60 protein-coding genes (2 of these 60 only partly in view) are annotated in these 54,372 nt (G+C 63.2%); 29 read left to right on the top strand and 31 right to left on the bottom strand.

What is annotated here, in order from left to right; all coding sequences use genetic code 11:
• Positions 1 to 1,851, bottom strand: partial view of a DNA polymerase I gene (gene polA / locus NKJ04_RS11600; RefSeq protein ID WP_023812503.1) — the 5' portion only. It extends 1,101 nt beyond the left edge of the window; only the first 1,851 of its 2,952 coding nucleotides appear in the window; it begins with the start codon at positions 1,849 to 1,851; the stop codon falls past the left edge of the window.
• 415 nt (positions 1,852 to 2,266) lie between these two features.
• On the opposite strand from polA, the gene NKJ04_RS11595 reads away from it, so the two are divergent.
• From NKJ04_RS11595 to NKJ04_RS11565, 7 genes are all read left to right on the top strand, one after another.
• On the top strand, positions 2,267 to 3,652 hold the full coding sequence (locus NKJ04_RS11595) for a M20/M25/M40 family metallo-hydrolase (protein WP_352610150.1): 1,386 nt from the start codon (positions 2,267 to 2,269) through the stop codon (positions 3,650 to 3,652).
• A gap of 124 nt (positions 3,653 to 3,776) precedes the next feature.
• The gene (locus NKJ04_RS11590; RefSeq protein WP_031213535.1) at positions 3,777 to 4,397 is read left to right on the top strand and encodes a ribonuclease D; all 621 of its coding nucleotides are present in this window, start codon (positions 3,777 to 3,779) and stop codon (positions 4,395 to 4,397) included.
• Positions 4,398 to 4,482: 85 nt separating this feature from the next.
• Positions 4,483 to 4,686: a hypothetical protein gene (locus NKJ04_RS11585; RefSeq protein WP_127296410.1), complete on the top strand. Its 204-nt coding sequence runs from the start codon at positions 4,483 to 4,485 to the stop codon at positions 4,684 to 4,686.
• 110 nt (positions 4,687 to 4,796) lie between these two features.
• A complete protein-coding gene (locus NKJ04_RS11580) occupies positions 4,797 to 5,051 on the top strand; it encodes a GlsB/YeaQ/YmgE family stress response membrane protein (protein ID WP_013529551.1) in 255 nt (84 codons plus the stop codon).
• Between the two features lie 25 nt (positions 5,052 to 5,076).
• Positions 5,077 to 5,223, top strand: coding sequence for a hypothetical protein (locus tag NKJ04_RS11575; protein ID WP_013529552.1), 147 nt, complete (start codon positions 5,077 to 5,079; stop codon positions 5,221 to 5,223).
• Between the two features lie 18 nt (positions 5,224 to 5,241).
• Positions 5,242 to 6,156, top strand: a complete 915-nt coding sequence (locus NKJ04_RS11570; RefSeq protein ID WP_352674972.1) for a hypothetical protein — start codon at positions 5,242 to 5,244, stop codon at positions 6,154 to 6,156.
• Positions 6,157 to 6,324: 168 nt separating this feature from the next.
• Positions 6,325 to 8,586 carry a transglycosylase domain-containing protein gene (locus NKJ04_RS11565; RefSeq protein WP_352674970.1) on the top strand — a complete coding sequence of 754 codons (2,262 nt, stop codon included), beginning with the start codon at positions 6,325 to 6,327 and terminating at the stop codon, positions 8,584 to 8,586.
• Positions 8,587 to 8,595: 9 nt separating this feature from the next.
• On the opposite strand, the gene NKJ04_RS11560 is transcribed toward NKJ04_RS11565, so the two are convergent.
• The gene (locus NKJ04_RS11560) at positions 8,596 to 8,958 is read right to left on the bottom strand and encodes a nuclear transport factor 2 family protein (RefSeq protein WP_023812509.1); all 363 of its coding nucleotides are present in this window, start codon (positions 8,956 to 8,958) and stop codon (positions 8,596 to 8,598) included.
• A 164-nt stretch (positions 8,959 to 9,122) separates the two neighbouring features.
• On the opposite strand from NKJ04_RS11560, the gene NKJ04_RS11555 reads away from it, so the two are divergent.
• On the top strand, positions 9,123 to 9,875 hold the full coding sequence (locus NKJ04_RS11555; RefSeq protein ID WP_023812510.1) for an SDR family NAD(P)-dependent oxidoreductase: 753 nt from the start codon (positions 9,123 to 9,125) through the stop codon (positions 9,873 to 9,875).
• Between the two features lie 13 nt (positions 9,876 to 9,888).
• Here the strand turns inward: NKJ04_RS11555 and NKJ04_RS11550 are convergent, their stop codons facing one another.
• Entirely contained in the window at positions 9,889 to 10,809 is a 921-nt protein-coding gene (locus NKJ04_RS11550; protein ID WP_352675039.1) for a zinc-binding dehydrogenase, read from the bottom strand.
• A gap of 198 nt (positions 10,810 to 11,007) precedes the next feature.
• On the opposite strand from NKJ04_RS11550, the gene NKJ04_RS11545 reads away from it, so the two are divergent.
• Positions 11,008 to 11,817, top strand: a complete 810-nt coding sequence (locus NKJ04_RS11545; protein ID WP_352674968.1) for an AraC family transcriptional regulator — start codon at positions 11,008 to 11,010, stop codon at positions 11,815 to 11,817.
• 70 nt (positions 11,818 to 11,887) lie between these two features.
• On the opposite strand, the gene NKJ04_RS11540 is transcribed toward NKJ04_RS11545, so the two are convergent.
• Entirely contained in the window at positions 11,888 to 13,684 is a 1,797-nt protein-coding gene (locus tag NKJ04_RS11540) for a cation:proton antiporter domain-containing protein (protein ID WP_352674965.1), read from the bottom strand.
• Between the two features lie 223 nt (positions 13,685 to 13,907).
• Positions 13,908 to 14,357, bottom strand: coding sequence for a baeRF12 domain-containing protein (locus NKJ04_RS11535; protein WP_352674963.1), 450 nt, complete (start codon positions 14,355 to 14,357; stop codon positions 13,908 to 13,910).
• 419 nt (positions 14,358 to 14,776) lie between these two features.
• Here NKJ04_RS11535 and cysG point away from each other — a divergent pair, with 419 nt between their 5' ends.
• The 6 genes from cysG (at position 14,777) to NKJ04_RS11505 (ending at position 21,316) form a co-directional block, all read left to right on the top strand.
• Positions 14,777 to 16,228 carry a siroheme synthase CysG gene (gene cysG, locus NKJ04_RS11530; protein WP_023812515.1) on the top strand — a complete coding sequence of 484 codons (1,452 nt, stop codon included), beginning with the start codon at positions 14,777 to 14,779 and terminating at the stop codon, positions 16,226 to 16,228.
• On the top strand, positions 16,225 to 16,518 hold the full coding sequence (locus NKJ04_RS11525) for a DUF2849 domain-containing protein (RefSeq protein ID WP_027037731.1): 294 nt from the start codon (positions 16,225 to 16,227) through the stop codon (positions 16,516 to 16,518). The genes cysG and NKJ04_RS11525 overlap by 4 nt, the downstream gene beginning before the upstream one ends.
• Before the next feature lie 43 nt (positions 16,519 to 16,561).
• Positions 16,562 to 18,232 (top strand): nitrite/sulfite reductase, encoded by a 1,671-nt coding sequence (locus NKJ04_RS11520; protein WP_128303223.1) that lies wholly within the window; start codon positions 16,562 to 16,564, stop codon positions 18,230 to 18,232.
• Positions 18,207 to 18,971 (top strand): phosphoadenylyl-sulfate reductase, encoded by a 765-nt coding sequence (locus NKJ04_RS11515; RefSeq protein WP_023812518.1) that lies wholly within the window; start codon positions 18,207 to 18,209, stop codon positions 18,969 to 18,971. Before NKJ04_RS11520 ends, NKJ04_RS11515 begins: the two co-directional genes overlap by 26 nt.
• A 111-nt stretch (positions 18,972 to 19,082) precedes the next feature.
• On the top strand, positions 19,083 to 19,616 hold the full coding sequence (locus NKJ04_RS11510) for a DUF934 domain-containing protein (protein ID WP_128303221.1): 534 nt from the start codon (positions 19,083 to 19,085) through the stop codon (positions 19,614 to 19,616).
• A gap of 95 nt (positions 19,617 to 19,711) precedes the next feature.
• Complete coding sequence (locus NKJ04_RS11505; protein WP_352674960.1) at positions 19,712 to 21,316, top strand: GMC family oxidoreductase; 1,605 nt, start codon at positions 19,712 to 19,714, stop codon at positions 21,314 to 21,316.
• Positions 21,317 to 21,432: 116 nt separating this feature from the next.
• Here the strand turns inward: NKJ04_RS11505 and NKJ04_RS11500 are convergent, their stop codons facing one another.
• The 3 genes from NKJ04_RS11500 to NKJ04_RS11490 all read right to left on the bottom strand — a co-directional run bounded on the left by NKJ04_RS11500 (position 21,433) and on the right by NKJ04_RS11490 (position 23,258).
• Entirely contained in the window at positions 21,433 to 22,455 is a 1,023-nt protein-coding gene (locus NKJ04_RS11500; protein ID WP_023812521.1) for a fatty acid desaturase, read from the bottom strand.
• Positions 22,456 to 22,583: 128 nt separating this feature from the next.
• Entirely contained in the window at positions 22,584 to 22,961 is a 378-nt protein-coding gene (locus NKJ04_RS11495; RefSeq protein WP_023812522.1) for a hypothetical protein, read from the bottom strand.
• Between the two features lie 96 nt (positions 22,962 to 23,057).
• A complete protein-coding gene (locus NKJ04_RS11490; RefSeq protein WP_352674957.1) occupies positions 23,058 to 23,258 on the bottom strand; it encodes a hypothetical protein in 201 nt (66 codons plus the stop codon).
• 239 nt (positions 23,259 to 23,497) lie between these two features.
• Between NKJ04_RS11490 and grpE the strand changes: the two genes are divergently transcribed.
• Both grpE and NKJ04_RS11480 read left to right on the top strand, forming a co-directional pair.
• A complete protein-coding gene (gene grpE, locus NKJ04_RS11485; protein ID WP_023812524.1) occupies positions 23,498 to 24,133 on the top strand; it encodes a nucleotide exchange factor GrpE in 636 nt (211 codons plus the stop codon).
• 127 nt (positions 24,134 to 24,260) lie between these two features.
• Positions 24,261 to 24,893 (top strand): trimeric intracellular cation channel family protein, encoded by a 633-nt coding sequence (locus tag NKJ04_RS11480; protein ID WP_352674954.1) that lies wholly within the window; start codon positions 24,261 to 24,263, stop codon positions 24,891 to 24,893.
• Positions 24,894 to 24,981: 88 nt separating this feature from the next.
• Here NKJ04_RS11480 and olsB read toward each other — a convergent pair whose 3' ends face one another.
• The 6 genes from olsB to NKJ04_RS11450 form a co-directional block, all read right to left on the bottom strand.
• Complete coding sequence (olsB, locus tag NKJ04_RS11475) at positions 24,982 to 25,857, bottom strand: l-ornithine N(alpha)-acyltransferase (protein WP_023812526.1); 876 nt, start codon at positions 25,855 to 25,857, stop codon at positions 24,982 to 24,984.
• 170 nt (positions 25,858 to 26,027) lie between these two features.
• Positions 26,028 to 28,286, bottom strand: coding sequence for a response regulator (locus NKJ04_RS11470; RefSeq protein WP_352674951.1), 2,259 nt, complete (start codon positions 28,284 to 28,286; stop codon positions 26,028 to 26,030).
• A 136-nt stretch (positions 28,287 to 28,422) separates the two neighbouring features.
• Positions 28,423 to 29,412, bottom strand: coding sequence for an acrylyl-CoA reductase (NADPH) (gene acuI / locus NKJ04_RS11465; RefSeq protein WP_352674949.1), 990 nt, complete (start codon positions 29,410 to 29,412; stop codon positions 28,423 to 28,425).
• Between the two features lie 57 nt (positions 29,413 to 29,469).
• Positions 29,470 to 30,012, bottom strand: coding sequence for a signal peptidase II (gene lspA / locus NKJ04_RS11460; RefSeq protein ID WP_023812529.1), 543 nt, complete (start codon positions 30,010 to 30,012; stop codon positions 29,470 to 29,472).
• Between the two features lie 13 nt (positions 30,013 to 30,025).
• On the bottom strand, positions 30,026 to 30,883 hold the full coding sequence (locus NKJ04_RS11455) for a TrmH family RNA methyltransferase (protein WP_013529576.1): 858 nt from the start codon (positions 30,881 to 30,883) through the stop codon (positions 30,026 to 30,028).
• Entirely contained in the window at positions 30,880 to 31,974 is a 1,095-nt protein-coding gene (locus NKJ04_RS11450; protein WP_352674944.1) for an RsmD family RNA methyltransferase, read from the bottom strand. The genes NKJ04_RS11455 and NKJ04_RS11450 overlap by 4 nt, the downstream gene beginning before the upstream one ends.
• 135 nt (positions 31,975 to 32,109) lie before the next feature.
• Between NKJ04_RS11450 and NKJ04_RS11445 the strand changes: the two genes are divergently transcribed.
• The 3 genes from NKJ04_RS11445 (at position 32,110) to NKJ04_RS11435 (ending at position 33,709) form a co-directional block, all read left to right on the top strand.
• Positions 32,110 to 32,802 (top strand): helix-turn-helix transcriptional regulator, encoded by a 693-nt coding sequence (locus tag NKJ04_RS11445; RefSeq protein WP_352440856.1) that lies wholly within the window; start codon positions 32,110 to 32,112, stop codon positions 32,800 to 32,802.
• A gap of 71 nt (positions 32,803 to 32,873) precedes the next feature.
• The gene (locus tag NKJ04_RS11440) at positions 32,874 to 33,269 is read left to right on the top strand and encodes a VOC family protein (RefSeq protein ID WP_352674940.1); all 396 of its coding nucleotides are present in this window, start codon (positions 32,874 to 32,876) and stop codon (positions 33,267 to 33,269) included.
• Entirely contained in the window at positions 33,266 to 33,709 is a 444-nt protein-coding gene (locus NKJ04_RS11435; protein WP_352440858.1) for an EVE domain-containing protein, read from the top strand. The genes NKJ04_RS11440 and NKJ04_RS11435 overlap by 4 nt, the downstream gene beginning before the upstream one ends.
• Here the strand turns inward: NKJ04_RS11435 and lhpI are convergent.
• From lhpI to sppA, 4 genes are all read right to left on the bottom strand, one after another.
• Positions 33,699 to 34,664, bottom strand: a complete 966-nt coding sequence (lhpI, locus tag NKJ04_RS11430) for a bifunctional Delta(1)-pyrroline-2-carboxylate/Delta(1)-piperideine-2-carboxylate reductase (RefSeq protein ID WP_352440859.1) — start codon at positions 34,662 to 34,664, stop codon at positions 33,699 to 33,701. The genes NKJ04_RS11435 and lhpI overlap by 11 nt on opposite strands.
• A gap of 37 nt (positions 34,665 to 34,701) precedes the next feature.
• On the bottom strand, positions 34,702 to 35,070 hold the full coding sequence (locus tag NKJ04_RS11425; protein WP_352440860.1) for a DUF1049 domain-containing protein: 369 nt from the start codon (positions 35,068 to 35,070) through the stop codon (positions 34,702 to 34,704).
• A 57-nt stretch (positions 35,071 to 35,127) separates the two neighbouring features.
• Positions 35,128 to 35,412 (bottom strand): integration host factor subunit beta, encoded by a 285-nt coding sequence (locus NKJ04_RS11420; protein WP_006200394.1) that lies wholly within the window; start codon positions 35,410 to 35,412, stop codon positions 35,128 to 35,130.
• 82 nt (positions 35,413 to 35,494) lie between these two features.
• A complete protein-coding gene (sppA, locus tag NKJ04_RS11415) occupies positions 35,495 to 36,451 on the bottom strand; it encodes a signal peptide peptidase SppA (RefSeq protein WP_352440861.1) in 957 nt (318 codons plus the stop codon).
• 167 nt (positions 36,452 to 36,618) lie between these two features.
• Between sppA and NKJ04_RS11410 the strand changes: the two genes are divergently transcribed.
• The 7 genes from NKJ04_RS11410 (at position 36,619) to ptsN (ending at position 42,513) form a co-directional block, all read left to right on the top strand.
• Positions 36,619 to 36,813: a hypothetical protein gene (locus NKJ04_RS11410; RefSeq protein WP_127296383.1), complete on the top strand. Its 195-nt coding sequence runs from the start codon at positions 36,619 to 36,621 to the stop codon at positions 36,811 to 36,813.
• A gap of 336 nt (positions 36,814 to 37,149) precedes the next feature.
• Positions 37,150 to 37,863 (top strand): LPS export ABC transporter periplasmic protein LptC, encoded by a 714-nt coding sequence (lptC, locus tag NKJ04_RS11405; RefSeq protein WP_352440862.1) that lies wholly within the window; start codon positions 37,150 to 37,152, stop codon positions 37,861 to 37,863.
• Entirely contained in the window at positions 37,850 to 38,431 is a 582-nt protein-coding gene (locus NKJ04_RS11400; RefSeq protein ID WP_023812537.1) for an LptA/OstA family protein, read from the top strand. Before lptC ends, NKJ04_RS11400 begins: the two co-directional genes overlap by 14 nt.
• On the top strand, positions 38,431 to 39,249 hold the full coding sequence (lptB, locus tag NKJ04_RS11395; RefSeq protein WP_013529586.1) for an LPS export ABC transporter ATP-binding protein: 819 nt from the start codon (positions 38,431 to 38,433) through the stop codon (positions 39,247 to 39,249). The genes NKJ04_RS11400 and lptB overlap by 1 nt, the downstream gene beginning before the upstream one ends.
• Positions 39,250 to 39,568: 319 nt before the next feature.
• Positions 39,569 to 41,095 carry an RNA polymerase factor sigma-54 gene (gene rpoN / locus NKJ04_RS11390; protein WP_352674935.1) on the top strand — a complete coding sequence of 509 codons (1,527 nt, stop codon included), beginning with the start codon at positions 39,569 to 39,571 and terminating at the stop codon, positions 41,093 to 41,095.
• Positions 41,096 to 41,358: 263 nt separating this feature from the next.
• Entirely contained in the window at positions 41,359 to 41,943 is a 585-nt protein-coding gene (gene hpf, locus NKJ04_RS11385; protein WP_013529588.1) for a ribosome hibernation-promoting factor, HPF/YfiA family, read from the top strand.
• Positions 41,944 to 42,048: 105 nt separating this feature from the next.
• Complete coding sequence (gene ptsN, locus NKJ04_RS11380) at positions 42,049 to 42,513, top strand: PTS IIA-like nitrogen regulatory protein PtsN (protein ID WP_013529589.1); 465 nt, start codon at positions 42,049 to 42,051, stop codon at positions 42,511 to 42,513.
• Positions 42,514 to 42,580: 67 nt separating this feature from the next.
• Here ptsN and NKJ04_RS11375 read toward each other — a convergent pair whose 3' ends face one another.
• Entirely contained in the window at positions 42,581 to 42,835 is a 255-nt protein-coding gene (locus NKJ04_RS11375; RefSeq protein ID WP_023760740.1) for a BQ00720 family protein, read from the bottom strand.
• Positions 42,836 to 42,956: 121 nt separating this feature from the next.
• Positions 42,957 to 43,382: an Hsp20 family protein gene (locus NKJ04_RS11370; protein ID WP_023760739.1), complete on the bottom strand. Its 426-nt coding sequence runs from the start codon at positions 43,380 to 43,382 to the stop codon at positions 42,957 to 42,959.
• 315 nt (positions 43,383 to 43,697) lie between these two features.
• Here NKJ04_RS11370 and NKJ04_RS11365 point away from each other — a divergent pair, with 315 nt between their 5' ends.
• Positions 43,698 to 44,639, top strand: coding sequence for a nucleoside hydrolase (locus NKJ04_RS11365; protein ID WP_352674934.1), 942 nt, complete (start codon positions 43,698 to 43,700; stop codon positions 44,637 to 44,639).
• A gap of 158 nt (positions 44,640 to 44,797) precedes the next feature.
• On the opposite strand, the gene NKJ04_RS11360 is transcribed toward NKJ04_RS11365, so the two are convergent.
• The 9 genes from NKJ04_RS11360 to NKJ04_RS11320 form a co-directional block, all read right to left on the bottom strand.
• Positions 44,798 to 45,412 carry a LysE family translocator gene (locus NKJ04_RS11360; protein WP_352554956.1) on the bottom strand — a complete coding sequence of 205 codons (615 nt, stop codon included), beginning with the start codon at positions 45,410 to 45,412 and terminating at the stop codon, positions 44,798 to 44,800.
• Positions 45,413 to 45,525: 113 nt separating this feature from the next.
• A complete protein-coding gene (locus tag NKJ04_RS11355) occupies positions 45,526 to 46,977 on the bottom strand; it encodes an amidase (protein WP_352554955.1) in 1,452 nt (483 codons plus the stop codon).
• Position 46,978: 1 nt separating this feature from the next.
• Positions 46,979 to 47,884, bottom strand: coding sequence for a ribokinase (locus tag NKJ04_RS11350; protein ID WP_352554954.1), 906 nt, complete (start codon positions 47,882 to 47,884; stop codon positions 46,979 to 46,981).
• Positions 47,885 to 48,036: 152 nt separating this feature from the next.
• Complete coding sequence (locus NKJ04_RS11345) at positions 48,037 to 48,519, bottom strand: hypothetical protein (protein ID WP_352674932.1); 483 nt, start codon at positions 48,517 to 48,519, stop codon at positions 48,037 to 48,039.
• Positions 48,494 to 49,006, bottom strand: coding sequence for a hypothetical protein (locus tag NKJ04_RS11340; protein WP_023812544.1), 513 nt, complete (start codon positions 49,004 to 49,006; stop codon positions 48,494 to 48,496). The genes NKJ04_RS11345 and NKJ04_RS11340 overlap by 26 nt, the downstream gene beginning before the upstream one ends.
• Complete coding sequence (locus tag NKJ04_RS11335) at positions 48,973 to 49,365, bottom strand: hypothetical protein (RefSeq protein ID WP_127296373.1); 393 nt, start codon at positions 49,363 to 49,365, stop codon at positions 48,973 to 48,975. The genes NKJ04_RS11340 and NKJ04_RS11335 overlap by 34 nt, the downstream gene beginning before the upstream one ends.
• Positions 49,366 to 49,388: 23 nt before the next feature.
• Positions 49,389 to 49,859, bottom strand: coding sequence for a hypothetical protein (locus NKJ04_RS11330; protein WP_127296372.1), 471 nt, complete (start codon positions 49,857 to 49,859; stop codon positions 49,389 to 49,391).
• A 221-nt stretch (positions 49,860 to 50,080) separates the two neighbouring features.
• On the bottom strand, positions 50,081 to 50,956 hold the full coding sequence (locus NKJ04_RS11325; protein WP_023812547.1) for a methylated-DNA--[protein]-cysteine S-methyltransferase: 876 nt from the start codon (positions 50,954 to 50,956) through the stop codon (positions 50,081 to 50,083).
• Between the two features lie 124 nt (positions 50,957 to 51,080).
• On the bottom strand, positions 51,081 to 51,575 hold the full coding sequence (locus NKJ04_RS11320) for a DUF2244 domain-containing protein (protein ID WP_023812548.1): 495 nt from the start codon (positions 51,573 to 51,575) through the stop codon (positions 51,081 to 51,083).
• Between the two features lie 22 nt (positions 51,576 to 51,597).
• Between NKJ04_RS11320 and nth the strand changes: the two genes are divergently transcribed.
• On the top strand, positions 51,598 to 52,422 hold the full coding sequence (gene nth, locus NKJ04_RS11315) for an endonuclease III (protein ID WP_352674927.1): 825 nt from the start codon (positions 51,598 to 51,600) through the stop codon (positions 52,420 to 52,422).
• A gap of 1 nt (position 52,423) precedes the next feature.
• Here nth and NKJ04_RS11310 read toward each other — a convergent pair whose 3' ends face one another.
• Both NKJ04_RS11310 and NKJ04_RS11305 read right to left on the bottom strand, forming a co-directional pair.
• Positions 52,424 to 53,932 carry a tripartite tricarboxylate transporter permease gene (locus tag NKJ04_RS11310; RefSeq protein ID WP_023812550.1) on the bottom strand — a complete coding sequence of 503 codons (1,509 nt, stop codon included), beginning with the start codon at positions 53,930 to 53,932 and terminating at the stop codon, positions 52,424 to 52,426.
• 10 nt (positions 53,933 to 53,942) lie between these two features.
• Positions 53,943 to 54,372, bottom strand: partial view of a tripartite tricarboxylate transporter TctB family protein gene (locus NKJ04_RS11305; protein WP_027037698.1) — the 3' portion only. It continues 44 nt past the right edge of the window; the window shows 430 of its 474 coding nt (coding positions 45-474); its start codon lies beyond the right edge, outside the window; its stop codon occupies positions 53,943 to 53,945.

The raw sequence follows: 54,372 nt of genomic DNA, 5'->3' as shown, positions 1-54,372 counted from the left end.
TTCGAGGCGAGCGGCGCCCTGGGCCAGTTCGCCCGAGAGCCGCGACAGGATCTGCCGGTCGACCGAGATGCCGCGCTGTTCCATGCGCGCCAGCACCGGCACCAGCGGCCGCTCCAGCCGCTCATAGACCGACACTAGGCCTTTGGCGGCAAGCCGCGGTTTCAGCACCAGCCAGAGCCGCAGCGTCATATCGGCGTCTTCGGCGGCATGAGCGGTCGCCTTGTCGATGTCGACCTGATCGAAACCGACGGAGCTTTTGCCGGAGCCGGTGACGTCCTTGAGCAGGAGAGGGGTATGACCCAGCCATTTCTCGGCTAGCGAGTCCAGGCCGTGACCATGGGGCGTGCCGGCATCGAGCACGTAGGAGATCAGCATGGTGTCGTCGAACGGTGCGACATCGATGCCGTAGCGGCTCATGATGACAAGATCGTATTTCAGGTTCTGCGCGATCTTGAGAACCGATCTGTCTTCGAGCAGCGGTTTCAGCACAGCCAGCGCCTCGCGAAGCGGTATCTGGTTTTCGAGCGCGCCACCACCGAGCAGGTCGCCATTGCCGCTCATGTGGGCAAAGGGGATATAGGCGGCGCGCCCGGGCGCCGTGGCGATGGCCATGCCGATCAGTTCGGCCTGCATCGGATCAGCCGATGTTGCCCTGACATCGAAGGCGGTGATGCCGGCCTCTCGCGCCTCGGCGACCCAGGCTTTCAGGGCCGAGATATCGCGGATGCAGTGATAGGCCGAAGTGTCGATCTTGCCGGTGGCCGCGCGCTCCAGCCTTAGTGCCGCGAGCAGGGAAGGGGTATCGCCTTGTTTTGACGTCTCCGCCGTCCCGCCGGCTTCGTCCGATCCAGTGCCGGACGCGTTTCGGGCAACCGGCGGCAAACCGGCCCCAACATCCGGGCCATGGGCATGGTCGGCGCGTTCGACGGTGACCGCGACGGCCTGGACATCGCCGGCCTCGGTGCTGGTCGCCTCCGCGACACGGCGGGTCAGTGACGTGAATTCCATGGTCTTCAAGAAACCGATCAGCTTCGGGCCGTCCGGCGCGTGCAGGACGAAATCGTCCAGTCCCTCGGCGACCGGCACATCGTTCATCAGCGTCACCAGCTGACGCGAAATGCGCGCCTTGTCGGCGTTGGCGATGATCGATTCGCGCCTCTTGTCCTGCTTGATCTCGCCGGCCCGGGCCAGCAGCGTGTCGAGGTCACCGAACTGTTCGAGCAGTTGCGCCGCCGTCTTCGGCCCTATGCCGGGCACACCAGGCACATTGTCGACCGAATCGCCGGTCAGTGCCTGCAGATCGACCATCTTCTCCGGCGGCACGCCCCATTTTTCGATGACTTCCGGAATGCCGATCTGGCGGTCCTTCATCGGGTCGTACATGGCGACCGTGTCGCCGACCAGCTGCATCAGATCCTTGTCGGAGGAGATGATGGTGGTGTCGCCGCCAGCTTCGCAGGCCAGCCTCGCATAGGTGGCGATCAGATCGTCGGCCTCGTAGCCTTCGATCTCGACGCAGGGCAGGTTGAACGCCCTGGTCGCCTGGCGGATCAGGCCGAATTGCGGGATCAAATCTTCCGGCGGTGCCGAGCGGTTGGCCTTGTATTCGGGGTAGAGGTCGTTGCGGAAGGTTTTCGACGAATAGTCGAAAATGACGGCGAAATGCGTTGGCACAATGCCTACATCGGTGTTGCGGGCGTCGAGCATCAGCTTCCACAGCATGTTGCAGAAGCCGGAAACGGCGCCCACCGGCAGGCCGTCGGATTTGCGGGTCAGCGGCGGCAGCGCGTGATAGGCACGGAAGATGTAGCCGGAGCCGTCGACAAGGAAGAGATGATCGCCTTTTTTCATGTCGGCAGGGATAGCGCGGCGCGGCGGCTTGGTCCATGCCAAAGGCAGCCTCGACTATCGGTTCCGGCAACACCCTGACAGATCGCCGTCACCCCGCTCACGCCTATGTTACAAAACTGTAATTTTCGTGCCCTTGAATCGCCACGTTCAGAGACCCAAATACACGTCATCGGCAGTTTTCGCCGAGTCCGGAGCAAGGCACGTCCCCCGCCTATCCCGGACACCTGCGGCAGCCTATCCCCCCTCTCCGGGCTGCCGCATCGTTTCGAGTAGAAGGCCGCCGTGGTTCCCCCTCCACCACGGCGGTCTTTTTTATCCCAGACAGACGTTTGCAGCCCGTGGTCCAATGATCGCGGGCTTTTCGTTTTGCTGTCCTGCCTTTACGGTTCGGGTTCTGAATCGAAAGGCTTCACATATGTCCGCAGTTTCCCCCGTCCTCGACCGTCTCGACAAGAATCTCGACCAGAGCCTCGAACGCCTGTTCGGCCTGCTCAGGATCAAGTCGATCTCCACCGATCCGGCCTATGCCGCCGACTGCCGCAAGGCGGCGGAATGGCTCGTGGCGGAGCTCAAGCTGATCGGCTTCGATGCCAGTGTGCGCGACACGCCCGGACACCCGATGGTGGTCGCCCATCACGATGGCCCGGCCGGTTCGCCGCATGTGCTGTTTTACGGCCATTATGACGTGCAGCCGGTCGATCCGATCGAATTGTGGGAAAGCGACCCGTTCGCCCCCGCGGTCAAGGAGGTCGGCCCGGATCACAAGGTGATCACCGGACGCGGCTCGGCCGACGACAAGGGCCAGCTGATGACCTTCGTCGAGGCCTGCCGCGCCTGGAAGCAGGTGCACGGCAATTTGCCTTGCCGCATCACCATCCTGTTCGAGGGCGAAGAGGAATCCGGCTCGCCCTCGTTGAAGCCGTTCCTCGAAGCCAATGCCGACGAACTCAAGGCCGATTTCGCGCTGGTCTGCGATACCGGCATGTGGGACCGCGACACGCCGTCGATCTGCGTCGGGCTGCGCGGGCTGGTCGGTGAGGAGATCACGGTGAAGGCGGCCGATCGCGACCTACATTCGGGCCTCTATGGGGGTGCCGCCGCCAACCCGATCCGCATCCTGGCCAAGGTGCTGGCCGATATCCACGACAAGGACGGTCACATCACCATTCCCGGCTTCTATGACGGCGTCGAGGAAACGCCTTCGCAGATCCTGAAATCTTGGGAGACGCTGGGCGAGACGGCCGAGACGTTCCTCGGGCCAGTCGGCCTGTCGATCCCGTCGGGCGAAAAGGGCCGCTCCGTGCTGGAGTTGACCTGGGCGCGGCCGACGGCCGAGTTCAACGGCATCATCGGCGGCTACACCGGCAAGGGCTTCAAGACGGTGATCGCGGCCGAAGCCTCGGCGAAGGTGTCGTTTCGCCTCGTACACAAGCAGGATCCCAAGAAAATCCGCGCGGCGTTCCAGAAATTCGTCAAGGAGCGGATTCCGGCCGACTGCTCGGTCGAATTCCATCCGCATGGCGGCTCGCCGGCAATCCAGCTTTCCTACGACTCGCCCTTCCTGGCCAAGGCCAAGGATGCGCTGTCCGACGAATGGCCGAAGCCGGCGGTGACGACGGGCAGCGGCGGGTCGATCCCGGTGGTCGGCGACTTCCAGACCTATCTCGGTATGGAATCGCTGCTGGTCGGGTTCGGCCTCGACGACGACCGCATCCACTCGCCCAACGAGAAATACGAGCTCAGCTCCTTCCACAAGGGCCAGCGCTCCTGGGCGCGGATTCTCGATGCGCTGACCCGCTGACGCGGCGTGAAAATCAACTTTCAGTTGATTTTTCAGCGGAACGCGGCGAGGACGGGCCACAAGACAAAGCGCTACAGCGTCCCTTGCGGGTCAAGGGACGCGCAAGGCTCGACCGGAGAAGACAATGGCCGATATCCGTTTCCACAAGCATGATCTGCCCGACCTCTCGCACTACAATGTCGGGGCAGTGGCCATCGACACCGAAACGCTGGGGCTCAATCCGCATCGCGACCGGCTGTGCGTGGTGCAGATTTCGCCTGGCGACGGCACGGCCGATGTGATCCAGATCGCGCCCGGCCAGAAGAAGGCGCCGAACCTCGTCAGCCTGCTGCGGAACCGCGGCGTAACCAAGCTGTTCCACTACGGACGCTTCGACCTTGCCGTGCTCTACAATGCGTTCGGCGTCATGCCCGAGCCGGTGTTCTGCACCAAGATCGCCTCGCGGCTGACCCGCACCTACACCGACCGCCACGGGCTGAAGGACATCTGCTTCGAGCTTCTTGGCGTCGGCCTCTCCAAGGCGCAGCAATCGTCGGACTGGGCGGCCGAGACGCTGTCGCCCGAACAGCTCGAATATGCAGCTTCCGATGTGCTCTATCTGCACCGGTTGCGCGATGTGCTTGCCGGACGGCTGGCGCGCGATGGGCGGATCAAGGAAGCCGATGCCTGCTTCCGCTTCCTGCCGACGCGTGCCAAGCTTGACCTGATGGGCTGGGACGAAGAGGATATCTTCGCCCATAGCTGACGGTCGTCGGCGCGCTCCGCGGCTGGAACCGATGCGGGCCGCGGCGTTCTGTCGGCTCAGCTTTGCCGGCTCAAAAGGGGATGACATGACGGACAGAAAGCCGATTGCGACCGCACCGACAGACGGCTCCAAGGTCTCCGTGACCTGGAAGGACAGCGACGGGGTCATCAATGAATCCATCGCGCAATATCGCGACGACGGCTGGTGGGTCTATATCGACAGTCACACGCAAAAGAAGGTCGAGCCGACCAGTTGGCGCCCTGCCGCAAGCGACGATGACGATCAATGATGGCGCCGCTGGTGAGGCCGACCGCTTTCGAATAGCCTGAAGCCGTTGATATCGAGGCCGATTCGGAGCTTTCCGTTCCGCCGTCGCCCTCTTGCTCGGAGGAACTCTCTATGGGTGTCGAAAGCCTGCTCGTCTTCATCATCATCGGTGCCATCGCCGGCTGGCTCGCCGGTCTTATCGTTTCCGGCTTCGGCTTCGGTCTGATCGGCAACATCATTGTCGGTATCGTCGGCGCGTTCATCGCTGGCTGGCTGTTTCCGAGGATCGGATTTTCCATCGGCGGCGGCACTCTCGCCGCGATCATCCATGCCACGATCGGCGCCATCATCCTGCTGGTGCTGGTCAAGGTCCTGAAAAGAGCCTGAGGCTCGACAACGCAAAGAGCGCGCCATGAAACAGAATACGCTCTATCTCGTCATTGGCGCGCTCGTCGTCGTGGTCATTGCGCTCGGCATCTACGTCTATCGCGAGCAGACCAAACCCAAAGGCGTCGAACTCAAGATCGACGACAAGGGCATTTCGATCCAGCAGAACTAAGCCATGCGGGAGCGCGACATGGTTGCTTCTGACGCCCCGGAAGGCGTCGATCAGCCTGGGATTACCGTGGCGGAATGGGAGAGGCTGAACAGGCCGCCGAGGCGTGAGGCGCTGCTGCGCTATCATTGGCGGGTGTTTCGCTTTCTGAGGACATCCGCGCCGGTCAGCGAATTGCAGGGGCAAGAGCAGGTATTCCGTGATGCGGTCGTCGCCACCGTGGCCTTCAACCGGCCCGACGTGATCGAATGGCAGATCCACCTGGTGCGCCGATACCTTGCCGAGCACGAGAGCTACATCGTCTTCGACAACAGCAAGAAGGACGAGGCGAGGGAAGCGATCCGCGATCTCTGCCGTCGCCAGCATGTCCCCTATGTCGCATTGCCGAAGAACAGGCTGGTCGTCAGCAGATCGCACGGTCAAGCGCTCAACTGGATCGTGCGGAATTTCTTGCCTGGGTTCGGGCCGAAGCTTTTCGGCTTCATCGATCATGACATCTTTCCAACTGAACCATTTTCGATCCGCGACCGGATGAAGGGCAAGAGCCTCTACGGCAGCGTGCGGCGCGATACGCCGACACCAGGCGGCTGGTTCTTGTGGCCCGGCTTCTGTTTTTTCGATGGAAGCCTGTTGCGGCGGCGGCTGGATTTCGCCCCGAGCTACAAGTTCCATATGGATTCCGGCGGCGGCAACTGGCCGGTGCTCTACAGGTCGATCGACCCGGCGATGGTTCGGTTCGCTGAAAACAAATCGCTTCGCTTCGGCGCTGGACATGATCAATCCGAGGATTTTTTCATGGTGGTCGATGGCTGGCTGCACGTGACGAACGCCTCGAACTGGAGGCGACAGCCGGCTGACAGGGGCGAACACATTCTCGCGCTGTTGCGGCAAGCCGGCGGTCCCGACCAGCCGGATGTGAAGTTCGAGCCTATCTGAACGAGACATCGAACAGCGTGGTGGCAGTGGCCTGCAAAGAGCAGACGCTGGCCTTTTCGCTGCCCAACGCCAAGGCCGGCATTCGAACACGACTTAACCCGCCTTTAAACCGCCGCATCTACTCTTCAACCCGAACGCCATAGGCATCGGGGATATCAAGCACAGCGCATGGCGAACCGCAGGGACAGTCGCATCGAACCCAGTTTCGAGGGGCCGCCGCAGGCGCGGTCCTCGGCGGGTCTTTCGGTGAACGAGGAGGATCGCGTCGTGCCGAGCAATCGCAAAGCCTCCGCAAAACGCAAGCCGGCCAAAGGGAAATCGTCGCGGGCCAAGCGCGGCAGAAGCCGGCGCGGCCTGTTCGGTGTGCTCGGCCGGCTGTTCTACTGGTGCTTCGTGCTGGCCATCTGGGGCGGCATCGGCGTGGCCGGCATCGTCGTCTACTATGGCGCCAAGATGCCGGCGGCGACGACCTGGTCGATTCCCGACCGCGCCCCCAACATCAAGATCGTTTCGGCAGATGGCCAATTGCTCGCCAATCGCGGCATGAGCGGTGGCGAGGCCGTCGGCCTGCATGAAATGTCGCCCTATATCCCGGAGGCCGTCATCGCCATCGAAGATCGGCGCTTCTACTCGCATTTCGGCATCGACCCGATCGGGCTGTCGCGCGCCATGGTAACCAATGTGCTTGGCGGGCATTTCTCGCAGGGCGGTTCGACGCTGACCCAGCAATTGGCGAAGAACCTGTTCCTGACACCCGACCGCACGCTGGAGCGCAAGGTGCAGGAAGTGCTGCTGGCGCTGTGGCTGGAGCACAAGCACACCAAGGACCAGATCCTCGAAATGTACCTCAACCGGGTCTATTTCGGTTCCGGCGCCTATGGCGTCGAGGCCGCCTCGCGCCGCTATTTCGGCAAGAGCGCGCGTGACGTCACCCTGTCGGAAGCCGCATTGCTTGCCGGCCTGTTGAAGGCGCCGTCGCGGCTGTCGCCGGCACGCGATCCGAAGGCCGCCGAGGAACGCTCGCAACTGGTGCTTGCCGCCATGCGCGACGAGGGCAAGATCAGCGCCAAGGAACTGACCTCGGCGATGAGCGCGCCGGCAACGCGTGCGCCGTCCTATTGGACCGGCTCGGAGAATTACGTCGCCGACACCATCATGGAGGAACTGCCCGACCTGATCGGCGACGTACGCGGCGACATCGTCATCGACAGCACCGTCGACCTGAACCTGCAGAAGCTCGCCGAACAATCGATCCGCAGGCTGATCGACGACAGCGGCAAGAAGCTCAACGTCAGCCAGGGCGCCCTGGTGTCGATCGACGATTCCGGCGCGGTGCGCGCCATGGTCGGCGGCTACGACTATTCGACCAGCCAGTTCGACCGTGCTTCGGAGGCACGCCGGCAGCCGGGCTCGGCGTTCAAGCCATTCGTCTATATGGCCGCGCTCGAGGCCGGTCGCACGCCCGACAGCATCCGCAACGATGCGCCGATCAAAATCGGCAATTGGACGCCCGACAATTATGGCGGCAAGTATTTCGGCAAGGTGACGCTGGCCACCGCGCTGGCCAAATCGCTGAATTCGGTGGCGGCGCAACTAACCATGGAGGTCGGGCCGAACGCGGTCGTCGAGGCGGCGCACCGCATGGGCATCCAGTCCGATCTGCAGTCCAACACCTCGATCGCGCTCGGCACTTCGGAAGTGACGCCGCTGGAGCTGACCTCGGCCTATGTCCCCTTTGCCAATGGCGGCTACAAGCCGGACATCCATTTCATCCGGCGCGTGACGACCACCGAGGGCAAGGTGCTTTACGACAGCGGCGGCGGCAGCGCGCCGCGCGTCGTCAAGCCTGAGATCGTCGGCATGATGAACTCGATGATGACGGGCACGGTCGAGATCGGCACTGCCCGGAAAGCGGCTTTCGCCTGGCCATCGGCCGGCAAGACCGGCACCAGTCAGAATTCGCGCGACGCTTGGTTCGTCGGCTACACCGCCAACCTCACCACCGGTGTGTGGTTCGGCAATGATGATGGCAGCCCGATGAAGAAGGTCACCGGCGGCGCACTGCCGGCGCAGGCCTGGCACGAGTTCATGGTTGCGGCCCACGAGGGTGTGCCGGTGCGGCCGCTGCCCGGCACCTGGAAATCGACGCCGGCCGACACAATCGTCCCCGACGAGATCCCCTCGGCGAACAACACGGCGCCGGTTCCGTCAACGTCGGTCGGCCAGCAGGCTCCGGCGCGGCCAGCAGCGCCGGTTGCCCAAGCGCCGTCCCGCGCGGCCCGTCCCGCCCAAACCGTCGATGCCGATGGCCTTTCCATGCCAGAGGATGACGGCGCCACCGCATCGATCAAGCACCCGGTGCCGCCAGGCGACGTCGGCGGTCCGCGCAAAAAGCGGCAGACCTCGATCCTCGACCTCCTTGGCGGCTGATCCGATCCGCTAATTCCGTGGTTTGGCGTTGCCCAATTTCTTGCTGTCAAAGGTCAGTTTGTCGCTGTGAATCTTGCCATCGCGGACGGTAAGGTGCTTGGCGCAGGAAAGCGCGCCGGACGACTTTGTCATCAAGTCATACATCAGCAGCGCCTGGTGATCGTCGCCGAAAGCAGCGATCATGCGCACACCGGTCACATCCTGTGAAAGTTTGGTCAGGCCCTTCAGGTAGGGGGCCTTGCCGGTCGATTGCTGCATCGGCCCATCAAAAACGACGTCGTCGGCGACATAGGATGCTGCCTTTTCGAGGTCGTGGCCTGTCCACGCCTTGGTGAAGGCCGTGGCGATGTCGAGGGGTGCTGTCTGTGTCATGGCTCTGTCCGATTGATTTGATGTGAAACCCCGCACCCTTGTCCTGCACTCCCGAACCAACGGCGAGTTGGCTTCCCGGTTCCTCCTTTGACGTGAATGGTGACATTTCGGCCTCTCGCCACCTCGGCGGCGTTCGGCTACATCTGCCGGCCGGAGACCTTGAAATGACTGAACTCGACACCAGAAAGACCATCGTGCTGACCGGCGCCAGCCGCGGCATCGGCCACGCCACCGTCAAGCGTTTTTCGCGCGAGGGCTGGCGCGTCATCACCTGCTCCAGGCAGGCTTTCGCCGAGGATTGCCCGTGGCCGGCCGGGCCGGAAGACCACATCAAGGTCGATCTCGCCGATCAGGAGGATGTCGGCATCGCCGTCTCCGAAATCCGCCACCGGCTGGAAGCGCATGGCGGCCAGTTGCATGCACTGGTCAACAATGCCGGCATTTCGCCGAAGCTCAAGGACGGCAACAGCCGCATGGATTCGATCGACACGCCGATGCATGTCTGGCGCGACGTGTTCCAGGTCAATTTCTTCGCGCCAATCATGCTGGCGCGCGGCCTGTTCAAGGAACTGGCGGCGGCCAAGGGCTCGATCGTCAACGTAACCTCGATCGCCGGAACCCGCGTGCATCCCTTCGCCGGCACGGCCTACGCCACATCGAAAGCGGCACTCGGCTCGCTGACGCGCGAGATGGCACATGATTTCGGCCCGCACGGCATCCGCGTCAATGCCATTGCGCCCGGCGAGATCGACACCGCGATCCTGTCGCCGGGCACTGACAAGATCGTCGAGACCATTCCTCTCAGGCGCCTTGGCACCACGGCGGAAGTCGCCGACATCATCTTCTTCCTGTGCTCGCAGCAGGCGTCCTACGTGACCGGCTCGGAAATCCACATCAATGGCGGCCAGCACGTGTGACAAAAGAGGGTGCTCATCCGGTTATTGTGAGAACGGCCTTGCCGCTGAAGCTGCGCTGTCGCAGTGCGTTCAGCGCTTGGGCGATGTCTGTCCACGGCACGGTCAAGGCCACGCGCGTTTCGAGCCGGCCGGCTGCGACCAGAGCGAGCAGCGAGGCGATGTCCTCGCCAATGCCTGGACCAGACGTGTAGTACGCGAAAGTCTGAAGCCTCGCCCCTTCGTGATTCGGAACGAACTGGCGAAATCCAATGGGCGTCAGTTCGCCGCTGCTCGAACCGAACATGACGATGGTCCCGCCAGGTGCGACGCGCTCGATCGCGCATGCGAGGCTTTGACCGCCAACCGACTCGGTAATCAGCGAGAACGGCCCCTCGGCCAGGTCTATCGCTTCGACAACCTGCCTGGCTCCCAGGTTGCGGAGATCCTCAGCGTGCCGGGCGGCGGCGACAGCGGTCACGAATCCGCCCTGATGGCGGGCGAGCTGGATCTGGAAACGACCGACCGCACCGCTTGCGCCGGTGATCAAGACCTGCTGGCCGGCGAGGTCGCCGCCATGGCGTAAAGTCCTCAGCGCCGTCGTACCGGCGACCGGAAGCGTAGCTGCGGAAACGAAGCTGACGTCATCCGGCAGGACGGCGAGACGGTCGGTTGGGACTGCGATGCGTTCGGTCCAACCAGCCTCGTCGACCAACGCGACAACCCGGGCGCCGACGGTTGGCCCGGAACCATCGGCTGCTCTTCGTCCGACAATCCCCGCAATGTCCTGGCCGGGTATCCAACCCTTAGGGCGTATGGCAAGCAGGCGCAGTTCGCCGCGATTCAACGAAGTCGCGTGGACCGAGACAAGTGCTTCATTCGAGGCCGGTTGAGGCTCGGCGACGTCGGCGAGCCTCAACCCGGTCGCGTTTTCGGGAGAGATGACCAGGGCAAGCATGGGCGTACCTTGTTGCTGGCTTGTCGGTGCCAGCTTGCGTTGGAAAGCACGGCAAGCTGAGTACCCACGTAGGTAGCGGGCCATACCGGCGGGGGCGCGCAGCGTCACGAGATCAACCCTGCGCGAACCGAAGCCTATCGACTTTCGCGGTTAAAGAATTTAGCTATCGTGGCGTTTCATCGCTAATAACAGTCAACCATGAGACAGCCCCTCAGCTACCCCTGGCTCGATCTCGATGTGGATGACCCAGCCGCGCTGGCGATTGCCGTGCGCGTCGACATCCCCGACACCCGAGCGGAAGTCCCCGCCCATCGGCACCGCAAAGGCCAGCTCGTCTTCGCGCTCGGCGGCGGCGTCACATGCCGCGTTCCAAGCGGTCTATGGATGGTGCCGCCGCATTGCGGGGTGTGGATCCCCGGCGGCATGGAGCACAGCAATGTCGCAACCGCCAACGCCCGGATTTTTTTCGTCTACATAGAGCCGGGAGCCGCCGACCTGCCGGAGCGGTGCTGCACGCTTTCGATCTCGCCACTGCTGCGCGAATTGATCATCGAGCTTTCCGATCGGATGGAGGATGACGGGGCGAGGGGCGAACTCTTGATCAAGATACTGCTCACCGAGTTGCCACGCATGGCTGTCCGGCAATTGCACCTGCCGATCTCGTCCGAGCCGCGCTTGAACAGGATCGCCGAAGCGTTGGCGCAGGACCCCGCCGACCGCAGCACACTGGCGGAATGGGCCAATCGCGTCGCGCTCAGCGAAAGCAGCCTCGCCCGCCTTGTGGCAAAGGAGACAGGGCTGAGTTTCGGGCGCTGGCGCCAGCAATTGCACTTGATCGTTGCAATTCGGGAACTGGCTTCCGGCAAGAGTGTCCAGCAGGTCTCGGGCGATCTCGGCTATGGTTCCGTTACGGCCTTCATCACTATGTTCAAGAAGGCGCTTGGGAAGCCGCCGGCCAAATACCTCAGTGGTATCGCGCAAAATGGCGGCTCTGCATTCGTGGCGTGATGCTCGCTTGAAAGGGTGGTCGAGCCGATCACGGTGCCAGCGTGCGAGAGTGCAGCCTGGGCTTTGGAACTCAGGCCACCGATGGCTCGGCGGTTTCGCGCCTCAACTCCGGTTTGGAACCGAGAACTTCTTCCACAATCCCGCGCGCAATCTCGCGTTCACCCATGATCACCGTATCGGCGCCCAAACCCTTGAGATGTTCGACCTCGGCATCGGAATGGGCACGGGCGATGACGTTGATGCCAGGGTTGGCGGTGCGGGCTCGGAGCACGATCTGGCCGGCTTCGAAGGCATTGGGGATGGCAAGGATCAGCCGGCTGGCGCCTTCGGGATTGGCGGCGGCGAACACTTCGGCATTGGCCGCATTGCCGGCGACGGTCTCGATGCTGTCCGCTTTCAATTTCGCCAGCGTCTTGTCGGCGTCCTCGATGACCAGGAAGGGCATTGCCGCGTCTTTCAGCGCCGAGCCGACCAGGCCACCGACACGGCCGTAGCCGATCAGGATGGCATGGCCGGTGAGTGCCGTCTTTGGAGGCGGGCCGTCCTCCTTTTTCGTCGTTGCCGCGACAGAGGCTACCTGGCCCGGCTCCGTCGCCGGACCAACCGGTTTTGCCTCGACCGGTGGTGCCGTCCTGGCGGCGCGCCGTTCCAGCCACGGCTTCATCCAGTCGATGGCCAGGAACATCAGCGGGTTGAGGACAATCGACAGGATCGCACCGGCCAGAATGAGGTCGCGGCCCTGTTCCGGCAGCAGCTTCAGCCCGACGCCGAGCTCAGCCAGAATGAAGGAGAATTCGCCGATCTGGGCAAGGCTTGCCGAAATTATCAGCGCCGTGGCGATGGGATAGCCGAAGGCGACAACGATGGCGAATGCGGCCAGTGATTTGCCGATGACGATGATGGCGAGCGTCGCCAGGATTGGCCAGCCATTGCTGATCAGGCTGAACGGGTCGAACAGCATGCCGACCGAGACGAAGAACAGCACGGAGAAGGCATCGCGCAGCGGCAGCGATTCCTCGGCGGCGCGGTGGCTGAGCTCGGACTCGCTCATGATCATGCCGGCGAAGAAGGCGCCCAGCGCCAGCGAGACCCCAAACAGTTTGGCCGCACCGAAGGCGACGCCGAGCGCGATGGCCAAAACCGCCAGCCGGAACAGTTCGCGCGAGCCGGTATGGGCGACGTAATGCAGGATCCAGGGAATGACCCGGCGGCCGACCACCAGCATGACGATCACGAAAGCGGCGACCTTGGCCAGCGTGATGCCGACGACGCCCCAGATGCCGTAGCTGGCCGGCAGCGACAGCAGGCCGCTCGCATGGGCGTCAGCCTGCTCCTGACCGCCGAGCACGCCGGCGAGCGCCGGCAGCAGCACCAGCGCCAGCACCATGGCCAGATCCTCGACGATCAGCCAGCCGACGGCGATGCGGCCGCGCTCGGTCTCGATCATCCGCCGTTCCTGCAGGGCACGCAGCAGCACCACGGTCGAGGCCACCGACAGCGCCAGGCCGAACACCAGCCCCGCGCCCATCGACCAGCCAAGCATCCAGGCAAGACCGGCGCCAAGTGCGGTGGCAAAGCCGATCTGGACGATGGCGCCCGGCACGGCGATGGCACGCACCGACAGCAGATCCTTGAGCGAGAAGTGCAGCCCGACGCCGAACATCAGGAGGATGACGCCGATTTCGGCCAGTTCGTTGGCAAGGCCGGCATCGGCGACGAAGCCAGGCGTGTTCGGCCCGACCAGCACGCCGGCTACGAGATAACCGACCAGCGGCGGGATACGGAAGCGGTTGGCGAGAGCCCCGAAGACGAAAGCCAGCCCCAGACCGGCGACGATGGTGGCGATAAGGGGCGTGTCATGCGGCATTGTCTATGGAGCGCCTTTCAAAAACAGCGATGTTGGATGAGCGCCGCCCAAAGCCGCCGCCTGTTTTGCAATATGGTGGATGGTATGTCGGCGATGCAACCCGCAAAGCCATGAAATCGACGGCGCTGCCGCAAAAATTTGACCGGCAGCTGAGAAAGCTGCCGGCCGGATCGGAATTTGTGCGGTGCTATTCGTCTCGGTCCGTCAGGCCGATCGACAATGATCAGGCTGCCCGCAGCAAGGCCTCGATTTCCGGTATGGCATGGTTGGTCAATGTCTTGGGAATTTCGGCGGTCACCTTGTCCCCGACCTCCTTGTGCAGCTTTTTGCGCATTGTCCCAAGCACCACCGGCGGTGCGACGAGCACGATCTCGCTGAACTCGCCGTCATGCGCGAGCTTATAGAGCCGGGCGGCGATTTCATCGGCGAAACGCTCCTTGCCGATGCGGTGCCAATCCGTATCCTCGACTGCGCTGCGATGAACGGAGGGACCATCATTGTATCGGCCCGGGCTGTCACTGCCTTGCTCGCGGGTGGGCGGGTTGTCCTGCTGCATTTCCTGCACCACCTCGAGATTCGGATATTTATTGTCGCCGGCGTTCCTGAGGAAAAGCGCCTTCTCGCCATCGGCCACCATGACCCAGATACCGTGCTTGAGTATGATTGTGTTCATGATGACAGGCTCCTTTTCAGCCGCGTGGTGGCCTTTCGTGGCGTTCCGCAGCCGGGGTTTCGATCCGATATGACAGGCCTTTTGAGAACGCGCCCCGAGCCACTAATGTTCCAGTCGGCAGCCGCGTCGGCGTTGGACATTCTGGCTATCCAGAGTTCGCGGCTTTAATCTACTAATTTGGTGGAATTTAGAAAAAACGGTTTTGCGGCTTTCTCCCCGGGCGCTAAAAGACCCGGAAAACAAGGCCTGCGACAGCAGCTTGAATCCGCTCCATCTGTAAACGAGAAATATTTTTCTCTTGGCCGGGATGCTTTCAGAAAAGCAATTGCATCCCGATAAGGGATGCGCGAGTGCGTTCCTTCTGGTTTCTCGCGCCCGCGCGTAGAACTGCAAGCTCATTCAGGATTCCGCTCGCGTCCATGTCGCACACTGCTCCCAAGCTCAATGCCTTCCCCGTGTTCATGCGGGTCGAGGGCGAAGCCGTGGCCATCGTCGGCGGCGGCGAAGAGGCGCTGGCCAAGGCGCGGCTGATCGGACAGTCGAGTGCGGTCCTGCGGATTATCGCGGAACACGCCGAGCCCGACCTGCTCGCCTTCGTCGCCCAGGCCGGCGCGAGCCATTTTGCCGCCGCTTACGACGCATCGCAGCTCGAAGGCGCGATCATGGTGTTTGCCGCCAGCGGCGACGAGGAACTCGACCGTCGGGTGGCTGCGGATGCGCGCCGCCTAAGCATTCCGGTCAATGCCGTCGATCGGCCTGAGCTTTGCGATTTCTTCACCCCGGCGCTGGTCAACCGCGCGCCAGTCGCCATCGCCATCGGCACCGAAGGCGCCGGGCCGGTGCTTGCGCAGATGCTGCGCGGCCGCATCGACCGTATGCTGTCGCCGTCGCTCGGGCCGCTGGCAACGCTTGCCGCTTCGTTTCGCGGGGCTGCCGAGAAGCTGCTGCCGAGAGGCAATGCCCGGCGCCGCTTCTGGAATGATTTCTTCACTGGTGCTCCTGCACGCGCGGCTGAAATCGGTCAGCTTTCGCAGGCGCATGATGCTGCCGTCGATCTCCTGCTTTCGAATGCGCCGGCTCGCGGCCACATCGCGCTGGTCGGTGCCGGTCCGGGCGCCGAGGATCTTCTGACCTTGCGCGCACACCGCCTGCTGATGGAAGCCGATGTCATCGTCCATGACGCGCTGGTGCCGGAGGCGGTGGTTGCCATGGGTCGCCGCGATGCCGAGCGTCTGCCGGTCGGAAAGCGCAAGGGCTGTCACACCAAGAGCCAGGCTGAGATCAATGCGCTGCTGGTCGAGCTTGGCCGTGAAGGCAAGCGTGTCGTGCGGCTGAAGTCAGGCGATCCGCTGGTGTTCGGCCGGGCGGGCGAAGAGATGGCGGCACTTCGCGATGCCGGCATCGCCTATGAGGTGGTTCCGGGCGTCACCGCGGCCTTTGCCGCCGCCGCCGATTTCGAACTGCCGCTGACCTTGCGCGGTGTCTCCTCGTCGATGGTGTTCACCACCGGCCACGACCTCAAGGGCAATTCGCTGCCCGACTGGGCCAAGCTCGCCATTTCCGGCGCCACCGTCGCCGTTTATATGGGCCGCTCGGTGGCCGCCGAGGTTGCCGGACGGCTGATCGAGGCGGGTCTGTCGCCAGATACGGCGGTGGCCGTGGTCGAGAATGCCAGCCTCGCCAACCGGCGTCGCTTCCACGGCACGCTTGCCGACCTGCCGTCGCTGGAAACGCGCGCCGATCTTTCCGGCCCGGTCATGACCATCATCGGCGATGCGGTCGCCGGCGCCAACTTTGAACGGTCCGAGCCGCTGGCGGCACACAGGCATGAAGGCGCGTCCAGTTCGGTCGCCGAAGGAGTTCAGCAATGAAGATACTGACCGCCAACCGCCTCACCGACGGTATTGCCGTCTGGTACGCCGATGGCGGCTGGGCCGAGACGGTGGACCATGCCGACCTCGCCCATGACAAGGCAGCCGAGGACAGGCTCGAGGCGATCGGCGCCAAGGCCTATGCCGCCAACGAAGTGGTCGACGTCAATTTGATCGACGCTGAAGTCGTCAACGGCGTCGTCCAACCGGTGCGGCTGCGCGAGAAGATCCGCGCCGCCGGCCCGACAATCCGCAACGATCTCGGCAAGCAGGCTGCGCGGGCAGCATAACCGAGACACCAGGCATGGGCGGACGCGCCCTGAAAGACCAAGCATGTACCGTTACGATGAGTTCGACCACGATTTTGTCCAGGCCCGCGTCGCGGAGTTCAGCGACCAGGTGCAGCGTCGTCTTGCCGGCGAGATCACCGAGGACCAGTTCCGGCCATTGAGGCTGATGAACGGCGTCTATCTCCAACTGCACGCCTACATGCTGCGCATCGCGGTGCCTTACGGCACGCTGAACGGCAAGCAGTTGCGCATGCTTGGCCACATCGCCCGCAAATACGATAAGGGCTATGGCCATTTCACCACGCGCCAGAACATCCAGTTCAACTGGCCGGCGCTGTCGGACATTCCGGCGATCCTGGCGGATCTCGCGAGCGTTGAGATGCATGCCATCCAGACCAGCGGCAATTGCATCCGCAACGTCACCGCAGACCACTTCGCTGGCGCTGCCGCCGACGAAGTCGCCGATCCGCGTCCCTACGCGGAAATCCTGCGCCAGTGGTCGTCGGTGCATCCGGAATTCTCGTTCCTGCCGCGCAAATTCAAGATCGCGGTGACGGGTGCCGAGCGCGACCGCGCCGCCATTCAGACCCACGACATCGGCCTGCACCTGAAGAAGAACGCCGCCGGCGAACTCGGTTTTGCCGTCTATATCGGCGGCGGCCAGGGTCGCACGCCAATGGTTGCCCGGAAAATCCGCGACTTCCTGCCGGAAGCCGATCTTTTGTCTTACTGCACGGCGATCCTGCGCGTTTACAACCTCTATGGCCGCCGCGACAACAAATACAAGGCGCGCATCAAGATCCTCGTCCATGAGACCGGCGTCGAGGAGATCACCCGCCAGGTCGAGGCCGAGTGGCAGGAGTTGAAGGACGCCGAGTTGAAGCTGCCGGAAGCCGACATCCGCGCCATCGAGGCCTATTTCGCGCCACCGGTGCTCGCTGGGCGGCCGGAAGGCGACCAGGCGGTCAAGCTGGCGCGGCTCGATTCCAAGGGGTTCTCGGAGTGGCTCGACCAGAACGTCGTGACGCACCGCCATCCCGACTATGCGGCGGTGACGATCTCGCTGAAGGGCATCGGCGAGGTGCCCGGCGACGCTTCGGACAGCCAGATGGAAGCGATCGCCGACATCGCCGAGAAGTATGGCTTTGACGAGCTGCGTGTCAGCCATGAGCAGAACCTGATCCTGCCGCATGTGGCCCGCGCCGACCTCAAGGCGGTCTATGATGCGCTGGTCGGCATCGGCCTGGCGACGGCCAATTCCAACCTGATATCGGACATCATCGCTTGCCCGGGTCTCGATTATTGCGCGCTGGCCACGGCGCGCTCGATCCCGATCGCGCAGGAAATCTCGCAACGCTTCGCCTCGCTGGAGCGGCAGCGCGAGATCGGCGAACTGAAGCTGAAGATCTCCGGCTGCATCAACGCCTGCGGTCATCACCATGTCGGCCACATCGGCATCCTCGGCGTCGAGAAGAAGGGCTCCGAACTCTATCAGGTGACGCTGGGCGGCTCGGCAGACGAGAACACCTCGGTCGGCGAGATCATCGGCCGCGGCTTCTCGTCGGAAGAGATCACCGACGCCATCGAACAGATCGTCGAGACCTATCTCGGCCTTCGGCTCGACCCACAAGAGAAATTCATCGACGCCTACCGCCGAGTCGGTCCCGCGCCGTTCAAGGAGGCGCTCTATGCTGGCGAAGCCAAGGCCGCTTGACCGTATTGGAGACGTCGATGACGGCATCGCCGCCAAAGCGGCGGGGCTCGATGCGCTCTACGGTCATCTGAAGCCGCTCGAGATCATCGAACGCTCGGCCCGCGAACTGTTCCTCGACGAGATCGCCGCGGTGTCGTCGTTCGGCGCGGATTCGGCTGTGCTGCTGCACATGATCGCCAAGATCGACCGGACACTGCCGGTCATCTTCCTCGACACCGGCAAGCATTTCGAGGAGACGCTCGGCTATCGCGACGCGCTCGCCGCCGATTTCGGGCTGACCAACATAAGGGTGATCAAACCCGAGGAAGCAGCACTCGAACGGATCGATCCGACGGGCAATCTGCATCAGAGCAACACCGACGCCTGCTGCGACGTGCGCAAGGTGGAGCCGCTGGCGCGCGGTGTCGCGCCATTTCGTGCCTGGCTCACCGGCCGCAAGCGTTTTCAGGCCGCGACGCGGGCGGCGCTGCCGGTGTTCGAGGCGGTCGGTCCGCGCATCCGCATCAATCCGCTGGCGCATTGGACGACATCGGACCAGGCCGACTACATGCGCGCGCATGCGCTGCGCGAAAATCCACTGGTCGCCTATGGCTATCTGTCGATCGGCTGCTTCCCGTGCACGCAGCCGGTGCAGCCGGGCGAGGACGCGCGCAGCGGCCGCTGGGCCGGTCATGCCAAGACCGAGTGCGGCATTCACCTGTCGGGGCTGGAGAAGTCGCTGACCGACGCATCACTATAGGGTATGCTGAAATTCAGCCGGCCTGCGAACGGCGACCTTCATCCGGAGGCCGCCGGCTTTGCGTGGGATGGACTTTCAGCGGACCTGGATCTTGGGGCTTTAGGAATCTTTATGACTGGACCGACGACACCGGAGACCCGGCTCTGGACCCCTGCGGGTTTTCACGAGGATGAGTGGACGCATGCCGAAAGCGCCGATGCGCTGTCCGGCAACGGCCGCTTCATCCTGCCGTTGCAAGTCTTCCTCGATCTGGATCCGGAGGTGCGCCGCTCGGCCAAGGAACGGCTCGGCGTCCTGCTGCAGCCGGGTGATCAGCTCGAGAAGATTGCCGACCTGCTCGACCAGCTGTCGCTGGTGGCATTGGCCTTCCCGGCCTTCAGCGACGGCCGCTCGTTCTCCAAGGGAGAACTGCTGCGCGGCCGCTACCATTTCGAAGGTGCCGTTCGCGCCACGGGCCAGGTGCTGGTGGACCAGCTGCCGCATATGCTGCGGCTGGGCTTCGACGAGTTCGAGATTTCCAATCCGGTGCTGTTGAAGCGCCTGGAGGAGGACCGTACCGGCGGATTGGGGCTCTACTACCAGCCAGCCGCCGTGCCGGAACCAAAAGGCCCGAAATACTCCTGGCGGCGCGTTCGCAGCAGCTGACGTTGCGGTAATTCCGCGCGTCTTTACATCAGTCGTGTTCAGGCCTTCTTGATCATCCGGATGGAAAATCCGTGGACGATCGGGGAGGGGTCTTCATGCGTTACGACTATGTCATAGCCGGCGGTGGGTCCGCCGGCTGTGCGCTTGCCGCGCGGCTTTCGGAAGATCCATCGAAAACGGTCTGCCTGATCGAAGCTGGCGGCGAGGGCAGGGATATGCTGATCCGCGCTCCTGCTGGCATTATCGGCATGCTTTCCGGCCGGCCCAGGATCAACAACTGGGCCTTCGAGACCGTGCCGCAGCAAGGTCTTGGCGGCCGCAAGGGCTACCAGCCGCGCGGCAAGGCGCTGGGCGGCTCCAGCGCAATCAATGCAATGCTCTATGTCAGGGGCCATCGCAGCGACTATGACGAATGGGCAAATCTAGGCTGCGAGGGCTGGTCGTGGGATGAGGTGCTGCCCTATTTCCGGCGCGCCGAGGGCAATGAGCGCGGCACTGATGCGTTGCATGGCGGGGACGGCCCGCTGAAAGTGTCGAACCAGCGCTCGCCGAGGCCGATCGCCAAGGCCTTCATAGAGGCTTGTGCCGAAAACCAGATTCGCGCCTCGGACGATTTCAACGGACCGGAACAAGAGGGCGCCGGCTATTTCCAGGTGACCCAGTTTGCCGGTGGCGCCCGTAATGGCGAGCGCTGTTCGACTGCCGCCGCCTATCTCCATCCGGTGATGCAGCGGACCAATCTGACCGTGGTCACGCGGGCGCACGCCACAGGCATCGTCCTTGACGGCAAGCGCGCCACCGGCATCCGCTACCGGACACGCAAAGGCGAGACAGTGGCACAGGCGTCGCGCGAGGTGATCCTCTGTGGCGGTGCCTTCGGTTCGCCGCAGCTTCTGTTGCTATCGGGTATCGGCCCGGCGGCCGAACTTGCCGTGCATGGCATTCCCGTCGTCCACGAATTGCCGGGCGTCGGCAAGAACCTGCAGGATCACCTCGATTTCATCGTCGGCTGGAGATCGAAGGACACCGATATGCTTGGCATGAGCCCGCGCGGCGCGTTGAGTTTCCTCAGGCACATCGCGCAGTGGCGCCGGGATGGAACCGGGCTGATCGCCTCGCCGGCGGCCGAGAGCGGCGCTTTCGTCAAATCCGACCCGGCGCTTGAACGCCCTGACCTGCAGCTGCAATTCGTCATCGGCCTGGTCGAAAACCATGCGCGCACGCTGCACTACGGCTTCGGTTTTTCCTGTCATGTCTGCATATTGCGGCCGCACTCACGTGGCGAGGTTGGGCTGGCCAGCGCCGATCCATTTGCCGCGCCACGCATCGATCCGCGCTTTCTCGGCGACCAGCGCGATGCGGAACTGCTGCTGAAAGGCGTGAGGATCACCCGGCAGGTGCTGGCTTCGCCGGCGCTGACGCGCTACCGGCACAAGGAAATGCACATCGCCGGCGAGCCGAGCGATGCCGATCTGATGACCCATATCCGTACCCGCGCCGACACGGTCTATCACCCGGTCGGCTCCTGTCGGATGGGAGTCGACGAGATGGCGGTGGTCGATCCGCAACTCAAGGTGCGCGGGCTTGAAGCCTTGCGTGTCGTCGACGCCTCGGTGATGCCGACACTGATTGGTGGCAACACCAATGCCCCAACCATCATGATCGCCGAAAAGGCCGCCGACATGATCAGGGCTGCCTGATCGGAGCTCCAGGCCGCGGCACCATAGCGCGGCGGTCCTTTTGTTATGACGCAATTGCCCAGGGAAAACGTTACGCGCTTTCCCTGGGAAACCGTTCAAACTTCTCCTGGAATTGCTTAAGCCGCCGCCCGTGCCTCGCGGAACGACACCAGCTTGCGGCGGTTTTCGTCCCACAATGCCAGTTTGACGCAGCGCAAACTTTCGAGCAGTGTGACACGGCCGATGTCGCGCAACTCGGGATAATCCCGCAGCACTTCCTGCAACCGGTAGCACGGCACCTTGGCGGAGAGATGATGGACGTGATGGACACCGATGTTGCCGGTGAGCCAGTTCAGCACCGGCGGTAGATCGTAATAGGACGATCCGTGCAGGGCAGCGTGCTGGAATTCCCAGTCGGCATCCTTCGCCCATTCCGTTTCCTCGAACTGGTGCTGGACGTAGAACAGCCAGATGCCGGCCGAACCGGCGAGGATGACGATCGGCAGGTGGACCACCAGGAAAGCGCCCGGGCCGACGAACCAGATGAGGATGGCTGCTGCGACCGCGATGCCAAGATTGGTGGTCATCGACGACACCCAAGGGGTCAGGCCGCCGCGCATCATGCCGACGGGGAGCCTTTGCTCGAAGATGAACAGCCAGATCGGACCGAGCCCGAACATCACCAGCGGGTGGCGATAGAGACGGTAGGCGAGGCGGCCTCGCCACGACATCTGCCGGTATTCTGCAACGGTCAGCGTCCGGATGTCGCCCATGCCGCGTTCGTCAAGATTGCCGGCGCTGGCGTGGTGCGTCGCGTGGGCACGCCGCCAGCAATCGTAGGGCGTCAGCGTCAGGATGCCGAGCGCGCGGCCAATCCAGTCGTCGGCGTAGCGATTGGCGAAGAAGGAGCCGTGGCCGCAGTCGTGCTGGATCATGAAGATGCGCACCAGAAACCCGGCCGCGGGAAGGATGAGGACCAGTCCCCACCAATGGCCATAGGCATAAGCCGCCGAGGACAGTCCCCAGAGTATGGCGAATGGAATGAGGGTGATGGCGAGTTCGACGGCGCTGCGCCGCCTGTCGGGCTTCTTGTAGCGGGCGAGAATCTTCAGCCAGGCGCGCTTGCTGTTGGCCACCGCCTCAGGGGAAATCATGTTCATCAGGAAGCATAGGCGCGGTGCTTCGCCGCCGCAAGGCAACATCACGCAAAATTACTGTGCGTAATTGTCGCGTGGCTTGGCGGTCGAGCCAGCCAACCGCCAGCTCAACCTGCTGATGACGTCGACCGCTATTCGCGATCGAGGATAGGACAGCCGCGCTCGGTGCCAAAAGTCACGCGCACGCGGTCGCCACCCTGTCTGCCGCGGACCGTGATCTCCCGGCGGCCGATGGACTCAATTCTTGCGCGGCGGATGCCCATTCGCTCTGCCTTGTCGAGAGCCCGGTCTTCCGTGCAGCCTCGTTGACGCCGGTCGCGCCGATCGTCGCGACGGGGACCTTCGCAATCGTCGTAGGCGGGGTCGCAATCTTCCATGAGCTTCAGCCGCGGGCCATGTTTGCCCAATTGCAGCTGCAGATTGTCTGCTTGTGCCGGAAAGGCCGCCAAAGTTATGGCGCCGAGGCCGACAAGCGCCATCAGCGATGAGGTAATCGAAACCTTGCGCATTACGTCCTCCATTTGAACCAACCATCTATCCTTAGATGGTTCGGCTCTCCCCGGCTATTGCCGATAGGAGGTTTGCTGCCAAGATCGATTGTTGCGTTACGGCCGGTGCCAGCCGATGTCACCGCGCTCCGCCCCATCGAGGCGGTCGAGCAGTTCTCTGAGCCGGTCGGGGATGTCGGCTTCGGTGCGGAAGGCCGGCAAGGTGCGCAGAAAGCGGGTCACCGCCTCGGCGCCGAACTGGCGCCTGATCTCGATGGCCAGCCCCTCTGCCTTTTCGCCCATGTTGCGGGTCATCATCTTAAAATCCTGTCTCGGCTTCGAAACTCCTGCAGCAAGAGAATGGTTCCCCCATCATGCCTGTGTGGCAAGCAAAGCCGGCGGTTAAGGTAAAATTTGAATTAAAGTCGAAATGTCTTGCCTGTCATTGTCCGGCCTTGGCCGGCGGCTTCCATAGTCGCTTACCCCTTGATTTTTGGCCGCCAAACATCGATATCGGGCACAAAATCCACATCATTCGAGATTGACGGGAAACGGCGATGAGCGACCAGGCAAAAGACGAACGCGCGCCCGATGAAGTCGAGGCGACCGAGCCCACAGCCGAGCGCACCGAAGGCAGCACCGACGGTGACTATGAAGCCCTTGTGCGGCTGCTGAAGGAAAATGAAGAGCTGAAGGACCGCGCGCTGCGCGTGGCGGCCGAGATGGAAAACCTGCGTCGCCGCACGGCACGCGATGTGCACGATGCGCGCACCTACGCGGTCGCGAATTTCGCCCGCGACATGTTGTCGGTGTCGGACAATCTGCGCCGCGCGCTGGATGCGATTCCCGCCGAGGCCAAGGCATCGGGTGACGCCGGCTTCAAGGCGCTGATCGAAGGCGTCGACCTCACCGAGCGCGCCATGCTGTCGGCGCTGGAACGGCATGGGGTCAAGAAGCTCGCGCCTGAAGGCGAGAAGTTCGATCCCAATTTCCACCAGGCGATGTTCGAAGTGCCCAATCCGGATGTCCCGGCCAACACCGTGGTCCAGGTCGTGCAGCCGGGCTATTCGATCGGCGACCGCGTGCTGCGCCCGGCCATGGTGGGAGTCGCCAAGGGCGGGCCAAAGTTCACCGCCGCTGAAGCACCGGTTGAGCCGGGGCCGGTGAACGAACAGGCCGAGAAAGATGCGTGAGGCAGGGAATAGGCAGTAGGCAGTAGGCAGTAGGCAGTAGGAAACTAGGGCAGTCGTATCAATCGCGCGGCTTCGTGCTATTCATACTGCCTATCCCTAAATCCCTAATCCCTACTGCCTTGGCCTCATGAACCCTATCGCGCTTCTTGACTATGCCGGTGTCGCCGTCTTCGCGGCGACCGGGGCGCTGGCGGCTTCGCGTAAGCAACTCGACATTATCGGCTTCCTGTTCCTGGCCAGCGTCACCGGGATAGGCGGTGGCACGCTTCGCGACGTTATCCTCAACCTGCCGGTTTTCTGGGTCGCCAACTCCGGCTATGTGCTGGTCTGCGCCGCGGTTGCGGTGCTGGTCTTCTTCGGCGCGCATCGTATCGAATCGCGCTGGAAGTGGCTGCTCTGGCTCGACGCCGTCGGGCTCGCCGCTTTTTCGGTGATGGGCGCGGCCAAGGGGCTTGCGATTACCGGTTCGCCGGTCGTCTCCGTCATCACCGGCGTGCTCACCGCCACTTTCGGCGGCATTTTGCGTGATCTCCTTGCCGGCGAGCCATCTGTGCTGCTCAGGCCCGAGATCTACGTCACGGCGGCCCTTGCGGGTGCCTGCCTTTACACGCTTGGCGATCTTGCCGGCCTGCCGCCGCTCGCCTCGGACCTTGCCGGCTTTGCGGCGGCGTTCCTCGTGCGCGGTGGTGCGCTCAAATTCGGCTGGTCGTTTCCGTCCTACAAGAGCCGACCCGGCAGGCGGCCGGAAGATATTCCGTGAAGAGAGGGAATAGGGAATGGGGAATAGGAATAGGGAATAGGGAATAGGGAATAGGGAATAGGGCCTACTGCCTACTGCCTACTCAATCTCACGCCGCGAAGCGCTGGGCTTCGCCGCCATAATAGTTGACGTAGCGTGCGCCGATCTCCTTGACCGGCATCACGACGAACACATCGACCGTCGAGAATTCGCGATCGATGACGCAACCATCGCCGATGCGGGCACCGACGCGCAGATAGCCCTTGACCAGAGGCGGCATCGCGGCGATCGCCGCCTTGGCATTGACGGCCTCGATCGGCATCAGATCCATCGAGCAATAGCGCCCGGACACCGCGCGCACGTCCCAGGCCGAGTTCGTCCGGCAGTGGTGGGCGAGGTAGGTGAGCGCCTCCGCATGCGCCGCCGGCACGGTGCCGTGAAAGGACGCGCAGCCGGTCATCACACCGATTTCGTAATGATTGATGTAAGCCCAGATGCCTTGCCACAACGCCTCGATGGTGCGCTTCGAGCGGTATTCCGGCAACACGCAGGAGCGGCCGAGTTCAAGGAAACGCTGGCCGGGATGGCGGGCGATGAGCTTGGTCAGCTCGAATTCACCTTCGGAATAGAAGCCACCGGCCGTGGCCGCGATTTCTTGCCGCAGCAGCCGATATGTGCCGACGATGCGGCGATGTTCGGGACCGGAAAGCGTGGTGTCCAAAACCAGCAGATGGTCGCAGAGCGGATCGAACCGATCGGCGTCCCGGCGGTCATGGGCCTGGAACAGGTCCTTCCTGGCGCCAAGTTCGTCGTAGAACACCCGGTAGCGCACTTCCTGCGCGGCCGCGATCTCGGCCTCGTTGCGAGCGAGCCGCACTTCAAGATTGCCTATACGGCCCAGCGCCGCGCCCTTTATGACGGAATCGACGTTACGTCCGGCAAGCAAGGCGCTGCTGGCGTTCGGCCGAGTGTCACATTCCGGCATAACTGTATGCACGAGTGATTCTCCTTCGAGCCATCCCTCTTGGCACGGGGATACGGTGTAGGTGCAACAGGATTGTGACAGTACCGTGATACGACGTCGTGGGCAATACTTCGTCGGCTGGCGAATACGATCAACCGGCTACGTTTAAGTGATCGCGCGGTACGGAAAGCTCAGGCCGCGACGACCTGGCCCTCGACGGCATTGACCAGCGCCTCGGGGTCGAGCGGCTTGGTGACAAAGCCGCTGGCGCCATGAGCCAACACCGCATGGCGGGTCTTTTCCTGGCTGTCGGCCGACAGCACCATGATCGGCACCGGCCGCACGGCACTTTCTTCCTCATGGCGGCGGATGGCGGCGATCGCGTCCAGCCCGTCCATGACCGGCATGTGCAGATCCATCAAGACCACGTCGAAGCGGTCCTTGTGCGCGGCGCCGGTGACAGCCTCGACGGCGGCCTTGCCGTTGCCGACCACCTTGACGCGATGCCCGGCCTTCAGCAGCGTGGCGCGGGCCAGCATGGCGTTGATGTCATTGTCCTCGGCGATCAGCACCGACAGGCCGCGCTGGCGGTTGCCGACGGTGCGCAGCGTCGGCGCGCCGCGCCTTTCCGGCTGCGGCGGGCCGAGGCTCGGAGCATGGCTGCTCAACAGCACACGCAGAAGTGTTCCGCCACGCACCGGTCTGGCCAGGAAGGTTGCGTAGCCGCTGGCGCGGAACTCGCCAAGCATGCCGCGATCGGTCGGCGCGATCAGCGTGATCGCCTCACAGTCGGAGAAACCGCTCTGGCGCAGGCGCTTGAGCAGCCTTCCGTCGCCTTCTTCCATCGCTGCATCGACCAGGATCGCATCGCAGCCGGCGGCGAAAGGCGCGGCCTGTGCGGCAGTGGTGGCGATGTCGACCGCGCCGCCATTGGCGCGGATGGTGCGGGCGATGGCGTCGGCCTCGACGGCGTTCTTCGACAGGATCACCGCGCGTCTGCCCGAGAGAGCATTCTGGTGGCCCTGCGGCGCTTCGGTGGCCGCTATCGCAGGGATTTCGAAGACGAACTCGGATCCCTGGCCGAGCCGGCTGGATACCGAGATCGTGCCGCCCATGGCGGCCACCAGGCGTCTGGAGATGGCAAGGCCGAGGCCGGCCCCGCCATGTGTGCGTGTCGACGTGCCGTCGGCCTGCTCGAACTCCTCGAAAATGCGCTCCAGGTCGGCATCACGCAGGCCCGGACCGGTATCGGCGATGGTGAAGCATATGCGGTCGCTGGTTTCGGTGCGTGCGCGTGCTATGCTCACCAGCACGCCGCCGCTGTCGGTGAACTTGATGGCGTTGCCGATGAGGTTGAGAAGCACCTGCCTCACCTTGCCCGGATCGGCGGTGATCAATTGCGGCACGTCGGGTTCGACATGGCAACCCAGCCCGATATCCTTGGCGAAAGCCCGCGCTGCCAGCAATTCGATGATGTTGTCGGCGATCTCGCGCACCGACATCGGCTGCGGCTCGGGGTCGAAACGCCCGGCTTCGATCTTGGAATAGTCGAGAAGATCCTCGATCAGGGCAAGCAATGCGCTGGCCGAGGTCGAGACGGCGCCGACATAGGTTTGCTGCTCCGGCGACAGGCTGGTGTCGGCCAGCAACCTGGCCATCCCCATGATGCCGTTCATCGGGGTGCGGATTTCATGGCTGACGGTGGCGAGGAAGCGCGATTTGGCCTGGCTGGCATATTCGGCCCGTTCGCGTGCGGTGATCAGCGAGGATTCGGCGCGTTTGCGGGCGGTGATGTCGCGGGCGATGGCGCGGTGCGAAACCGCGCCGCTGTCCTTGTCGCGCACCGACAGTTCGATCCAGGAGAACCAGCGCTGCCCGCTCGGCGTGCTGATAGAGACATCGGTGGAACTCAGGCACTCATGGTCGGAAAAGGCGGCATCGGGAACCATGCCGACCTCGATGCCCAGTTCTGCCAGGGTCTTGCCGGCAAGGTCGCGCTGGTCGATCTCGACGAGATCGGCGAAGACCTTGTTGGCATAGACGATGTAGCCATCGCGGTCGCGATGGATGACGAGATCGCCAAGCGCGTCGATCAGGCCGCGAAAGCGCTCATCGCTCTCCTGCATCTCCCACATGCGGTCGGCCAGCGTCTCGATCTCGGCGCGGCTGCGGGCAGTGGTTTCGTCAAGAAGGGCAGAGGTGCGATGTTCGCTCCGCCTGGCGCGCAGATGCAGGGCAAGACCGGCAAGACCGGTTGCCAGCAATGCGACGCTAATGAAGATTGGTGCCCCGGTCAGATGCGCCAGCCCGGCCACCACCACGATGGCGACGAATGTCAGAAAGGGCAGGCTTTCGCGCCTGGAGAATTCCGGCTCGGGCACCAGCGGCGGGAGCACCGCATCGACGTCGTCGCCAGTGTCCGCCTGTTGGCTGCCGGATTCCGCGATCATGCGAAATCCTTGCCAGACAGAGATTATGGAAAATTGCGGCGGATCGTTCGAATTTTAGCGGATGAGCGCTTTTTGCCGAGGCGCGGCGGGTTTGCCGCAGATCTGGCGATTCCATCCTTCCGGCAGTTGGGCGGAGTCACATACCCACGACGACGCGGCCGCGGATCTTGCCGTCGACGATGTCGCGCGCGGCATCGACGATGCCGTCGAACCCGATGGTGCTGGACAGGCTGGCGAGCTTCTGAAGATCGAGGTCGGTGCCGATGCGGCGCCATGCCTCGAGGCGGACTGCTTTCGGCGCCATCACTGAATCGATGCCGAGCAATGAGACGCCGCGCAGGATGAAGGGCGCGACGCTGGTCGGCAGGTCCATGCCGCCGGCCAGGCCGCAGGCGGCGACCGCGCCGCCATAGGAGGTCATCGAGAGCACATTGGCCAGCGTGTGGCTGCCAACTGCGTCGATGCCGCCGGCCCAGCGCTCCTTGGCCAGCGGCTTGGCCGGCTGGGCAAGCTCGTCGCGCGATATCACTTCGGCGGCGCCAAGGTCGATCAGATAGGGGCTTTCGGCATTGCGGCCGGTGGAAGCAATGACATGGTAGCCGAGGCTGGACAGGATCGAGACCGCGACCGAGCCGACACCGCCGGCCGCCCCCGTCACCACCACCGGGCCGCGATCGGGCAGGATGCCGTGCCGCTCCAGGGCCATGACGCAGAGCATGGCGGTATAGCCTGCGGTGCCGACGGCCATCGCGTCATGCGGGCTGATGCCTTGCGGCAGCGGCACCAGCCAGTCGCCTTTGACACGGGCGCGGCCAGCATAGGCGCCGAAATGGGTTTCGCCGACGCCCCAGCCGTTCAGGATGGCTTTGTCACCGGCGCGCCAGTCGGGATGGGAAGACGAGATGACGGTGCCGGCGAAATCGATGCCCGGCACCAGCGGCCAGCGGCGGATCACCGGCGCCTTGCCTGTGATCGCCAGGCCATCCTTGTAGTTCACCGTCGTTGCCTCGACCGCGATGGTGACATCGCCTTCCATCAGGTCGGCGTCGGTGAGATCGGTCACGGTTACCGACTGCTTTTTCTCGGCGTCACGCGAAACGAGGATGGCTTTGAAGGTTTCGGACATGTCTTTCTCCGCGATCGTGTTTGGCGACATGAACTGTGCGGCGATGGCGGCACGGGGTCAATCCTTCGAAGACTTGGCCTTCGAAGACTTGGCCTTGGAAGGCATGGCTTTGGAAGGCTTGGCGTTGGACGGCCCGGGCTCGCGCCGCCAGCCGAACAGCTCGTCGAAGACGACCAGTGCCGCGCCCACCGAGATGAAGGCGTCGGCAAGGTTGAAGACGGCGAACGACCAGACCGTCGTGTGGAACAGGATGTAGTCGATGACGTGGCCGTAGACGGCGCGGTCGATCAGGTTGCCGAGCGCGCCGCCGACGATCAGCGCAAAGCCGGTGCGGGCAAGGATCTGGGACGGCGCGATCCGCGTCGCCAGGAACAGCACGAAGGCAACGACGGCGAGCGAAATGACGATCAGCCCGGTGTCGCCGAAGGATGAGAACATCGAGAAGGCGATGCCGGTATTGTAGGTGCGAAACAGCGCCAGGAAGGGCAACAGATCAACCTTTTCCTGAAAAGGCAGACCGGCCTCGACCAGGTACTTTATCCACTGGTCGAGCGCGATGGCCGCGACGACGAGCAGTGCGTAGGGAGACCATGATCTCACGGGCAGGCAACCTTCATTGCTGGTCCAGGATTGGCTCGAGCTTCAGCGCGCCGCGCCGGATCTCGAACAGCATGATGCCGGTGGCGACGGCCAGATTGAGCGAATCGGCACGGCCCGCTTGCGGAATCCTGAGCAGCCTGTCGCAGCTCGCAGCCAGGCTTTCGGGCAGCCCCTGCTGCTCGTTGCCCATCATCAGCAGCACGGGCCCGCGGGAAAAATCGACCGAGCGGTAGTCGACGGCGCCTTTCAGGTGGGTTCCGGCGACGAGGCCTGAGAAGCCGCCCCGCCAGGCAAGGAAAGCCTCGGTTGTCGCCTTGGCTACCGGCACGGCAAAGATCGAACCCATGGTGGCGCGCACCGTCTCCACGGAGAATGGATCAGTGGTATCGCCGACCAGAATGACGCCTTTGGCGCCGACGGCATCGACGGTGCGGATGACGGTGCCGAGATTGCCGGGATCGCGTACCCGATCGAGTGCCACCCAGACGTCGCCATTGTCGGCGCGCACATCCTTCAAGGCGAGGAATTTCTGCGAAAAGACGCCCACCACCATTTGCGGATTGTCGCGGCGGGTGATGGCGACCAGCACCTTTTCCGACACTTCTAGCACCATGCCGCCTGCGGCAACGGTGCGTGCGGCCACCTTCTCCACCGCCGCATTGCCGCGCCCGGCTTTGGCGAAAACCAATGTCCTGATCTGCCAGCCGAGATCGAGCGCATCGATGACCAGCTTCAGCCCCTCGGCCATGAAGGCGTTCTGCTGGTCGCGGAACTTCTTCTGAGCGAGCGCCTTGATGTCCTTGACCAGCGGATTGGCGAGGCTGGTGACCTCCTTCACCTGGCCAGGTGCGCCTGCATGCCGCTCGTTCATTCAGCCACCCAACGCGAAAACAATGAGGTCGAGAGCGCCCGGCCGGCGGACTTTTCACGGATGATCAGCTCACCCGATTCAATCTTGCCGCCCATGCCGGCAAACGTATCGCGCATCAAGGCGTGGATGGCGAAGAAGGAGGCGCGGATGGAATAGGCGGTCAGCACCACGGCAAGCGGCTTCGGCGTCAGGATCGCCCGGCAAAGTTCGGTCAAATCAGGCAGGTCCTCGAACAATTGCCAGACCTCGCCCTTGGGGCCACGGCCATAGGCCGGCGGGTCGAACAGGATGATGTCGTAGCGGCTGCCGCGACGCTCCTCGCGCTCGGCGAATTTGACCGCGTCGTCGACGATCCAGCGGATCGGCTTGCTGCCGAGGCCGGCCATCTCCTGGTTTTCACGGCCCCAGCCAATTGCCTTCTTCGAGGCATCGACATGGGTGACCTCGGCGCCGGCGCGAGCCGCCACCAATGAGGCGAGACCGGTATAGCCGAACAGGTTCAGCACCTTGACCGGCCGCTTCGCCGCCGCGATCAGCCCGGCCATGTGATCCCAATGGGAGGCCTGCTCGGGAAAGACGCCGACATGACGAAACGAGGTGAAACGGCCGAGATAGTCGATGCCGTCATGCTTCATCGGCCAGGTCTCGCCGAGTGGCAGCTTGGGAAAACGCCAGCGGCCGATACCCTCCTCGTCGGTGTCGCCGGTGAAGACGGCGTCGGCGCGCTCCCATTCCTTTGCCGGCAAGGCCTTTTGCCAGATCGCCTGGCCCTCGGGCCGTACGATACGGTAGGGGCCATATTGTTCGAGCTTTTGGCCGGTGCCGCTGTCGAGGAGCGCATAATCGGCATTGGGCGCCACTTCCAGGATCACGGGAAGATGTTCGGCGGGCAGAGCGCCTTCGCGGCGGGCCAGGATGCGCGGCGCCGAGTTCGGTTCGGAACGACTTTCCGTCTTCGCCTCATGGCGCTCGCGCGGTGGCGCTTCCGGTCTGGCGGGAGCCTGGCCGGGACGCGGACGTGACACGTCCGCCGCACCCTTCGCGGATGGATGTGGACGGTTGTCGCGGCGTTTGTCGCGAAAAGACTTCAAGCGGGGGCAACTCCGAACGGGGTGGCCGCTTTTGACATAGGGCAACCGGCTTCGCAACCAAGTCCGACAGGTCAGCCTCTCCGGTTCAGGTTGGCCGCGATGGACCAATGTCAAAGAAACAGGCAAATCTACCGGATGTCCCGCTCCGAACGCCTGCTCGACCTGATCCAGTGCCTGCGCCGGCATCGCCGGCCGGTGAGCGGGCAAGCGCTGGCCGATGAACTCGGGATTTCGATCCGCACGCTCTACCGCGATATCGCCACGCTGCAGGGCCAGGGCGCGCCGATCGAGGGCGAGGCGGGTGTCGGTTATGTGCTCAAGCCCGGCTTCATGCTGCCGCCGCTGATGTTCAGCGACGAGGAGATCGAAGCCATCGTGCTCGGCTCGCGCTGGGTCGCCAAGCAGCCGGACCAGCGTCTTTCGGCCGCCGCTGCCAACGCGTTGGCCAAGATCGCGGCTGTCCTGCCGGACGATCTGCGCGAGGATCTCGACGCGAGCACACTGCTGGTCGGCCCTCCCGCCATGGCCATCGAGACCATCGACCTTGGCCTCGTACGGCAGGCCATCCGCAACGAGCGCAAGCTCGGCTTTCTTTACCGCGACGCGGGCGGCGCTGCGTCCGAGCGTGTCGTCTGGCCATTTGCGCTGGGCTTCTTCGACAAGGTGCGGGTGGTGGTGGCGTGGTGCGAGATGCGGCACGATTTCCGGCATTTTCGCACCGATCGCATCACCGAACTCCATGCAACAGACACGCGCTATCCGCGTCGTCGCCAGGCGCTGCTCAAGGAATGGCGGGCAACGCTCGACACGCCGCGTGGTTCGAGATGACTGCTGCCATAATCTGACAGTAGACCATCTTATGGTCGCCAAGTCGAAGCACCGAACCTTGGAGAGCAGTTATGGCCACCCCGAATTTCGTCATCCTCTATGTCGACCAGCCGCAGCAGAGCGGCGCCTTCTACAGCGGGCTGCTCGGCCGTGAGCCGGTCGAAAGTTCGCCGACCTTCGTGCTGTTCGTGCTCGATGCCGGCTTCAAGTTCGGCCTGTGGTCGCGCCACACGGCGGAGCCGGCAGCCGCCACGTCAGGCGGTGGCGCCGAAATCGTGTTTGCGCTGGATACGCCCGATGCGGTCGATGCCGCCCATGCCGACTGGTCCGGGCGCGGGCTGACAATCCTGCAGACGCCGACCGACATGGATTTCGGCCGTACTTTTGTCGCGCTCGATCCCGACAATCATCGCCTGCGCGTCTACTGGCTGTCCGATGGCGAACAGGCCAATGGTAACCATAAATGAGCGCGTATTGGATCGCCGTGGCGTCGGCCGAACATGTCCGGCGGGGCCGCGCAGCCGGCTTCATGCAGGTCAACCACGGCAAGGCGGCACCGCTGCGTCGCGTCAAGCCAGGCGATGGCATCGTCTACTATTCGCCGAACACTGTTTTGGGCGAGAAAGATGGCCTGCAGGCCTTCACGGCGATCGGCACGGTGCGGGAAGGCGAGCCCTATCAGGGCGATATGGGCGCTGGCTTCACGCCGTTCCGTCGCGATGTGGCGTGGGCCAAGGCCGAGGAAGCGCGGATCAAGCCGCTGCTCAACAAGCTCGAATTCACCGTCGGCAAGTCGAACTGGGGTTATCAGCTTCGCTTTGGCCTTTTCGAAATCGGGGATCAAGATTTTCGTGTTATAGCCGAGGCGATGGGCGCCGAGATGGGCGCAACGGCAACTAGGCCGTGAGCGCCTTGTAGACGGCAATGCCGGCGGCAAGATCCTCGAGCGCCGCGCCGACCGACTTGAACAGCGTGATCTCACCGGCGCTCTCGCGACCCTTCTTCTGCCCGCGCGCCAATTCGTGCAGATCGGCGACAATGGTTTCCGGCTTCAGCACGCCGGAGGCCAGCGGCTGGACGATGTCGCCGGCTTCCTTGGTGGCGCCGGCGCGGGTGTCGACATAGACGCGGGCAAGCCTGATCGCGTCGTCATCGCTCTCGCGCATCGTCGGCGTAAAGCCTCCGACCAGGTCGACATGGGTTCCCGGCTGCAACAGCGCACCCTTGATCAACGGCGTGGTGGTGATCGTCGCCGAGGAGACGATGTCGGCCTGCCCAAGCTCGGCATCGAGATCGCTCGCCGCGCTGGCTGCAAAACCCTCGGCGCGCAGGTCGGCGGCGACTTTCTCGGCATTGGCCGGAGTGCGGTTCCAGATGCGGATGGTCTTGATCGGCCGTACGGCCGAGTGCGCCTTGGCGAGGAAGGGCGACAGCGCGCCGGCGCCGACCACCAGCAGCCGCGAGGCATCGTCGCGGGCGAGATAGGAGGCCGCGAGCGCCGAAGCGCAGGCGGTGCGCCACTGTGTCAGCCGCTGGCCGTCGATCAAGGCCTCGGGTTCGCCGGTGGCGCCATTGAGCAGGAGATAGAGCCCCATCACCGCCGGCTTGCCGATGGCATTGTTGTCGGGGGACACGGTGACGATCTTGACGCCGACGTGACTGCCGGCCGATGTGCCCGCCGCGTTGAGATCGGTCCAGGCCGGCATCAAAAGCAGTGTGGAGGCGGCACCATCTGGCCGCTCGATCGTATGATGGTGCCTGACCGGCTGCACCGCACCGTCGCGAAACGCCGTGCGCAGCGTCTCGACCAATCCGGGAAAGGTCAGCGCATGGTCGACCTCTGCGGCCGAAATGGTCAGCATGAAAAACTCCGTAGGGACAAAGCCGCCTGCGGGCGGTTCAAGCGGTCGGCTTCGGCAATGCCGATCCTTGGGCGGACCCTTGGGCCGATCCCTGGGCCGGGCTTTGCGGTACCGCCGGCGCACGGCTGACCGCCTGGCGCAGGTTCTCGGCCTCGACGCCGCGCTGGCGCGCCAGCTTGCGATAGCGGCCCTGCTTGACCCAGGTTGCCAGGCTGCCGACGATCATGCCGATGGCGAGTGCCAGGAACAGGAAGATGAACAGCGGCAAAGTCAGGGTCAGCTTCGGATTGCCGGGGTTGAACGGATCCAGCGTGAAGGCGACCAGTTCGCGGTTGGCAACGGCGAGTGCGATCAGGATGATCGCCAGGGGCACGAAGATCGCGATGAGCATGAAGCGATTGAACATGATGTTTTCCGTCGGAAGCTGGCCTGTCCGAAAGGCCGTCAGGCGCTGACGTCGCGCCTACTTGCCGCCGTTCAGCCTTTCACGCAGTTCCTTACCAGTCTTGAAGAACGGCACCCATTTCTCCTCGACCTCGACGGATTCGCCGGTGCGCGGATTGCGGCCGGTGCGGGCGGGACGATTTTTCACCGAAAAAGCGCCGAAGCCACGCAACTCGACCCGGTTGCCTTCGGCAAGGGCATCGGTGATTTCATCGAAGATGGCGCCGACGATGTTTTCGACGTCGCGCAGGAAAAGATGCGGATTGCGCGTGGCAATAATCTGCACAAGTTCGGACTTGATCATGAGACGGGTCCCCGTGAAAGCAGTGCGGTCAAAATTATGAGGATGATTTTATTTGCTTTTTTCACTTGCCCCAAACGGCGTATCAAGGGTGCCAGACGGAAACGAGACCGTCAAGAAACAAGCGGTCGGCTCCGAGTTCATGGATGACGTCGCCGCTGTAGGCGGGCAGGCCGAGCGCACTGCTGATGGTTTGCGCCATCGCTTTCGAGAACAGGAAGCCGCCGCGCCGTTCGGTATCCTTCCATTCGACGACCTTGAGCTTGGCATCGACGCCCTTGGTGGCCAGCCAGTCGACCGCTACGGCCTCGCCGCCGACAGCGTCGATCAGCCCGTTGGCAACGCCTTGGCGCCCGGTGAATATCGAGCCGTCGGCAAGCATCAGCGCTTGTTCGCGGGTCATCTTGCGGCGTTCGGCGACGATGTCGACGAACCAGTTGTAACTGTCGAGGATGAGTTTGCGAACCATGGCGCGCTCGTCGTCATTGGTAGGCTTGAAGGGAGAGGGCGCGGCTTTCAGCGGCGAGGATTTCACCTCCTCCAGCTTGACGCCGAGCTTGTCCATCAGGCCGCTGACGTCGGGATACTGGATCAGCACGCCGATCGAGCCGACGATCGAGGTCTTGCGGGCAACGATGTGATCGGCGGCACTGGCGATCATATAGCCCGCCGATGCGGCGAGCGTGCCGACTTCCGCCACCACCGGCTTGTCGGCGGCCAGCTTGCGCACTTCTTCATAGATCGATTCACCGCCAACGGTGGTGCCGCCAGGCGAATCGATCGACAGGATCACCCCTTTCACCTTCGATGAAAGACGGATGGTTTCCAGGCGCTTGATCAGTTCCTCGTCCTCGGTGATCGTGCCTTCGATCTTGACCTTGGCAATATGGTCGACCGTCGAGCCGCCGAAATCGTCGCCATAGAACCAGGTTGAAAGCGCAATCACGCCAAGGGCCACGATGCCTATGGCGACAACGCGCCAGAATGTCAGCTTGCGCCGCAAACGGCGGCGGTCGATCAGGTCGTCGGCTCTCAGTGCCATGGTCAGCCTTTCAGTCGGCGGAAGGGGACGCTTTTAGACCATGATCCTCTCATCGGGAAGCAGTTCTCTTTCCGGCATTGTCTCAGTCTGAAGTTTGCGCAAACGGCTAATCCTTTGGCCGAGTTGCGCAAACGCCCTATATACAGGCAAAAGGCATAGGAGATTTCATGATCGCCAAACACACAACCGCCGAAGATATGGCTCGAACTGTAGGCGTCGACCCGAACACATTCCGCCAAGCGTTGCGTAATGTGAAGCACCCTCGGAAACGCAACACTGATTGGGAAGTGAAAATTGGCAGCCCATCGTATTCGGGAATGCGCACCGTTCTTGTTGGTCTCATACAGCGGAAGGCGGCCTGACGCCGACCGGATCTAAAGCCAAAAGCGTCCCGCCGACGTGATCGGCAACGCCGCATACACGATCGACCAGGCTGGCTAGGCGGGGCATCCGACATCTCCCCTCACGTTTTTGGGCAATCACCGCGAGGTCGGGCGGCGAGACAGGCGCTGATAAATTTTACGCCGCGTGTCTGTTTCTGCTATGGAGAACACGCAGTTGTGCGGACTTCGTTTTCGTCTGTACAAAGGCGGTTGTCACACTTTTGCAGTTTTCGTGGGCTTGTGCTTGCTTGAAAGCGCCGGCGTCCCACCTATAGGCGGTGCTCAAGGGCGGGCAGGGTTAGAAGAAAGCAGTGAATGTTAGCGCGACCTATTGAACCAACCAACGCCGAGGCGGTGTTGGCTCCCCCGGCGGGCGGTCGGACGCGCGGCGATGCTTTCGACCGTGCACAGCGTCATTCGCGCCGCGTGCGCGTTCTCAAATTTGCCGTGCCAGTGGCCGCGGCACTGATAGCGGTCGCTTTCCCGGTCTATTCCTATCTCGCCGCACCCGTCGCCGTGAAGGTTCAGGCGGAAGGCACTGCCTTTTCCAACGGCAAGCTGGTGATGGCCAATCCCAAGCTCAACGGTTTCACCAAGCAGAAGCAGCCTTATTCGATGACGGCGCTGCGTGCCATTCAGGATGTCAGCACGCAAGGTATCATCGAGTTGGAAGGCATCGACGCCAAGGTGCCGATCGCGCCCGACAATGTGGCGGCGGTCAAGGCCTCGCACGGCACCTACGATCGCGACGGCAATACGATGAACCTGACCAGCGACGTGACGATCACCACGACCGACGGCATGCAGGCCAAGTTCAAATCGGTCTTCCTCGACATGGGCAAAGGCACTATGAAGACGGGAGATCCCGTCGATGTCAGCCGTGGCGGGTCGCGGATCACGGCGGATACGATGTCGGTCCAGGACAATGGCAAGGTTCTGGTTTTCGAGAACAAAGTGCGCGTCAACATCGATTCCGCCGCCTTGAAGGCGGCACAGGGAAACAGCGGAGAAACCAATGCGGCTCAGTAGTTCGACGCGGCTCGCGGCTGCAACTTCAGCGTTGCTGCTGCTCGGACTCGTGCCGTCATGGGCGCAGACGACCAGTCAATCAGGCCTCAAACTGTCCGGCGACAAGCCGATCCAGATCGAGAGCGACAAGCTGGAAGTCCGCCAGGCCGACAGTGTCGCCATCTTCACGGGCAATGTCAGCGTCGTCCAGGGGCCGACATTGATGAAGGCCGGCAAGATGACGGTCTACTACGTCAAGGACCCCAACGCCGCTGCCAAGGGCACGGAGGCCGCGGGTGCGGCGATGACGGGCTCGGCCAACATCGATCACCTGGAGATCTCCGACAAGGTTTACATCAAGTCGGATGCGCAGGTCGCGACCGGCGATCAAGGCAGCTTCGATATGAAGAGCCAGGTGCTGGTGCTTTCGGGCAAAAAGGTCGTTCTGTCGCAAAACGACAATGTTCTGGTGGGCTGCAAGCTTACGGTGCAGATGAAAAGCGGACTGGCTCAGGTGGATCCATGTGCTGGGCAACGCGTCCAGATGTCGATCACGCCGCCGCCGAAATCGGGAGCGACGAACCCCTGATGGCCAGCCTGTCGTCGTTGACGGCGCGTCTTCCGGGACGGGCCGCCGGCAAGCTTTCGGCGCCGGCCACGGTGACCGTCGATGCGGGAAAGTTCAAGGGAACCCTGATCGCCAAGGGGCTGACCAAGAGCTACAAGGGCCGCAAGGTCGTCAGCGGCGTCACCATCGGCGTGCGCGCCGGCGAGGCCGTTGGACTGCTCGGCCCCAACGGCGCCGGCAAGACGACCTGTTTCTACATGGTTACCGGCCTCGTGCCGGTGGATGAAGGCACGATCGAGATCGACGGCTTCGACGTCACGTCGATGCCGATGTACCGTCGCGCACGCCTCGGCATCGGCTATCTGCCGCAGGAAGCGTCGATTTTCCGTGGGCTCAATGTCGAGCAGAATATCCGCGCGGTGCTGGAAGTGGTCGAAAAGGACCGCAAGGTGCGCGAGCGCAATCTCGACGAACTGCTCGAGGAATTCCACATCAGCCATCTGCGCAAGGCGCCATCCATGTCGCTTTCGGGCGGCGAGCGGCGACGCCTGGAAATCGCGCGAGCGCTGGCGACGCGTCCGGCCTACATGCTGCTCGACGAGCCTTTCGCCGGCATCGATCCGATCGCTGTCGCCGATATCCAGCAACTGGTGCGCCACCTGACAGCGCGCGGCATCGGCGTCCTCATCACAGATCATAATGTGCGCGAAACGCTCGGCCTGATCGACCGCGCCTACATCATCCATGCCGGCCAGGTGCTGACCCATGGCAGGGCCGACGAAGTGGTGGCAAACCCGGATGTGCGGCGACTTTACCTCGGCGAGGGTTTTACGCTCTGAACGGTTCGTCGTTTCACGGAAAACGCCAATCCGCTCCGTCTTTTCGTCTTGACGCAATTCCCAAGGGAAAGCGCTATGCGCTTTTCCGGGAAAACCGTTTCACACTTTTCCTGGAATTGCTCTGAGCGTGAAATTTGTTTCCTGACACGTGCGGTTCGCGCGGCGCTTTTTTCTCGATTTTGCTCCGGGATAACGCTCCGGTAAGCGCGTTTTGCTACCAATTGCCTTGACAAGCAAAAGCCGGGCCAGTTTTTATGGCCGGCTGCAAAATTCTTGCCCGGAAGTCGGGATGCGTAGACGAGGCGTTTGAAACCGAACCATGGCGTTGGCGGCCAAACTACAGCTACGACAATCGCAGTCGCTGGTGATGACGCCGCAGCTGATGCAGTCGATTCGGCTGCTGCAGTTCACCCATGTCGAGCTTGAGCATTTCATCGACGAGGAAATCGAGCGCAATCCGCTGCTGGAACGCGCCGAGCCGCAGGACGATGCCGCCAGCGACCAGGCGCAGAAGATCGAGGCGGAGCCGCAAGCCACCGCCGAAGGCGACTGGTTCGAAAACGAGACGCAGTGGAGCGCCGAGGCGATCTCGGACAAGCTCGACACGTCGCTGGAAAACCTGTTTCCCGACGACCCGGGCACCAGCGAGCGGCTCGGTCCCGACCTGACGGCACAATGGAAGTCGGCTTCGGGCAATGGCGCGGGTTCCTCATCCGAGTGGTTTGATGCGGGCGATATGGCGGCCGCGACGATCACGCTGCGCGACCATGTCGGTGAACAGGTGGCGCTAGCCTTCGCCGATCCGGCTGCACGGCTGATCGCCGCCGAACTCGCCGACGGCCTTGACGAGAGCGGCTATCTGCGTGCCGACCTGGCCGAGATCGCCGTTCGTCTCGGTGCGGATGCCGCCGCCGTCGCGAAGGTGCTGGCGGTGTGTCAGACCTTCGAGCCGGCCGGCCTGTTTGCCCGCGACCTAGCCGAATGCCTGTCGCTGCAACTTGCGGTGCGCAACCGGCTCGATCCGGCGATGAAGGCGCTGGTCGCCAATCTCGAACTCCTGGCACGGCGTGATTTTCACGCATTGAAACGGATCTGCGGTGTCGACGAGGAGGATCTGCTCGACATGCTGGCGGAGATCCGGGCGCTCGATCCCCGGCCGGGCATGGCGTTTTCGGGCGGCGCCAGCGACGCGATCGTCGCCGATGTCGAGGTGCGCGCGGCCAATGACGGCAGCTGGACGGTCGAGCTCAATGCCGAAACGCTGCCGCGGGTTTTGGTCGACCATATCTATTTCGCCCAGGTCTCACCGCAGGCCAAGAACCAGGCGGAAAAGGATTTTCTGGCCGAATGCCTGCAGAATGCAAACTGGCTGACGCGCAGCCTCGACCAGCGGGCAAAGACCATCCTCAAGGTCGCCTCGGAAATCGTTCGCCAGCAGGATGCCTTCCTCGTCCATGGCGTGCGGCAGCTGAAGCCGCTCAATCTGCGCACGGTGGCCGACGCCATCGGCATGCACGAATCGACGGTCAGCCGGGTCACAGCCAACAAATACATGCTGACGCCGCGCGGCGTGTTCGAGCTCCGGTATTTCTTCACCGCCTCGATCGCCGCCTCGGGCGGCGGCGATGCGCATTCCTCGGAAGCCGTGCGTGACCGCATCAAGCAGTTGATCGACGAGGAAAAACCCGTCGACGTGCTTTCCGACGACGCAATCGTCGACATGTTGCGTGAAAGTGGCGTCGACATTGCAAGGCGTACGGTCGCCAAGTACCGGGAAGGCATGAATATCCCCTCTTCGGTGCAGCGCCGACGCGAGAAACGGGCGATGGCCAGCGCCGGGCGCTGAGCGGGTCGATTTTCCACAGGCCGGCACTTCATTGACAAGCCGCGGTGAAGTGGCTAGAAGCCCGCCCGCATGAGACGGGCTAGATGCCCGCATGCGGATGGTCCGTCACGACGTTGGCCTCGGGACGGTCAAAGGGCGGCTTGTGATCAACCGGAAAGTTTGGATTTAAAATCGGCGCAAGTGACGCCGCAAAGCTTGTGCGCACGGATCACGAGTATAAACTCGGGCCAGTTTGAAGCCTGAGCAGGAAGGTCAGTTTTCAGATGAATCTGCGCATATCGGGAAAACACATGGACATCGGCGATGCGTTTCGGACACGCATCAATGATCGCGTCGGCGAAGCGATCGGCAAATATTTCGATCGCGGCTTTGCCGGACATGTCACGGTCATCAAATCGGGCTCGCGCTATTCGGCGGACTGCATGATCCGGCTGGATTCCGGCGCTTCGCTGCAGGCCACCGGCGATGCCCAGGATCCGACATTGGCCTTCGAGGCCGCGGCGGATCGTCTGGAAACCCGCCTGAGGCGCTACAAGCGCCGGCTGAAATCGCACAATTCGGGCGCCGCCAACGGCCAGCCGACCGACATAGCCTACACGGTGATGGCGCCGCTTGCCGATGACGACGAGGACATTCCGGAGAATTTCGCGCCGGCCATCGTCGCCGAATCAACCATGACGCTGAAGACCATGTCGGTGGCGTCGGCGGTCATCGAGCTCGACACCAAGGACAGCCCGGTCTTTGTCTTCCGCAATGCGGGAACCGACCATCTCAACATCGTCTATCGCCGACCCGATGGAAATATCGGCTGGATCGACCCGTCGACGACCAAGGTCGCGCAAGCGTGACGACAAAGGTCGCACGGACGTGACGACCACGGTCGCACTGGGATAAGAGCCGGCCGCACGAGGGGTGGGGACTGGTGACGGCAGGCGAACAAGGGATTTTCAAGCATGGATCTGAGCGATCTTATCAACGTTCCGGCGATACTGCCGGCGTTGAAGGCGAACTCCAAGAAGCAGCTGCTGCAATTGCTGTCCGAACGGGCAGCGGCGATTTCCGGCATTCCGGAGCGGGAGGTGTTCGACACCATCCTGCAGCGTGAGCGGCTGGGTTCGACCGGCGTCGGCAACGGCATCGCCATTCCGCACGGCAAGCTGGCCGGCGTGAAGCGCATCGCAGGTGTTTTCGCCCGGCTGGAGACGCCTGTCGATTTCGAATCGCTGGATGATCAGCCCGTCGATCTCGTGTTTCTGCTATTGGCGCCGGAAGGGGCGGGCGCCGACCACCTCAAGGCACTGTCGCGCATCGCGCGGGTGCTGCGCGATGCCGACACGGTGGCCAAGATCAGGGGTACGCGCGACGCCGCCGCTATCCACGCGCTTTTGTCGGACACCCAGGCTTCGCACGCGGCCTGAATTTCGAGAATGATATCGCCACAGGGCCGCCATGGGCGGCCCTTTTCCGTTTCAGCCGGAATCGCTGTCAGTGAATGGCGACGGTGGTCAGGTCGTTTTCCATGGCGCCGGCCAGAGCGCGGTCACGCGCATCGGAAAGCAGGATCGGCTGACCATTGGCGGCAAACAGCGCCCACAGTTCCATGCCGGGGGCGATTTCGCCGAGATTGGGGAAACGGCCGAGCAATTCGTCGCTCGAGACCTTTCTGAGATAAGCGACCGAGCCTTCGCCGAGATGAGCGAATTCGCCATTGGTCATGGTGATGTTTTCAGTTCTGGTCATTTCAAAGCCTCCTTGGCGCGAGGACGCCGCTCAAGGCCATCCCGCATGAGAGCCATTCAATTTGCTGCATCGTGCTTTCGAAAAATCGGTGCCGATTTTCCGGCCGATGCAGTGGTAACGATCAGTCTTTCACCGATATGTTTATTTTCCGTACCAGCCGTTCGGACTCCGGCCGATCGAGGTCGATCGACAAAAGACCGTTCTTCAACTCCGCCGCGATCACCCGCATGCCGTCGGCCAGCACGAAACAGCGCTGGAACTGGCGCGCGGCGATGCCGCGATGAAGAAATTCGCGCTCGGTGTCGTCGGTCTGACGGCCGCGCACGACCAGCTGGTTTTCCTCCGTGGTGACATCGAGATCGCTTTCGGCGAAACCGGCGACCGCCAATGTAATGCGCAACCTTTCGGTCTTGCCGTCGGCGCCGCTGAGGCGTTCGATGTTGTAGGGAGGGTAGCTGTCGCCGGATTTCGCCAAGCGTTCCAGGGTCTTTTCCATGGCGTCGAAACCAAGGAGAAGCGGGCTGGAAAAGGGCGTCATTCGGCTCATGTTACACTGTCCTCTCAAGAGCGACATAAAGTGGAAAAACCCAGATGGCATTTTTCCCGATGGCCTTGATATGGTCCGCCCCGCGACCAAGTTCAAGCCGTCAACAGACCCGCCCAAAAAGACCAGGCGTGGACTCACAGGAATGACCGACATGGCGCTTGAAACGGCGAGCAGATGCAAGGAGAAGCGCGCAGGTCGGGGATTGTCTTCCCCGGTCGAGCGGTTCGGCGTGGCAGCTCGCGGCCGCTTCGGCGTCATTTGGATGCTTCGATCGGATCGGTTCAAGCCCACGACCTCGCCAAACAAGGAATTGAAATGCCCCAGTCACGCAAGATCATCATCGACACGGATCCCGGTCAGGATGATGCCGTCGCCATATTGCTGGCGCTCGGCAGCTCCGAACTGGAGATCGTCGGCATATCAGCCGTTGCCGGAAACGTGCCGCTGAAGCTTACCGAAAAGAATGCCCGCAAGATCTGCGAGTTGGCTGGCCGTCCGGACATCAAGGTCTATGCCGGCGCCATCCGGCCCCTGATGCGCGAATTGGTCACCGCCGAGGAAGTGCATGGCAAGACCGGTCTCAACGGACCGCAACTGCCCGAACCGACGATGAAGCTGCAGGACCAGTACGCGGTCGATTTCATCGTCCAGACGCTGATGAGCGAAGAAAGCGGCACGATCACGCTTTGCGCGCTCGGCCCGCTCACCAACATTGCGCTGGCGCTGATCCGCGAGCCGCGCATCGCACCACGCATCAAGGAAATCGTGCTGATGGGCGGCGGCTTCTTCGAAGGCGGCAACGTCACCCCGACCGCCGAATTTAACATCTATGTCGATCCGCAGGCCGCCGATGTCGTGCTCAAATCCGGCATCCCGATCGTGATGATGCCGCTCGATGTCACCCATAAGGCGCTGACCACTGCCAAGCGCACGCAAACCTTCCGCGCGCTCGGCACCAAGGTCGGCACCGCCACCGCCGAGATGCTGGAGTTCTTCGAGCGCTTCGACGAGGAGAAATACGGCACCGACGGCGGCCCGCTGCACGACCCTTGCGTCATCGCCTATCTGTTGAAGCCGGACCTGTTCAAGGGCCGCACCTGCAACGTCAGCGTGGAAACCGCCTCGGAACTGACCATGGGGATGACCGTGATCGACTGGTGGGGCGTCACCAAGCGGCCGAAGAACGCCATGGTGATGCGCGACATCGACCATGATGGGTTTTTCGCGTTGCTGGTGGAGAGGCTGGGGCGGCTTTAAAAGCTTCCCTTCTCCCCGTTTAAGGGGAGAAGGTCCCGGCAGGGGGATGAGGGGCGGCACAAACGTTAATATTTTGTCTGCAGACCCGGCGTTGCCCCTCACCCGATCGCTTCGCGACCACGCTCTCCCCGTAAACGGGGCGAGGGAAGAGGCGCACCTTACTTCGCCTTTGAAAACGCCAACCACAGGCCGCCGCCGACCATGAAGCTGCCGCTGATCCTCGACAAAAGTTTTATGCGGCCGGCCGACAACAGGCGCCCGGCGCGGCCGGCGGCCAGCGCATAGGTCGAATCCGAGAAGGCGGCGAAGATCATGGCGGTCAGGCCCATGATGGCGATCTGCAGCGAGTAGTTGCCTTGCGGCGAAATGAACTGCGGAAAGAAGGCGCCGAAAAAAATCAGCGTCTTGGGATTGCTGAGCGCCACCAGCAAGCCCTGCAGGAAGAAGCCGCCGCGTGGCTTTCTCGCTGTTCCATCGGCATTCAGCGTGCCTTTGGAACGGAACATCTGCACACCCATCCAGATCAGATAGGCGGCGCCGATCAGCCTGACCCACTCGAACCAGTGGCCCATGCCTGCGATCAGCGTGTTGAGGCCGATGCCGACGATGGCGATCATCACGGCAAGCCCGGCCTGCGTGCCGGCGACATTGGCGAGGCCGGCGCGCGAGCCATGGCGAATGCTGTTGGCGATGATCAGCGTGACCGTCGGACCGGGCACCAGGATGATAACGATGCAAGCGAGGACATAGGCAGCGTAGAGTTCGAACGACATGATTTTTCCCCAGGAATACCGCCGAGGCGGCGCGGTTGAGGGTAATCAATGCATAGCAGCGCAGCCGGTGCAAGCCGCTACCTAGCGCCCTGCGACACGCCAGTCCGCCCGGTTCAGGCGCCGGCCTGCCAGGGCAGTGTAGCCTCATAGGCCGCCGCCGCCTTGAGTACGGCGAGGTCGCCGCGCGGCCGCCCGATCAGCTGCATGCCCATCGGCCGGCCCCGGTCGTCGAAGCCGACCGGCACGTTGACCGCCGGGCAGCCGCCTAGGGTCGCGAAGGCGGAAACCTGCATCCAGCGGTGGTAGCTGTCCATTGCGCGTCCGGCGACCTCACGGGGCCAATGCGTGCCTATGTCGAAGGGGAAGACCTGCGCCGTCGGCAGCGCAATCAGGTCATAGCGGTCGAAGAGCGACAGCAGCTTGCGATGCCAGGATGTGCGGGTCACGGAGGCGGCGCGGATCTGCGGCGCCGTCAGCCGCATTGCATTCTCCACTTCCCAGATGGCTTCCGGCTTGAGCAGGCCGCGTTTCGCAGGATCGTCATAGTGGGTTTTGAGCGCGCAGCCGCTGCTGGCTTGGCGCAGCGTGACGAAGGCCCGCCACAGCGCTTCGAAATCGAAATCCGGCAGCAGCGGCTCGGTCAGGAACGATGCCTTCGCAAAGCGGCCAAGTGCTGCCTCGCACAGGTCGAGAATGCCTGTTTCAACCGGCAGATGAACGCCGAGGTCACCGAGCCAGGCGATGCGGCCACCAGTTGCGGATATTCCAAGCCCTTCGAGGAACGAGCCAGGTTTCTCGTAGGACAATGGCGCGCGCGGATGATAACCGGCCTGCACATCGAGCAGCAGCGCCATGTCACGGACGTTGCGGCCCATCGGCCCATCGACGCCCATCTGCGCATGAAAGACGTCAAAATCGGGTCCGCCGGGAACAAGTCCTTGCGACGGGCGGAAGCCAAAAACATTGTTCCAGGCAGCCGGGTTGCGCAGCGAGCCGCCGAAGTCGCTGCCATCGGCGACGGGCACCATGTCGAGCGCCAGGGCCACCGCCGCGCCGCCGCTCGAGCCGCCGGCGGTCAGGGCCGGATCGAAGGCGTTCAGCGTCGGCCCGAACACGGCATTGTAGGTGTTGGAGCCAAGCCCGAATTCGGGGACGTTGGTCTTTCCGATGATGATGGCGCCGGCATTGCGGATACGCTCGACGAAGAAATCGTCTTCCTGCGGCACGAAATCGGCGAAGATCGGCGAGCCGAAGGAGGTCCTGAGGCCCGTGGTCGAGGCGAGATCCTTGATGGCGATGGGCAGGCCGAAGAGCGGCCCCGCCGCTTCGGCTCGCGACGGGCTGGCATCGGCCGCATCGGCTTCGCGCAGGATATCGGCGCGATCGCGCAAGGAGACGATGGCGTTGACCAGCGGATTGACCGCCTCGATGCGATCGAGGAATGCCGCCACCACCTCGCGCACGGAAAGCTCTCTCTCCCGGATCGCGCCGGCGAGTTCGACCGCGGACAGGCGGCAGATGTCGCTTGCCGGCGGCACGGCATGTTTCGTTTGAGGACGCAGCATTTTAACGGGTTTCCTGCAGCGCCTGATCGACGTCTTTGGCGAGCGGGATCGCCGGTTGGGCGCCAGGCTTCAGGCAGGCCAGCGAGCCGGCCGCGCCGGCGCGCGCCAGCGCCTGTTCGAGCGTCAGGCCTGACGACAGGCTGGCGGCGAAATAGCCGCAGAACGTATCGCCGGCGCCGACCGTGTCGACAGGCGTTATCTTGCGCGCAGGAACGGCCAGGTACTCGGTCGGTGTCGCCGCCATCACGCCGTCGCCGCCGAGTGTGACGACGACGGTGCGGCCGGTCTTTCCGGCAAAGTCGCGCATGCGGGCCGCCCGGTCGCGGCCTTGCAGCGACAGCGCTTCGCCATAGAGGTCGAACTCGGTTTCGTTGGCGACGACATAGTCGGCCTTGCCGAGAAAGCCGGCTGCTTGCCCCTGGAACGGCGCCGTGTTGAGCACGGTGATGGCGCCGGCCGCCCTTGCCTGGTCGAGGGCGGCATCGACGGTGGCCAGCGGAATCTCATTTTGCAGCAGCACGACGTCGCCTTTTTTCAGAAAGGCCTTGGAGAGATCGCCGGGCACCACGGAAGCGTTGGCGCCCGGCACCACGGCGATGATGTTCTCGCCGTCGTCGGCGACCATGATCAGTGCCGTCCCGGTCGAGGCGTGAGTCTCGGCAACGCCGGACAGGTCGACCTTGCCGTCGCGCAGCAATGCCAGTGCCTCGGTTGCGAAGCTGTCCCTGCCGACAGCGCCGACCATGCGCACCGAGGCGCCGGCGCGTGCGGCGGCCAGCGCCTGGTTGGCGCCCTTGCCCCCAGGTGCGGTGGTGAAGGCCGAGCCGCCTACCGTCTCGCCGGGGCTTGGCAAGCGGTCGACCTTGGCGATAAGGTCGAGGTTGATCGAACCGATGACGATAATCAAGCAAGGCCTCCTGGCAACGCAAATTCAAATGTCGGAGCATCCTTGTGCGTCCAAGCGAACCCAGGTCGTTCCGATTGCGCGGAAGCTAACCTGTAAGGCCGCGGCTTGCCAGACCACGCGCATGGTCCAGCCCGATTTGGGGTGTCGTGGCCTTATTCGCAGCGCACGGTGACCGTGCCCTGATAGTTGCCGGCGGGAAAGATACCGCTCGACCTGGTGGCGGTGAGGTCGACCTGCATCGTGTGGGTGCCGTTGGCAACCCTCTGCGGCACACTTCCGTTGACATCGGCCCCCGAGCCATCGAGGCGGAAGACCGAAGCGAAGGTCACGTTGGTGCCGCCGCCGCTCGGCGCGGACGAGAATGCGGCAGGCGCCGGCGCCGAAACCGAATAGCAGTCAAGCAAATTAAGTATCGAGCACAACAGGGAGCTTGCCACCACGGTGGCGCTGGCGCTCGATCCGCCTGCCTGTTTGGAGCCCAGTATGCTGATGGCGGGATTGGCCTTCATCGTTCCGGACGCCCCGACTATGATGGTGCAGGTGCCGATGATCGCCGCCTGCACCGGAAGGCAGGAACCGGCAAGTGCTGCCATCGCAAGCAGCGCGCGACTACTGCTTCTTCTTTTTCTTGCCATCACCACTTCCGGTCCTGATGCTCCAGCCTTCGTTGGCCCACCCCGGTGACGCGGCCGTGGAAGTGCTGGCAGCCACGCTCGCCGTCTGGCCGTCGGCGCCGAGGCCCATTTTGAGGAGCTTCAGTTCCAACTGCAGGCGCTCGACCTCAAGCTCATAGAGACGGCTGCAATCGACGCGCTTCGGCGTGCGCCCGATCGGGATCACCACCCGACCATAGGTGGCAACGCTGTTGTCCGACTGGCTGTTGCCTCTGATAACGCCGAGATCGACATAAGCGCCGGAACCGGAGACGGCGGAACGGCAAGTGGTACCGTCCGCGGCATGGACCTCGTCCTGGCCCTGGGGCAAGGTGACGCCGGGCAGGTTGAAGCCGCTCTCATTCTGGTTAAGGTTGTAGACGTCCTCGGCCCCGGCCGGCGACGCACCCGCCCAAGCAGCCGCGAGCGCCAGTGTCAGGACTTGCGGCGCCCAAAAAACTTTCCGCATATCTGTGCCCTTATCTGCGTCTGTTGATTGGGAAAGGGGATGCTTTCGGTGCAGATACGCACTTTACGCTCGGCGGCGCCGTCGAAAGGCACAACCACAAGGACAGACCGGGAGGCCTGCGAAGCCAGTTGGAAGACATCTGGAGAGATTCTGGCATCTACCGGCTGAAAATCCTGATCGTAGACATGGATTTCGACCCGGATCTTCCGGTCGTAGGGATTGGCGGGGAAGACGCGAACCGCGAAGACCTCGGTGAAGCTGTTGATCTCGCCACGCATCGGCGACATCGATTGGGCCTTGGCGGCAATGGGCGCCAATCCGACGGCCAATGCCGTCGCCAGGATTCGAACATGTTTCAACGACCCCCCTCCTTCGCTACGCGTCATTCGCAGCGCAGCGTTACCGTTGCCTGATAATTGCCGTTGGCGAAGCGATTGCTGCCGCCTTTGGTTCCGGCGAGGTGAACCGAGACGAGATCGGCGCCGGGTGTGGTGATGCTGGTTGCCGAGCCGGTCTCGACGATGGAATGCGCGCCGGCGGCGGAGTAGGTGGGCGTCCAGGTCGTCGACGTGCTGTCGGCGGATGGCACCGTCATGGTGGTGACCGGGTCGACACTCAGCGACACACCTCCGGTCGTCGTCAACGTCACGGTTCCAGCCGAGCCGCCGCTGTTGTGGGAACTGAGGGACTGGAGATCGGGACTGGCCGTCATCGTACCGTTGGTGGCAACGACAAGCGTGCAGGTGGGCGCGATCGTGCCATTGAAGATGACATTTTGCGTCGCGGCCAACGCGGCCTCGTCGATGCTGGCAACCAGCAGAGCTGCGCCGCAGGCGACGCGAAACAATGTCATCGGGACCTCCTATCAAGCCGGATCGTCCGGATTAATATGAGGGCATCATCACTTTATCGTGGTTAATTTAGAGTTACCTAAAATAATGGCTCAAAATAACTATTACAGGAACCGGAGGTTGCCCTCGGTTGCAAAGGTGAAAACCACAGTGGAAATCGCGCTTATACTTATTAACGCCGACATACCCATGGTTTTCCTCGTAATATCGAGAAAAATCGATATTACGATACCTGCCCGGCTTCCCAGCCCAGAATGGCGCGCTTGCGGGTCAGGCCCCAGTGATAGCCGGTGAGGTCGCCTGATTTACCGATGGCGCGGTGACAAGGCACCACGAAAGAGAGCGGATTGGCGCCGTTGGCCGCACCGACCGCACGGCTGGCGGACGGTGCGCCGATGCTGGCCGCAATCGAGGAATAGGTGCGGGCCTTACCCATCGGGATCTTGAGCAGCGCCTCCCAGACGCGAACCTGGAAGTCGGTGCCGATCATGACGACATGCAGCGGCTGGTCGGGGCGCCACAGCGCCGGGTCGAAGATACGGGCGGCATAGGGGCCGGTAGCAATCATGTCCTCGACATAAATGGCGTTCGGCCAGCGGCTGGACATGTCGGCGAAGGCGGCGCGTTCCTCGCCGGGGTCGCTGAAGGCGAGGCCGGCGAGTCCGCGCTCGGTGGCCATGATCAGGGCGGTGCCGAACGGCGAGGAATGGAAGCCGTAGCGGATGATGAGCCCGGCGCCGCGTGTCTTGTAGTCGCCCGGCGACATCGCCTCATGCGTGACGAACAGGTCATGCAGCCGGCCCGGGCCGGACATGCCCAGTTCAAACGAGGTCTCGAGCAGCGGCATGCCGGAATCGAGCAGCCTGCGCGCATGGTCCAGTGTCACCGCCTGCAGGAAGGCCTTGGGCGACAGGCCGGCCCAGCGGGTGAAGAGTTTTTGCAAGCCGGTTGGCGTCTCGCCGACCTCCTCGGCCAGTTCTTCAAGGGAAGGCTGATCACGATAGTCGAGACTGATCTTCTCGATGGCACGGCGCACGATTTCGTAGTCGCTGCCTTCAGGCGTGATGTCCTTTTTGAGGACCGCGGTGTGTGTGCTCATGGAACTGTCTCCTTGAGCCGGAATATCGCCCCTCGGGGCGTCGATCGCCACCCGAAACTTGCTTTCTTGCGGCGCATACCCAGATGGACACAGGATTCGAGCCCTGGAGTCGCTCGTGGCTGGCTCAGCGTGCCTTGGCGGTCGCCAGCGCCCGCGAAAAGGCGGTGGCAAAACTCTCGCGGGAATCGGGGTCCAGGAAGGATCCGATCGGCACGTTCTGCCCTTGGCCTTCCACCGTCATCCCTGTGATGCCGATCTCGGCGTGACGGGCCACCGAAAACCGCGCCCAGAACGGATTGAAGCGATGCGCTTCCGATTTCCCCGAGGGGGCTGTCTTGCGGATGTCGAGGCTGGTGCGCGAGACCGAGACTTCTTCGCGGGCACGAGCGGCACGATAGTTGATGCGAAAGGCGATGTAGACGGCGGCCACGTCGAGGCCGAAGAAGCCGAACACCGGCCAGGCGCCGCGCGACAGGAAAAACGCGCCTGTCACAAGCCAGCCGAACAGCAGCGCACCGATCAGGACGAAGAATCCTGTCCGGCCCAGAGACCGGTGCGGGGTGAGTAGCGCCTGAAAGAATGGCTCGTCGGCCTGAAACGAGGCGTTTGTGTCGCTCATGAGGGGATATTATAGGAGGGAAATGGCAAGCCCCAAGTCCAAAGATTCTTCCCTGTCCAAAAAAGAGCTGTTGCCCGCACGAAGCGATGGGTCGGACGCCAAGCCGCGTCCGCGGCCGGTGCGAAGCGCGTCACGCTACAGCCCGGCCGAAGTGAACGAGATATTCCGGCGCTTTTCCGTCCAGCGGCCCGAGCCGAAGGGCGAGCTCGAACATGTCAACGCCTTCACGCTGCTGGTCGCGGTGGTGCTGTCGGCGCAAGCGACGGATGCCGGCGTCAACAAGGCGACGCGGGCGCTGTTCAAGGCCGCCGATACGCCGCACAAGATGCTGGCGCTGGGGGAGGCAAGGGTCGGCGAATATATCCGCACCATCGGGCTGTGGCGCAACAAGGCGAAGAATGTGATTGCGCTGTCGCAGGCGCTGATCCGCGACCATGGCGGCGAGGTACCCGACAGTCGCGATGAATTGGTCAAGCTGCCCGGGGTCGGGCGCAAGACCGCCAATGTCGTGCTCAACATGGCCTTCGGCCAGCACACGATGGCGGTCGACACGCACATTCTCCGCATCGGCAACCGGCTCGGATTGGCGCCTGGCAAGACGCCGGAACAGGTCGAGCAAGGATTGTTGAAGATCATTCCGGATGAATATATGCGCCATGCACATCATTGGCTGATCCTGCATGGCCGCTACGTCTGCAAGGCGCGCAAGCCAGATTGCCCGGCCTGCGTCATCGCCGACATCTGCAAGGCCGAGGTCAAGACGACCGATGTGCCAGCACCGCTGGTGCCGATCGCACCGCTCGATCCTGTCGAAGAGATCCAGGACCGAAGCGGAACGACGACGTAGTTCAACTCTCCTCCACAAACACCTCTTCGCGCTTTTTCTTGACCGCCGGCAGGAAGACGATGACGAGCACGGCCAGCGCGATGAGGAGCAGGCCGGCACTGATCGGTCTGGTCACGAAGGTGCTTGGGTCGCCGCGCGAGAGGATCATGGCGCGGCGCAGGTTTTCCTCGAGCAGCGGGCCGAGCACGAAGCCGAGCAGCAGCGGTGCCGGTTCGCAGCGCAGCTTGGTCAGGAGATAGCCGAGAAAGCCGAAGAAGGCGACGGCGTAGAGGTCGTAGACGTTGCTGTTGACGCTGTAGACGCCGATCGAGCAGAACGCCATGATGATCGGGAAAAGCACGTAATAGGGGATCGTCAGCAGCTTCACCCAAAGCCCGATCAGCGGCAGGTTGAGGATGATCAGCATCAGATTGCCGATCCACATCGAGGCGATGATGCCCCAGAACAGCGCCGGCTGTTCGGTCGCGACATTGGGGCCGGGTACGATGCCCTGGATGATCATGGCGCCGATCATCAGCGCCATGACGGGGTTGGCCGGAATGCCGAGCGTCAGCATCGGGATGAAGGAGGTCTGCGCACCGGCATTGTTGGCCGATTCCGGTCCGGCGACGCCTTCGATGGCGCCCTTGCCGAACTCCTGCGGGTTTTTCGAGACGCGTTTTTCGACCGTGTAGGACGCAAAAGCTGCCAGGATCGCGCCGCCTCCCGGCAGGATGCCGAGCGCCGAACCGATGATTGTTCCGCGCACGATGGGCGCTGCCATGCGCCGAAAGTCCTCGCGGGTCGGCATAAGGCCGGTGACCTTGCGGATCATCACGGAACGCTCATCCTCGTTTTCGAGGTTGCGCAGGATCTCGGCGACGCCAAAGACGCCGACCGCCACCGCAACGAAATTCAATCCGTCGGCATATTCCCGGATTCCAAGCGTGAAGCGCGGCGTGCCGGTGTAGATGTCGGTGCCGACAATGCCGAGCAGCAGGCCGAGCACGACCATGGCCAGCGCCTTGACGATAGAGCCGTGGGCGAGCGCGACGGACGAAACCAAGCCGACGATCATCAGCGAAAAATACTCGGCCGCGCCGAATTTCAGCGCGATCGCCGTCAGCGGCGGGGCAAAGATGGCGACGAGGAACGTCGACACCGTGCCGGCAAAGAACGAGCCGATGGCCGCGATCGCGAGGGCCGCTCCGGCGCGGCCGTTCCTGGCCATCTGGTAGCCGTCGATCGCGGTGACGGCGGACGAGGATTCGCCCGGCATGTTGATGAGAATGGCGGTGGTCGAGCCGCCATATTGGGCACCGTAATAGATGCCGGCGAGCATGATGAGGGAGGAAACCGGGTCGCCGATCTGGAAGGTGATCGGCAAAAGCATGGCGATGGTCGCGGTGGCGCCGATGCCGGGCAGGACGCCGATCAGCGTGCCGAGAAGGACGCCGATCAGGCAGAAACCGAGGTTGGTCAGCGACGTCGCCGTCGAAAAACCGAGCGCGAGGTTGTCGAGCAGATCCATGCTCATCGCCTCACGACACCAACCATGGGGCCAGCCACGGGCCGAAGCGGCGGAACGGCAGGCCGAGCGCGTAGCTGAAGACGAGGTACGCAAACAATGTCAGGCCGGCCGACAGCACGAGCGCGGTCAACGGCTTCATGCGGCGGCTGGCAAACGACGCGATCAACGCCGTCAGGAAGATCGACGGGATGAAGCCGAGGCCGCGCACCGTCAGGCCGAAGAAGATCGGAGCAGGCAGGATGAGCAGCATGCCGCGCCACGCGATATGCCCGATCGCTTCGCCCCCGACGCGTACGGCCTGGACGAGAATGACGGCGCCAAGCAGGATCAGCACGATCGCCAGGACCAGCGGAAAATAGCCTGGACCCATGCGCAACGCGGTGCCGATTTCGAGGCCGAGCGATTGCAGCGCGAACCATGCGCCGAAACCGATGAACAGG

It is taken from the genome of Mesorhizobium sp. M0618 (assembly GCF_040320765.1).
Taxonomy (GTDB): Bacteria; Pseudomonadota; Alphaproteobacteria; order Rhizobiales; family Rhizobiaceae; genus Mesorhizobium.
The sequence above is the reverse complement of the archived record's forward strand: the minus strand, read 5'-3'. Positions and strand labels throughout refer to the sequence as shown.

Bases quoted from the DNA above. Each gene is read 5' to 3' on its own strand.
- NKJ04_RS11595 (WP_352610150.1), top strand. From the start codon at position 2,267: ATGTCCGCAGTTTCCCCCGTCCTCGACCGTCTCGACAAGAATCTCGAC.
- NKJ04_RS11590 (WP_031213535.1), top strand. From the start codon at position 3,777: ATGGCCGATATCCGTTTCCACAAGCATGATCTGCCCGACCTCTCGCAC.
- NKJ04_RS11585 (WP_127296410.1), top strand. From the start codon at position 4,483: ATGACGGACAGAAAGCCGATTGCGACCGCACCGACAGACGGCTCCAAG.
- NKJ04_RS11580 (WP_013529551.1), top strand. From the start codon at position 4,797: ATGGGTGTCGAAAGCCTGCTCGTCTTCATCATCATCGGTGCCATCGCC.
- NKJ04_RS11575 (WP_013529552.1), top strand. From the start codon at position 5,077: ATGAAACAGAATACGCTCTATCTCGTCATTGGCGCGCTCGTCGTCGTG.
- NKJ04_RS11570 (WP_352674972.1), top strand. From the start codon at position 5,242: ATGGTTGCTTCTGACGCCCCGGAAGGCGTCGATCAGCCTGGGATTACC.
- NKJ04_RS11565 (WP_352674970.1), top strand. From the start codon at position 6,325: ATGGCGAACCGCAGGGACAGTCGCATCGAACCCAGTTTCGAGGGGCCG.
- NKJ04_RS11560 (WP_023812509.1), bottom strand. From the start codon at position 8,958: ATGACACAGACAGCACCCCTCGACATCGCCACGGCCTTCACCAAGGCG.
- NKJ04_RS11555 (WP_023812510.1), top strand. From the start codon at position 9,123: ATGACTGAACTCGACACCAGAAAGACCATCGTGCTGACCGGCGCCAGC.
- NKJ04_RS11550 (WP_352675039.1), bottom strand. From the start codon at position 10,809: ATGCTTGCCCTGGTCATCTCTCCCGAAAACGCGACCGGGTTGAGGCTC.
- NKJ04_RS11545 (WP_352674968.1), top strand. From the start codon at position 11,008: ATGAGACAGCCCCTCAGCTACCCCTGGCTCGATCTCGATGTGGATGAC.
- NKJ04_RS11540 (WP_352674965.1), bottom strand. From the start codon at position 13,684: ATGCCGCATGACACGCCCCTTATCGCCACCATCGTCGCCGGTCTGGGG.
- NKJ04_RS11535 (WP_352674963.1), bottom strand. From the start codon at position 14,357: ATGAACACAATCATACTCAAGCACGGTATCTGGGTCATGGTGGCCGAT.
- cysG (WP_023812515.1), top strand. From the start codon at position 14,777: ATGTCGCACACTGCTCCCAAGCTCAATGCCTTCCCCGTGTTCATGCGG.
- NKJ04_RS11525 (WP_027037731.1), top strand. From the start codon at position 16,225: ATGAAGATACTGACCGCCAACCGCCTCACCGACGGTATTGCCGTCTGG.
- NKJ04_RS11520 (WP_128303223.1), top strand. From the start codon at position 16,562: ATGTACCGTTACGATGAGTTCGACCACGATTTTGTCCAGGCCCGCGTC.
- NKJ04_RS11515 (WP_023812518.1), top strand. From the start codon at position 18,207: ATGCTGGCGAAGCCAAGGCCGCTTGACCGTATTGGAGACGTCGATGAC.
- NKJ04_RS11510 (WP_128303221.1), top strand. From the start codon at position 19,083: ATGACTGGACCGACGACACCGGAGACCCGGCTCTGGACCCCTGCGGGT.
- NKJ04_RS11505 (WP_352674960.1), top strand. From the start codon at position 19,712: ATGCGTTACGACTATGTCATAGCCGGCGGTGGGTCCGCCGGCTGTGCG.
- NKJ04_RS11500 (WP_023812521.1), bottom strand. From the start codon at position 22,455: ATGAACATGATTTCCCCTGAGGCGGTGGCCAACAGCAAGCGCGCCTGG.
- NKJ04_RS11495 (WP_023812522.1), bottom strand. From the start codon at position 22,961: ATGCGCAAGGTTTCGATTACCTCATCGCTGATGGCGCTTGTCGGCCTC.
- NKJ04_RS11490 (WP_352674957.1), bottom strand. From the start codon at position 23,258: ATGATGACCCGCAACATGGGCGAAAAGGCAGAGGGGCTGGCCATCGAG.
- grpE (WP_023812524.1), top strand. From the start codon at position 23,498: ATGAGCGACCAGGCAAAAGACGAACGCGCGCCCGATGAAGTCGAGGCG.
- NKJ04_RS11480 (WP_352674954.1), top strand. From the start codon at position 24,261: ATGAACCCTATCGCGCTTCTTGACTATGCCGGTGTCGCCGTCTTCGCG.
- olsB (WP_023812526.1), bottom strand. From the start codon at position 25,857: ATGCCGGAATGTGACACTCGGCCGAACGCCAGCAGCGCCTTGCTTGCC.
- NKJ04_RS11470 (WP_352674951.1), bottom strand. From the start codon at position 28,286: ATGATCGCGGAATCCGGCAGCCAACAGGCGGACACTGGCGACGACGTC.
- acuI (WP_352674949.1), bottom strand. From the start codon at position 29,412: ATGTCCGAAACCTTCAAAGCCATCCTCGTTTCGCGTGACGCCGAGAAA.
- NKJ04_RS11455 (WP_013529576.1), bottom strand. From the start codon at position 30,883: ATGAACGAGCGGCATGCAGGCGCACCTGGCCAGGTGAAGGAGGTCACC.
- NKJ04_RS11445 (WP_352440856.1), top strand. From the start codon at position 32,110: ATGTCCCGCTCCGAACGCCTGCTCGACCTGATCCAGTGCCTGCGCCGG.
- NKJ04_RS11440 (WP_352674940.1), top strand. From the start codon at position 32,874: ATGGCCACCCCGAATTTCGTCATCCTCTATGTCGACCAGCCGCAGCAG.
- NKJ04_RS11435 (WP_352440858.1), top strand. From the start codon at position 33,266: ATGAGCGCGTATTGGATCGCCGTGGCGTCGGCCGAACATGTCCGGCGG.
- lhpI (WP_352440859.1), bottom strand. From the start codon at position 34,664: ATGCTGACCATTTCGGCCGCAGAGGTCGACCATGCGCTGACCTTTCCC.
- NKJ04_RS11425 (WP_352440860.1), bottom strand. From the start codon at position 35,070: ATGTTCAATCGCTTCATGCTCATCGCGATCTTCGTGCCCCTGGCGATC.
- NKJ04_RS11420 (WP_006200394.1), bottom strand. From the start codon at position 35,412: ATGATCAAGTCCGAACTTGTGCAGATTATTGCCACGCGCAATCCGCAT.
- sppA (WP_352440861.1), bottom strand. From the start codon at position 36,451: ATGGCACTGAGAGCCGACGACCTGATCGACCGCCGCCGTTTGCGGCGC.
- NKJ04_RS11410 (WP_127296383.1), top strand. From the start codon at position 36,619: ATGATCGCCAAACACACAACCGCCGAAGATATGGCTCGAACTGTAGGC.
- lptC (WP_352440862.1), top strand. From the start codon at position 37,150: ATGTTAGCGCGACCTATTGAACCAACCAACGCCGAGGCGGTGTTGGCT.
- NKJ04_RS11400 (WP_023812537.1), top strand. From the start codon at position 37,850: ATGCGGCTCAGTAGTTCGACGCGGCTCGCGGCTGCAACTTCAGCGTTG.
- lptB (WP_013529586.1), top strand. From the start codon at position 38,431: ATGGCCAGCCTGTCGTCGTTGACGGCGCGTCTTCCGGGACGGGCCGCC.
- rpoN (WP_352674935.1), top strand. From the start codon at position 39,569: ATGGCGTTGGCGGCCAAACTACAGCTACGACAATCGCAGTCGCTGGTG.
- hpf (WP_013529588.1), top strand. From the start codon at position 41,359: ATGAATCTGCGCATATCGGGAAAACACATGGACATCGGCGATGCGTTT.
- ptsN (WP_013529589.1), top strand. From the start codon at position 42,049: ATGGATCTGAGCGATCTTATCAACGTTCCGGCGATACTGCCGGCGTTG.
- NKJ04_RS11375 (WP_023760740.1), bottom strand. From the start codon at position 42,835: ATGACCAGAACTGAAAACATCACCATGACCAATGGCGAATTCGCTCAT.
- NKJ04_RS11370 (WP_023760739.1), bottom strand. From the start codon at position 43,382: ATGAGCCGAATGACGCCCTTTTCCAGCCCGCTTCTCCTTGGTTTCGAC.
- NKJ04_RS11365 (WP_352674934.1), top strand. From the start codon at position 43,698: ATGCCCCAGTCACGCAAGATCATCATCGACACGGATCCCGGTCAGGAT.
- NKJ04_RS11360 (WP_352554956.1), bottom strand. From the start codon at position 45,412: ATGTCGTTCGAACTCTACGCTGCCTATGTCCTCGCTTGCATCGTTATC.
- NKJ04_RS11355 (WP_352554955.1), bottom strand. From the start codon at position 46,977: ATGCTGCGTCCTCAAACGAAACATGCCGTGCCGCCGGCAAGCGACATC.
- NKJ04_RS11345 (WP_352674932.1), bottom strand. From the start codon at position 48,519: ATGGCAAGAAAAAGAAGAAGCAGTAGTCGCGCGCTGCTTGCGATGGCA.
- NKJ04_RS11340 (WP_023812544.1), bottom strand. From the start codon at position 49,006: ATGCGGAAAGTTTTTTGGGCGCCGCAAGTCCTGACACTGGCGCTCGCG.
- NKJ04_RS11330 (WP_127296372.1), bottom strand. From the start codon at position 49,859: ATGACATTGTTTCGCGTCGCCTGCGGCGCAGCTCTGCTGGTTGCCAGC.
- NKJ04_RS11325 (WP_023812547.1), bottom strand. From the start codon at position 50,956: ATGAGCACACACACCGCGGTCCTCAAAAAGGACATCACGCCTGAAGGC.
- NKJ04_RS11320 (WP_023812548.1), bottom strand. From the start codon at position 51,575: ATGAGCGACACAAACGCCTCGTTTCAGGCCGACGAGCCATTCTTTCAG.
- nth (WP_352674927.1), top strand. From the start codon at position 51,598: ATGGCAAGCCCCAAGTCCAAAGATTCTTCCCTGTCCAAAAAAGAGCTG.
- NKJ04_RS11310 (WP_023812550.1), bottom strand. From the start codon at position 53,932: ATGGATCTGCTCGACAACCTCGCGCTCGGTTTTTCGACGGCGACGTCG.